General features: G+C 41.9%; 58 protein-coding genes, 1 tRNA gene and 1 pseudogene (2 of these 60 cut by a window edge). 42 read left to right on the top strand and 18 right to left on the bottom strand.

What is annotated here, in order from left to right:
- The 3 genes in view from LS48_RS02385 to LS48_RS02375 are tightly spaced (at most 43 nt apart) and all read left to right on the top strand, a layout consistent with a single transcriptional unit that may run on beyond the window.
- Nucleotides 1-181: the end of an o-succinylbenzoate synthase gene (locus LS48_RS02385; protein WP_062619576.1), read on the top strand. It extends 863 nt beyond the left edge of the window; only the last 181 of its 1044 coding nucleotides appear in the window; the start codon falls outside the window, past its left edge; the stop codon is at nucleotides 179-181.
- A gap of 43 nt (nucleotides 182-224) precedes the next feature.
- Nucleotides 225-1196 (top strand): CPBP family intramembrane glutamic endopeptidase, encoded by a 972-nt coding sequence (locus tag LS48_RS02380; protein ID WP_062619573.1) that lies wholly within the window; start codon nucleotides 225-227, stop codon nucleotides 1194-1196.
- A complete protein-coding gene (locus LS48_RS02375; RefSeq protein WP_235810997.1) occupies nucleotides 1196-2263 on the top strand; it encodes an AMP-binding protein in 1068 nt (355 codons plus the stop codon). Before LS48_RS02380 ends, LS48_RS02375 begins: the two co-directional genes overlap by 1 nt.
- A gap of 3 nt (nucleotides 2264-2266) precedes the next feature.
- Here LS48_RS02375 and LS48_RS02370 read toward each other — a convergent pair whose 3' ends face one another.
- From LS48_RS02370 to LS48_RS02360, 3 genes are all read right to left on the bottom strand, one after another.
- The gene (locus tag LS48_RS02370; protein WP_062619568.1) at nucleotides 2267-2764 is read right to left on the bottom strand and encodes a hypothetical protein; all 498 of its coding nucleotides are present in this window, start codon (nucleotides 2762-2764) and stop codon (nucleotides 2267-2269) included.
- A 74-nt stretch (nucleotides 2765-2838) separates the two neighbouring features.
- The gene (locus LS48_RS02365; RefSeq protein WP_062619566.1) at nucleotides 2839-3336 is read right to left on the bottom strand and encodes a hypothetical protein; all 498 of its coding nucleotides are present in this window, start codon (nucleotides 3334-3336) and stop codon (nucleotides 2839-2841) included.
- A gap of 77 nt (nucleotides 3337-3413) precedes the next feature.
- On the bottom strand, nucleotides 3414-5057 hold the full coding sequence (locus LS48_RS02360) for an acyl-CoA carboxylase subunit beta (RefSeq protein ID WP_062619564.1): 1644 nt from the start codon (nucleotides 5055-5057) through the stop codon (nucleotides 3414-3416).
- A gap of 241 nt (nucleotides 5058-5298) precedes the next feature.
- Between LS48_RS02360 and LS48_RS02355 the strand changes: the two genes are divergently transcribed.
- The 4 genes from LS48_RS02355 to LS48_RS02340 all read left to right on the top strand — a co-directional run bounded on the left by LS48_RS02355 (nucleotide 5299) and on the right by LS48_RS02340 (nucleotide 8234).
- Nucleotides 5299-5481, top strand: a complete 183-nt coding sequence (locus LS48_RS02355) for a CAL67264 family membrane protein (protein WP_045080117.1) — start codon at nucleotides 5299-5301, stop codon at nucleotides 5479-5481.
- 85 nt (nucleotides 5482-5566) lie between these two features.
- Entirely contained in the window at nucleotides 5567-6043 is a 477-nt protein-coding gene (locus tag LS48_RS02350; RefSeq protein WP_062619562.1) for a DinB family protein, read from the top strand.
- Between the two features lie 52 nt (nucleotides 6044-6095).
- A complete protein-coding gene (gene ettA / locus LS48_RS02345; RefSeq protein ID WP_062619559.1) occupies nucleotides 6096-7787 on the top strand; it encodes an energy-dependent translational throttle protein EttA in 1692 nt (563 codons plus the stop codon).
- 3 nt (nucleotides 7788-7790) lie between these two features.
- Nucleotides 7791-8234, top strand: coding sequence for a hypothetical protein (locus LS48_RS02340; RefSeq protein WP_062619557.1), 444 nt, complete (start codon nucleotides 7791-7793; stop codon nucleotides 8232-8234).
- Nucleotides 8235-8296: 62 nt separating this feature from the next.
- Here LS48_RS02340 and LS48_RS02335 read toward each other — a convergent pair whose 3' ends face one another.
- The 4 genes from LS48_RS02335 to LS48_RS02320 all read right to left on the bottom strand — a co-directional run bounded on the left by LS48_RS02335 (nucleotide 8297) and on the right by LS48_RS02320 (nucleotide 13814).
- Complete coding sequence (locus LS48_RS02335; RefSeq protein WP_062619555.1) at nucleotides 8297-10849, bottom strand: T9SS type A sorting domain-containing protein; 2553 nt, start codon at nucleotides 10847-10849, stop codon at nucleotides 8297-8299.
- 123 nt (nucleotides 10850-10972) lie between these two features.
- Nucleotides 10973-11977 carry a formimidoylglutamase gene (locus LS48_RS02330; protein WP_062619552.1) on the bottom strand — a complete coding sequence of 335 codons (1005 nt, stop codon included), beginning with the start codon at nucleotides 11975-11977 and terminating at the stop codon, nucleotides 10973-10975.
- Nucleotides 11977-13212, bottom strand: coding sequence for an imidazolonepropionase (hutI, locus tag LS48_RS02325; protein ID WP_062619551.1), 1236 nt, complete (start codon nucleotides 13210-13212; stop codon nucleotides 11977-11979). Before hutI ends, LS48_RS02330 begins: the two co-directional genes overlap by 1 nt.
- Nucleotides 13209-13814 (bottom strand): hypothetical protein, encoded by a 606-nt coding sequence (locus LS48_RS02320; protein ID WP_062619550.1) that lies wholly within the window; start codon nucleotides 13812-13814, stop codon nucleotides 13209-13211. The genes hutI and LS48_RS02320 overlap by 4 nt, the downstream gene beginning before the upstream one ends.
- A 96-nt stretch (nucleotides 13815-13910) precedes the next feature.
- Between LS48_RS02320 and LS48_RS02315 the strand changes: the two genes are divergently transcribed.
- From LS48_RS02315 to LS48_RS02305, 3 genes are all read left to right on the top strand, one after another.
- Nucleotides 13911-15077 carry a trans-sulfuration enzyme family protein gene (locus LS48_RS02315; RefSeq protein WP_062619549.1) on the top strand — a complete coding sequence of 389 codons (1167 nt, stop codon included), beginning with the start codon at nucleotides 13911-13913 and terminating at the stop codon, nucleotides 15075-15077.
- Nucleotides 15078-15152: 75 nt separating this feature from the next.
- The gene (bshB1, locus tag LS48_RS02310) at nucleotides 15153-15869 is read left to right on the top strand and encodes a bacillithiol biosynthesis deacetylase BshB1 (RefSeq protein WP_062619548.1); all 717 of its coding nucleotides are present in this window, start codon (nucleotides 15153-15155) and stop codon (nucleotides 15867-15869) included.
- Nucleotides 15870-15957: 88 nt separating this feature from the next.
- Nucleotides 15958-16033 (top strand) — tRNA-His (locus LS48_RS02305).
- Between the two features lie 66 nt (nucleotides 16034-16099).
- On the opposite strand, the gene LS48_RS02300 is transcribed toward LS48_RS02305, so the two are convergent.
- Together LS48_RS02300 and LS48_RS02295 are read right to left on the bottom strand one after the other, a co-directional pair.
- Nucleotides 16100-17104: a M28 family metallopeptidase gene (locus LS48_RS02300; protein ID WP_062619546.1), complete on the bottom strand. Its 1005-nt coding sequence runs from the start codon at nucleotides 17102-17104 to the stop codon at nucleotides 16100-16102.
- 17 nt (nucleotides 17105-17121) lie between these two features.
- Nucleotides 17122-17454 carry a hypothetical protein gene (locus tag LS48_RS02295; RefSeq protein WP_062619545.1) on the bottom strand — a complete coding sequence of 111 codons (333 nt, stop codon included), beginning with the start codon at nucleotides 17452-17454 and terminating at the stop codon, nucleotides 17122-17124.
- A 140-nt stretch (nucleotides 17455-17594) separates the two neighbouring features.
- Between LS48_RS02295 and LS48_RS02290 the strand changes: the two genes are divergently transcribed.
- Both LS48_RS02290 and LS48_RS02285 read left to right on the top strand, forming a co-directional pair.
- On the top strand, nucleotides 17595-18977 hold the full coding sequence (locus LS48_RS02290; RefSeq protein WP_062619543.1) for an MBL fold metallo-hydrolase: 1383 nt from the start codon (nucleotides 17595-17597) through the stop codon (nucleotides 18975-18977).
- A 227-nt stretch (nucleotides 18978-19204) separates the two neighbouring features.
- Entirely contained in the window at nucleotides 19205-20209 is a 1005-nt protein-coding gene (locus LS48_RS02285) for a T9SS type A sorting domain-containing protein (RefSeq protein ID WP_062619541.1), read from the top strand.
- A 92-nt stretch (nucleotides 20210-20301) separates the two neighbouring features.
- Here LS48_RS02285 and LS48_RS02280 read toward each other — a convergent pair whose 3' ends face one another.
- Complete coding sequence (locus LS48_RS02280) at nucleotides 20302-20781, bottom strand: ferritin-like domain-containing protein (protein ID WP_062619539.1); 480 nt, start codon at nucleotides 20779-20781, stop codon at nucleotides 20302-20304.
- 193 nt (nucleotides 20782-20974) lie between these two features.
- Between LS48_RS02280 and LS48_RS02275 the strand changes: the two are divergent.
- From LS48_RS02275 to LS48_RS15475, 3 genes and pseudogenes are all read left to right on the top strand, one after another.
- Nucleotides 20975-22039: pseudogene (locus LS48_RS02275) on the top strand (NAD(P)/FAD-dependent oxidoreductase); the annotation flags it as partial.
- Nucleotides 22040-22206: 167 nt separating this feature from the next.
- Nucleotides 22207-22728, top strand: a complete 522-nt coding sequence (locus tag LS48_RS02270) for a DUF421 domain-containing protein (protein ID WP_062619536.1) — start codon at nucleotides 22207-22209, stop codon at nucleotides 22726-22728.
- A gap of 78 nt (nucleotides 22729-22806) precedes the next feature.
- The gene (locus LS48_RS15475; RefSeq protein WP_193392782.1) at nucleotides 22807-22950 is read left to right on the top strand and encodes a hypothetical protein; all 144 of its coding nucleotides are present in this window, start codon (nucleotides 22807-22809) and stop codon (nucleotides 22948-22950) included.
- Between the two features lie 40 nt (nucleotides 22951-22990).
- Here LS48_RS15475 and LS48_RS02265 read toward each other — a convergent pair whose 3' ends face one another.
- From LS48_RS02265 to LS48_RS02250, 4 genes are all read right to left on the bottom strand, one after another.
- The gene (locus LS48_RS02265) at nucleotides 22991-23362 is read right to left on the bottom strand and encodes an iron chaperone (RefSeq protein ID WP_062619535.1); all 372 of its coding nucleotides are present in this window, start codon (nucleotides 23360-23362) and stop codon (nucleotides 22991-22993) included.
- 33 nt (nucleotides 23363-23395) lie between these two features.
- Complete coding sequence (locus tag LS48_RS02260) at nucleotides 23396-23866, bottom strand: hypothetical protein (RefSeq protein WP_062619534.1); 471 nt, start codon at nucleotides 23864-23866, stop codon at nucleotides 23396-23398.
- 90 nt (nucleotides 23867-23956) lie between these two features.
- Complete coding sequence (locus tag LS48_RS02255) at nucleotides 23957-24523, bottom strand: hypothetical protein (RefSeq protein ID WP_062619533.1); 567 nt, start codon at nucleotides 24521-24523, stop codon at nucleotides 23957-23959.
- 5 nt (nucleotides 24524-24528) lie between these two features.
- Nucleotides 24529-25203: an SIR2 family NAD-dependent protein deacylase gene (locus tag LS48_RS02250; protein ID WP_117590206.1), complete on the bottom strand. Its 675-nt coding sequence runs from the start codon at nucleotides 25201-25203 to the stop codon at nucleotides 24529-24531.
- A 121-nt stretch (nucleotides 25204-25324) separates the two neighbouring features.
- Between LS48_RS02250 and LS48_RS02245 the strand changes: the two genes are divergently transcribed.
- The 7 genes from LS48_RS02245 to LS48_RS02215 all read left to right on the top strand — a co-directional run bounded on the left by LS48_RS02245 (nucleotide 25325) and on the right by LS48_RS02215 (nucleotide 32369).
- Nucleotides 25325-26005 carry a TrmH family RNA methyltransferase gene (locus tag LS48_RS02245; RefSeq protein WP_062619781.1) on the top strand — a complete coding sequence of 227 codons (681 nt, stop codon included), beginning with the start codon at nucleotides 25325-25327 and terminating at the stop codon, nucleotides 26003-26005.
- Nucleotides 26006-26077: 72 nt separating this feature from the next.
- Nucleotides 26078-26650, top strand: coding sequence for a non-canonical purine NTP diphosphatase (locus LS48_RS02240; RefSeq protein ID WP_062619529.1), 573 nt, complete (start codon nucleotides 26078-26080; stop codon nucleotides 26648-26650).
- Between the two features lie 276 nt (nucleotides 26651-26926).
- The gene (locus LS48_RS02235; RefSeq protein ID WP_062619526.1) at nucleotides 26927-28744 is read left to right on the top strand and encodes a DEAD/DEAH box helicase; all 1818 of its coding nucleotides are present in this window, start codon (nucleotides 26927-26929) and stop codon (nucleotides 28742-28744) included.
- 87 nt (nucleotides 28745-28831) lie between these two features.
- Nucleotides 28832-29452, top strand: coding sequence for a GNAT family N-acetyltransferase (locus tag LS48_RS02230; protein ID WP_062619524.1), 621 nt, complete (start codon nucleotides 28832-28834; stop codon nucleotides 29450-29452).
- 26 nt (nucleotides 29453-29478) lie between these two features.
- Entirely contained in the window at nucleotides 29479-30243 is a 765-nt protein-coding gene (locus LS48_RS02225) for a carboxypeptidase-like regulatory domain-containing protein (protein WP_062619522.1), read from the top strand.
- A 66-nt stretch (nucleotides 30244-30309) separates the two neighbouring features.
- On the top strand, nucleotides 30310-31671 hold the full coding sequence (locus LS48_RS02220) for an aldehyde dehydrogenase (protein WP_062619520.1): 1362 nt from the start codon (nucleotides 30310-30312) through the stop codon (nucleotides 31669-31671).
- Nucleotides 31672-31679: 8 nt separating this feature from the next.
- On the top strand, nucleotides 31680-32369 hold the full coding sequence (locus LS48_RS02215) for a 2'-5' RNA ligase family protein (protein ID WP_062619517.1): 690 nt from the start codon (nucleotides 31680-31682) through the stop codon (nucleotides 32367-32369).
- 56 nt (nucleotides 32370-32425) lie between these two features.
- On the opposite strand, the gene LS48_RS02210 is transcribed toward LS48_RS02215, so the two are convergent.
- Nucleotides 32426-33052 carry an SDR family oxidoreductase gene (locus tag LS48_RS02210; RefSeq protein ID WP_062619515.1) on the bottom strand — a complete coding sequence of 209 codons (627 nt, stop codon included), beginning with the start codon at nucleotides 33050-33052 and terminating at the stop codon, nucleotides 32426-32428.
- 188 nt (nucleotides 33053-33240) lie between these two features.
- Here LS48_RS02210 and LS48_RS02205 point away from each other — a divergent pair, with 188 nt between their 5' ends.
- The 6 genes from LS48_RS02205 to lepB all read left to right on the top strand — a co-directional run bounded on the left by LS48_RS02205 (nucleotide 33241) and on the right by lepB (nucleotide 39080).
- Entirely contained in the window at nucleotides 33241-34122 is an 882-nt protein-coding gene (locus LS48_RS02205; RefSeq protein WP_062619513.1) for an SDR family oxidoreductase, read from the top strand.
- 187 nt (nucleotides 34123-34309) lie between these two features.
- A complete protein-coding gene (locus LS48_RS02200; RefSeq protein WP_062619510.1) occupies nucleotides 34310-35080 on the top strand; it encodes a ParA family protein in 771 nt (256 codons plus the stop codon).
- Nucleotides 35081-35980: a ParB/RepB/Spo0J family partition protein gene (locus tag LS48_RS02195; RefSeq protein WP_062619509.1), complete on the top strand. Its 900-nt coding sequence runs from the start codon at nucleotides 35081-35083 to the stop codon at nucleotides 35978-35980.
- On the top strand, nucleotides 35970-36551 hold the full coding sequence (locus LS48_RS02190) for a DUF5683 domain-containing protein (RefSeq protein WP_045080081.1): 582 nt from the start codon (nucleotides 35970-35972) through the stop codon (nucleotides 36549-36551). Before LS48_RS02195 ends, LS48_RS02190 begins: the two co-directional genes overlap by 11 nt.
- A 164-nt stretch (nucleotides 36552-36715) precedes the next feature.
- Nucleotides 36716-37426: a 4-hydroxy-tetrahydrodipicolinate reductase gene (gene dapB, locus LS48_RS02185; protein ID WP_062619507.1), complete on the top strand. Its 711-nt coding sequence runs from the start codon at nucleotides 36716-36718 to the stop codon at nucleotides 37424-37426.
- 94 nt (nucleotides 37427-37520) lie between these two features.
- Entirely contained in the window at nucleotides 37521-39080 is a 1560-nt protein-coding gene (gene lepB, locus LS48_RS02180) for a signal peptidase I (RefSeq protein WP_062619505.1), read from the top strand.
- Nucleotides 39081-39144: 64 nt separating this feature from the next.
- Here lepB and LS48_RS02175 read toward each other — a convergent pair whose 3' ends face one another.
- Entirely contained in the window at nucleotides 39145-40263 is a 1119-nt protein-coding gene (locus tag LS48_RS02175; RefSeq protein WP_062619503.1) for a PQQ-dependent sugar dehydrogenase, read from the bottom strand.
- 117 nt (nucleotides 40264-40380) lie between these two features.
- Here LS48_RS02175 and LS48_RS02170 point away from each other — a divergent pair, with 117 nt between their 5' ends.
- From LS48_RS02170 to LS48_RS02135, 7 genes are all read left to right on the top strand, one after another.
- Complete coding sequence (locus LS48_RS02170; RefSeq protein WP_062619500.1) at nucleotides 40381-40875, top strand: acyl-CoA carboxylase biotin carboxyl carrier protein subunit; 495 nt, start codon at nucleotides 40381-40383, stop codon at nucleotides 40873-40875.
- The gene (gene accC / locus LS48_RS02165; protein ID WP_062619778.1) at nucleotides 40871-42310 is read left to right on the top strand and encodes an acetyl-CoA carboxylase biotin carboxylase subunit; all 1440 of its coding nucleotides are present in this window, start codon (nucleotides 40871-40873) and stop codon (nucleotides 42308-42310) included. The genes LS48_RS02170 and accC overlap by 5 nt, the downstream gene beginning before the upstream one ends.
- Before the next feature lie 83 nt (nucleotides 42311-42393).
- Nucleotides 42394-43935, top strand: a complete 1542-nt coding sequence (locus LS48_RS02160) for an acyl-CoA carboxylase subunit beta (RefSeq protein WP_062619498.1) — start codon at nucleotides 42394-42396, stop codon at nucleotides 43933-43935.
- Nucleotides 43936-44100: 165 nt separating this feature from the next.
- The gene (locus LS48_RS02155) at nucleotides 44101-46623 is read left to right on the top strand and encodes a cation-translocating P-type ATPase (protein ID WP_062619496.1); all 2523 of its coding nucleotides are present in this window, start codon (nucleotides 44101-44103) and stop codon (nucleotides 46621-46623) included.
- Between the two features lie 101 nt (nucleotides 46624-46724).
- Nucleotides 46725-47303, top strand: a complete 579-nt coding sequence (locus tag LS48_RS02150; RefSeq protein WP_062619493.1) for an outer membrane beta-barrel protein — start codon at nucleotides 46725-46727, stop codon at nucleotides 47301-47303.
- A gap of 27 nt (nucleotides 47304-47330) precedes the next feature.
- Nucleotides 47331-48419, top strand: coding sequence for a DUF6544 family protein (locus tag LS48_RS02145; protein WP_062619491.1), 1089 nt, complete (start codon nucleotides 47331-47333; stop codon nucleotides 48417-48419).
- A 431-nt stretch (nucleotides 48420-48850) separates the two neighbouring features.
- Nucleotides 48851-49615 carry an exodeoxyribonuclease III gene (locus tag LS48_RS02135; RefSeq protein WP_062619488.1) on the top strand — a complete coding sequence of 255 codons (765 nt, stop codon included), beginning with the start codon at nucleotides 48851-48853 and terminating at the stop codon, nucleotides 49613-49615.
- On the opposite strand, the gene LS48_RS02130 is transcribed toward LS48_RS02135, so the two are convergent.
- A complete protein-coding gene (locus LS48_RS02130; protein WP_062619486.1) occupies nucleotides 49616-50386 on the bottom strand; it encodes a patatin-like phospholipase family protein in 771 nt (256 codons plus the stop codon).
- A 206-nt stretch (nucleotides 50387-50592) separates the two neighbouring features.
- Between LS48_RS02130 and LS48_RS02125 the strand changes: the two genes are divergently transcribed.
- The 7 genes from LS48_RS02125 (at nucleotide 50593) to LS48_RS02095 (ending at nucleotide 57023) form a co-directional block, all read left to right on the top strand.
- Complete coding sequence (locus LS48_RS02125) at nucleotides 50593-51375, top strand: MlaE family ABC transporter permease (protein ID WP_062619485.1); 783 nt, start codon at nucleotides 50593-50595, stop codon at nucleotides 51373-51375.
- Nucleotides 51376-52125 (top strand): ABC transporter ATP-binding protein, encoded by a 750-nt coding sequence (locus LS48_RS02120; RefSeq protein WP_062619484.1) that lies wholly within the window; start codon nucleotides 51376-51378, stop codon nucleotides 52123-52125. It begins immediately after the preceding gene.
- A gap of 5 nt (nucleotides 52126-52130) precedes the next feature.
- Entirely contained in the window at nucleotides 52131-53117 is a 987-nt protein-coding gene (locus LS48_RS02115) for an MlaD family protein (protein ID WP_062619482.1), read from the top strand.
- A 55-nt stretch (nucleotides 53118-53172) separates the two neighbouring features.
- Complete coding sequence (locus LS48_RS02110) at nucleotides 53173-53805, top strand: Crp/Fnr family transcriptional regulator (protein WP_062619480.1); 633 nt, start codon at nucleotides 53173-53175, stop codon at nucleotides 53803-53805.
- A 102-nt stretch (nucleotides 53806-53907) separates the two neighbouring features.
- On the top strand, nucleotides 53908-54933 hold the full coding sequence (locus LS48_RS02105) for a c-type heme family protein (RefSeq protein ID WP_076692397.1): 1026 nt from the start codon (nucleotides 53908-53910) through the stop codon (nucleotides 54931-54933).
- A 3-nt stretch (nucleotides 54934-54936) separates the two neighbouring features.
- Complete coding sequence (locus LS48_RS02100) at nucleotides 54937-55518, top strand: methyltransferase domain-containing protein (protein WP_062619478.1); 582 nt, start codon at nucleotides 54937-54939, stop codon at nucleotides 55516-55518.
- Nucleotides 55519-55682: 164 nt separating this feature from the next.
- Complete coding sequence (locus tag LS48_RS02095; protein WP_062619476.1) at nucleotides 55683-57023, top strand: MBL fold metallo-hydrolase; 1341 nt, start codon at nucleotides 55683-55685, stop codon at nucleotides 57021-57023.
- Here the strand turns inward: LS48_RS02095 and upp are convergent, their stop codons facing one another.
- On the bottom strand, nucleotides 57024-57241 hold the final stretch of the coding sequence (gene upp, locus LS48_RS02090) for a uracil phosphoribosyltransferase (protein WP_062619474.1). The gene runs 436 nt beyond the window's last position; only the last 218 of its 654 coding nucleotides appear in the window; the start codon falls outside the window, past its right edge — the gene reads right to left on this strand; its stop codon occupies nucleotides 57024-57026. It lies immediately after the preceding gene.

Raw genomic sequence — 57241 nt, 5'->3', positions numbered from 1 at the left:
TTTGGAAAGCAATGTGGGTTTAAACGCCATTTCGCAATATACCTTCACAAAAAACAGTAAATTGCCGCAAGGTTTGGGCACGGGTAGCCTTTACACCAATAATGTTGAAAGTCCGCTAAAAGTTTCAAGGGGAGAATTAAAATACAACCCGAATAAAGTCTGGAATTTTAATTTTAAATAATTTTCACAAACCACAAACCACAAACCACAAACAATCAACAAAAATGTACATAAAACAAGCTTTTAAATCCCTGCACGAATGGTGGCGCTATTTGGTTGGTTTTCTTATAATTTTTATCGCTAGTCAAATTGGTTCCATTCCTCTATTAATTGCCGTAATGTTTAAGGTAATGTCCAATGGCGGAAATATAGAATCCATTCAGGATCCAAATGTGATGATGACAGTTCTGGATTCAAACCTCACACTGTTTTTGATGCTGCTCAGTTATGCCATAGGGTTATTGGCAGTTTATCTCGTGGTGAGATTTTTGCACAAACAACCTTTTGTCGAACTTACAACCTCGCGCAAAAAAACCGATTGGGGCCGTGTGTTTTTTGGTTTTGGGCTTATTACGGTCACTACCTTGGTGGTAACCATATTGGACTATTACAGCAATCCGGACGATTATGTTTTGCAGTTTGATTTGGTTCCGTTTTTAATTCTTGCGGTAATTGCAATCATTATGATTCCACTGCAGACCAGTTTTGAGGAATATCTTTTCCGTGGGTATTTGATGCAGGGAATCGGCGTTTTGGCAAAAAACAGATGGTTACCGCTAGTGCTTACCTCTGTGATTTTTGGGGGTTTGCACCTCGCAAATCCTGAAGTTGATAAACTCGGGAATATTATAATGATTTATTACATCGGCACAGGTTTCTTTTTGGGAATTATGACGCTGATGGACGAAGGAATGGAGCTTGCATTGGGCTTTCACGCGGGAAACAATTTGATTACGGCCCTATTGGTCACCGCAGATTGGACCGTCTTTAAAACCAATTCCATTTTCAAGGATATTTCAGAACCCTCGGCTGGGTTTGATGTAGTTGCACCTGTGCTTATTCTGTATCCTATCTTTCTTCTGATAATGGCTTGGCGCTACAAATGGCGCGATTGGGGCGGTAAGCTATTTGGAAAAGTGGAAGAACCTATTATTGTGACTGAAGAGAATAACCCGAATTCAACTTTTATTGAATAGTGAAATCGTTGCTCCATCCCACATTCAGATTAAATGGCGAAGCATTTCCTTCTGCTGAAGCGTTAAAGGAACGTGCGAATTATTTAGTTGAAAACGGAAAGGAGGATGAAGTCGCAATTGGAAAATTTATTTTGGAGTGGCTTGACGAAAATGATTTTATAACCGTAAAAACTTCCGGTTCCACAGGAACGCCGAAAACCATCACCCTTCAAAAAGAAAAGGTTTATAACAGTGCCGAAGCCACCGTGAAGTATTTCGATTTAAAAGAGAATACCAAAGCCTTGCTCTGCCTTTCTTCGGAATATATTGCAGGGAAAATGATGCTGGTGCGGGCAATGATTGCGGGTTGGGATTTATGCACAACTGCTCCCGAAAAAAATCCGCTTGAAAATATTGATGATACCTTCGATTTTTCGGCAATGGTTCCCTATCAGGTTTTTCATTCGTTGAAAGATTTACACAAAGTGAAAAAGTTAATCGTTGGTGGAGGAGCAGTGTCGGCTGAATTGGATAAGCAATTACAAAAAATAAAAACCCGGGTATTCGCAACCTACGGAATGACCGAAACCATCAGCCATGTAGCGGTTCGCCCGATAAATGGAACAAAGAAATCAGCTATTTTTTCTGCGCTTCCGAAGGTAAATTTTTCTTTGAACGGGAACAATTGCCTGCAAATCCACGCCCCGGAAATTTCCGAGGAAAGTATTGTAACCAACGATGTTGTGGAGCTAATTTCACCAACTTCCTTCAAGTTTTTGGGAAGAGCGGACAACGTAATAAATACGGGCGGCGTAAAAGTACACCCCGAAATTGTGGAGGAAAAGCTTTCGCCTCACATAAACCAACCCTTTTTTATTGCTTCGGAAAAGGACGATGCCTTGGGCGAGCGGGTTATTTTAATTATTGAGAGTAAAAAGCAATTAAAACTTGAGGATTATACCGAAACATTTAATAGCCTTTCAGCTTACGAAAAGCCTAAGAAAATTTACACACTGCCCCATTTTATTTATACGGAAACTGGAAAAGTAAAACGGGCTGAGGTTTTGAAATATTTTTTTCTGAAGTAAACTTTATTCTAATGGTTTGTCCTCCTGTTGAAATTCACTTTTTAAGGGACCTTGCAGCATCAAATCTCTTTCTACTCTATCTCGCGTGGGCCTTTGCATAATAAGCCATCCGAGGAGTAATAGGGAAATAATTAAAAAGTACTGATTTCCTTCATTCATAAAAGCCACAATGCCTAATAGTGCTGGACCCTCTAAAAGTGCATATTTTACAACGGAAGCTGATTGAAAGCCATTCAGTTTTTCCATTAAGGTATTTTTGGAAGCTAATCCTTTTATAATGTTTCCGTAAAGATAATTACCTGCTACTATTCCCGCAATTGCCATAAACGGAACTACAAAGAACATTACATCGCCAGAATAGGTGAAAATTAATTCTTGGTTTTTGGTTTGTAAAAACATCATCAATCCAAAAATTAGAACACTGGCTACCAGTACAAGATGGATTAGGGTAAAGGTTCTTAAAAAAGATTTAGGTGTGATTGGAGATGTGTTTTTTTCCATAATCTATGAGAGTTTTATTAAAGATACCCATTCCGGTGTTTAAAAAAATGGAAGGTTTGAAGAATGGTTTAATTTTAGGTATCCACTTTTTCCTGAATCTTTCCAATAATGGTCGCTTCAAATGTTTTGGGGTCGTATGCTACCAAAACGTTCTTTCCCACTTCAAATTCGTGAATGCGTAATCTTGACACTAATTGTTCCGTGGTCGTTGAGAACTTAGGGGCGTGCTTTGGCATTACTTCCAATTCAAAACCCACCATATACGAGTTGTTAACGGTGGTTCCCGTTTCGTAAATATTTAGGATCTTGGCGGGAGCTTCTTTTCCGTTTTTAAGCAATTTTTTTTTACTAGTGGAAGATGTAACGATAGAACCAATAAAAAAGATGAAGGTAAGGGTAAATAATATTACCAATGCCACAAGGGAATATTGGGTAAGTTCGGGAAGCTCGTCAAAATCATAAGAACCTTCTGGCATACCCCACATACCAACGAATAATGTAATAAAGGGAATCCACATTAAGACGAAACAGCGCCAGCCCATTTTGCGGAGTGTGGTAGGGTTTAATGTCATAAACTGATTGGTTTGAAAGTTTATTTATAAACCAAATGTAGTGAAAATCAATTATTTATGATTTTTATTCTAAAATTTTATACCTGAATAATTCCCAAATTAAAAGCCTTCTCAATAGGCGCGTGGTTTGCTGCTTCAATGCCCATTGAAATCCACTTTCGGGTGTCCAACGGGTCAATCACGGCATCGGTCCAGATTCGGGAAGCTGCGTAATATGGCGAAATTTGTCTGTCGTAGCGTGCCTTTATTTTATTGTAAAGTTCTTTTTCCTCTTCTTCCGTAATTTCCTTGCCCTCTTTTTTAAGAGAAGCAGTTTCTATTTGAAGCAATACCTTAGCAGCACTGTTTCCGCTCATTACAGCAAGTTCGGCACTTGGCCAAGCAACAATCAATCGCGGGTCGTAGGCTTTTCCGCACATGGCGTAGTTGCCCGCACCGTAACTATTTCCAATTACTATAGTAAATTTCGGCACAACGCTATTGCTAACCGCATTCACCATTTTTGCACCATCCTTAATAATGCCGCCGTGTTCGCTCTTGCTGCCCACCATAAACCCCGTTACATCCTGTAAAAACACGAGCGGGATTTTCTTTTGGTTACAATTGGCAATAAAACGCGTGGCCTTATCGGCACTGTCACTGTAAATTACGCCGCCAAACTGCATTTCGCTGGGCTTAGTTTTGGCTTTTGTGGTTTTTACCAAAGTACGCTGATTGGCAACAATGCCCACGGCCCAACCGTCAATGCGGGCATAGCCTGTAAGAATGGTTTGCCCGTAGCCTTCTTTGTAATCCTCAAAAGCGCTATTGTCCACGAGGCGTTTTATAATTTCGCGCATATCGTATTGTTCGGCGCGAGATTTTGGTAGAATTCCGTAAATATCTTCTTGTTTTTCCTTTGGTTTTATTGCCTTTTCACGGTTGAATCCCGCTTTCTCAAAATCGCCAATTTTCGAAACTATATTTTTTATTTTGTCAAGTGCATCCTTGTCGTCTTTGGCTTTGTAATCGGTCACGCCGCTAACTTCGCAATGGGTTGTCGCACCGCCAAGCTCCTCGTTGTCGATGCTTTCACCAATGGCAGCTTTTACCAAATAACTTCCCGCAAGAAAGATGCTTCCGGTTTTATCAACTATTAAAGCTTCATCGCTCATAATGGGAAGATAGGCCCCGCCGGCCACGCAGCTACCCATCACGGCGGCAATCTGCGTAATGCCCATACTGCTCATTACGGCGTTGTTTCTAAAAATTCTTCCGAAGTGTTCCTTATCGGGAAAAATTTCATCTTGCATAGGAAGGTAAACGCCCGCGCTATCGACCAAATAAATAATCGGCAAACGATTTTCAATTGAAATTTCCTGCGCGCGAAGATTCTTTTTCGCAGTTATAGGAAACCAAGCTCCAGCTTTTACTGTAGCGTCATTCGCCACAACGATACACTGTTTTCCTTTCACATAACCAATTTTTACAACCACGCCGCCCCCGGGAGCGCCGCCGTGCTCTTCATACATACCATCGCCCGCAAAGGCACCGATTTCAATACTCGGTTTTTTTTCGTCAAGTAGATATGCAATGCGCTCTCTGGCGGTGAGCTTGCCCTGTGCGTGCTGCTTGTCAATCCGTTTTTGGCCGCCACCGAGCTTCACTTTGGCCAATTTATTCTTTAATTCTGAAACCAGAAGTTTATTGTGGTCTTCGTTTTTGTTGAAGTTTAAATCCATTGAAAAAGTATGTTTGCGCTAAAATACAAAATGCCGGAAAGTTTCGGCTTTAAAGTTTGAAGTTTAAATCTCCGTATTATAAGTTTATAGTCCATTTCTTTTATTGAAGGCTTTCATCATCCCGCACCCATCAAAAAACTATGACATTTTGTTAACGAAAATCTGTTTTATATTACCGATATTTGTTTTTGCTCGTAAATTTGCAAACCGAAAAAGAAAAATCAACCAAACAAAATAGATTATGGGAATGAATAAAAATACGGTACTGGCTTGGGCCACTTTTATAATGATTGTTGTAGGTGTTGTGCTAATAGGTATGGGCGCTTTCCGGTATGACGATGTTGCCGGCTGGGGCTTTGCTTCGGTCGGGATTGGTTTCTTTGCCATTGCCTGGGTTTTTAATGCGTTGAAGGGGCGGGTTTAGTTTTCAGTCTCAGTCGCAGTCTTAGTTGCAGTTTAATTAACTCAATAACATAATAACTTTTATCCCATTCCAAATTATCCAATGTATGTCTGATGAAAAACAAATCCGGGAACGGCTCGTAAAACACCTCTACGGTGGCGAGGCCTTTATGCCCGTAACGGAGATGTTGAAGAAAATTTCATTTGAGGACATCAATACGCGGCCGGGCAATTTGCCGTATTCACTCTATGAATTGTTCTATCACGTGGTTTTCACCCAAAAGGATATTGTAAAATTCACGTGTTCCGATGATTACACCGAGCCCAAATGGCCCGACTATTATTGGCCCAAGGAAAAAATCTGTAAGCAGCAAGCGGAATGGGAAACCCTAAAAGCCGAATACACCACAGACCGCGAACGATTGAAAAATTTTCTTTTAGATGAAGAAAATAAATTGACGCAGCCTGTAAAAAACGGCAAAAACGAACAAACCCTTTTGCGCGAAGTAATGTTGGTTATAGAACATACGGCGTATCACACCGGCCAAATGCTTGTGCTTTTGAGGCTTCTTAACCTTCATTAATAAAAATCTAACAAATCCCGAATTAACATTTAACGATTAATAATTAACTAAAATGAGCGACGATAAAAAAGTAATTTTCTCAATGTCTGGGTTGACCAAAACCTATCAAAGCGCCCAGACTCCAGTCCTTAAAAACATATACTTAAGCTTCTTTTACGGTGCCAAGATTGGTATTCTCGGTCTTAACGGAAGTGGTAAATCTACCTTACTTCGAATCATCGCAGGTGAAGAGAAAAACTACCAAGGCGATGTAGTTTTTGCACCCGGCTATACCGTAGGCTATCTGGAACAGGAGCCGAAACTGGACGAATCCAAAACTGTTTTGGAAGTTGTAAAGGAAGGCGTGCAGGAAGTAGTCGATATTCTTGACGAATACAACAAAATAAATGATATGTTCGGTTTGCCGGAAGTTTATGAAAATCCTGCAAAAATGGATGAACTCATGGAAAAACAGGCAAAGCTTCAAGATAAAATAGACGCCACAAACGCTTGGGAGCTTGACACAAAACTGGAAATTGCGATGGATGCGCTACGCACACCGGAGCCCGATAAATTGATCAGCGTACTTTCCGGAGGTGAGCGAAGAAGGGTAGCGCTTTGCAGATTGTTGCTTAAAGAACCGGATGTGCTTTTGCTCGATGAGCCCACAAACCATTTGGATGCCGAAAGCGTGCATTGGTTGGAGCATCATCTTGCCGAATACAAAGGCACTGTGATTGCCGTAACCCACGACCGTTATTTCTTGGATAATGTTGCGGGCTGGATTTTGGAATTGGACAGGGGAGAAGGCATTCCGTGGAAAGGGAATTACTCCTCTTGGCTGGACCAAAAGTCAAAACGATTGGCGCAGGAGCAAAAACAGGCCGGAAAACGTCAAAAGACATTGGAGCGCGAGCTGGAATGGGTTCGTCAAGGCGCAAAAGGTCGCCAAACAAAGCAAAAGGCGCGTTTGCAGAATTACGACAAACTTTTGAGCCAGGACCAAAAGCAATTAGATGAAAAGTTGGAAATATACATCCCGAACGGCCCGCGTTTGGGAACAAATGTTATTGAGGCCAAAGGTGTTTCAAAAGCATTTGGCGATAAATTGCTTTACGAGGATTTGAATTTCAAACTTCCCCAAGCCGGAATCGTTGGAATTATTGGCCCGAACGGTGCCGGTAAAACCACTATTTTTAAAATGATAATGGGCGAGGAAACGCCGGACAAAGGTACTTTTGAAGTAGGCGAAACCGCTAAGATTGCTTATGTTGACCAGGCTCATTCGAACATAAACCCCGATAAAACCATCTGGGAAAACTTCAGCGACAGCCAGGAATTAATTATGATGGGCGGACGGCAAGTGAATTCCCGTGCATATTTGAGCCGTTTCAACTTTAGCGGAAGCGAGCAGAACAAAAAAGTTTCGATGCTTTCTGGTGGGGAACGCAACAGACTTCACCTTGCAATGACTTTAAAAGAAGAAGGCAACGTACTGTTGCTGGATGAACCTACGAACGATTTGGACGTAAACACGCTGCGTGCCTTGGAAGAAGGTTTGGAAAACTTTGCAGGCTGTGCAGTAGTTATCAGTCACGACCGCTGGTTTTTGGACAGAATCTGTACGCACATACTTTCGTTTGAAGGAAATAGCCAAGTATATTATTTTGAAGGTGGTTTCAGCGAATACGAGGAAAACAAAAAGAAACGTTTGGGCGGCGATTTGATGCCAAAACGAATCAAATATAAAAAATTGATACGCTAAATTATGTGGAAAAATATATTGCTACTTGCATTGTTAATAACCATTTCTTCCTGCGGAAGTAAGAAAACTGCTGTGAAATCTTCAAAGGATTCCAAAGAAGTTGTTTTGGGAAAAATTGAGGCTGTTTCCTATAAAAGTTTAGGAAATGGAGTTGCTTCAATTTCGTTGAAGCTTTTTGAAAACAACACTTTTAAATTCGATTTTAAAAGTATTCCGCAGCCCGAAAGCACCGAAAAACCTGTGGTAATTTCTGAAAAGGGAACTTATACTGTTGATGGAAATTGGAAAATTCTAAATTTTAAGAATCCTAAATTTTCACTTGCAGCTATATTTGACAATACTTACGCAGGCGCTGCAGATTTCAGGGTAATAGATGCAGAAAATGTGAAAATTAATACTTCAAAAAATACACTTTCTATTTGGGGGGTGGTTTGCGAAAAGCAATAAAAGCCTAATAAAAACCCCGATTCAATTTTGAATCGGGGTTTTTTATTTTTAAAATTTCTTTATTATTTTTTGACTATCAATTTCTTTGTAACCGATTGATTGCCTGTATTTACTTTCAGCAAATAAATACCCGTCGCAAGTCCATCGGTTTTTACTTTGATGTTTTTATTGGAACTAAAATTTCCGCTGAACAAATCCTTTATCCTTTTCCCTGAAATATCAAAAAGCTGAACGGTTCCTTCCGAAGAAAGGTTTTGCGAAATTGTAAATTCTGAAGTTGCGGGATTTGGGTATATTTTGATTGAATTTAAAGCCAGTTCATTTTCGTCCACACTTAAAATATCGCTGATATCATAACTGTGCATCCCCCGTCCGAAAGTTCCAGCATAAAGCGTTTGGGTGGGTTCGTGGAATTTTAAGTCCATCACCACCGTAAGCGGCAGGTTGTTTCCTAAAATTGTCCAGTTTGCACCATCGTCTTTGGAATACCACACATTTAAGTCGGTTGCGACGAATAAAATATTTTCTGCCGGATAGACGATAATATCATTTACTGGAATATTTGGTAGGTTTGATGAAATATCCGTCCAATTCTGTCCTCCGTCCGTAGTTTTAAAAACACGCGGGGTATAATCCAAATATTTAAACCCCGAAACAGTAACATACGCAATCATATCGTCACTTGGAACCATTGCGATGGAAGTGATGTATTGATCGGGAAGACCAGCGCTTACGTCTGTCCATGTAGTTCCGCCATCAAAAGTTACGTTTACATTTCCGTCGTCGCTTCCAGTATAAATAACGTCCAAATTATTGTAGGATGCCGCGATTGCGGTGAGCGTTCCAAAAGCTAAGGAGCCGCTTGGGTGCAAACCGTCTGTTAAATCTGGGCTTATGGCTGTCCAAGAAACCGCACGGGTAGAGGTGTAGAGCTTGTTAGAGCCGTAAAACATTTTTGAGGAATCAAACGGTGAAAGAATTACAGGTGTATTCCAATTTGTACGGTCGCTACCGCTTATGCCATTTGTTCCATTTTGGAATGAACTTCCACCGTTTGTGGAACGGCGAAGATTTCCGTATTGGGATTCCCCGTAAACATAATTATTATCGTTTGGATCCACATTTACATGAAAACCGTCACCACCAATGATCGAACTCCAATCGCTTGTGCCTCCTGTGAGTGTCCTAATTGTATTGTTGTCCTGTGTGCCTCCGTAAAGCCTCTCTGGCTGTAAATAATCTACTTCAATATTATAAAATTGGGTTAATGAAAGATTCAAAAACTTAGTCCAGCTATTTCCGCCATTGTTAGAAATATAGGCGCCACCGTCGTTTCCGGCGAGCATAAAATTGCTGTTAGTTCTTGAAAAATCCAACGCGTGATGATCCACATGCATTCCGGGCAGTGTGCTCCAAGAGGCACCACTATTTGTGGATTTTGCAAGTTCAAAACCTATAACATACACTTCGGATGAATTGTTTGGATTAACACGAACATTCCCGAAATACCATCCAAAATTGGCGTCAATTCCACTTAATGCCCCAGCTGGCGTTACCAATGCCCAATTATCGCCATTATCGGTTGATTTATAAAGGCCATCAAATTCATTGGTAATTTCATTTGTTGTGAAACGTGCATAAACCGTTGAAGGATCTGATTCTGAAACGGCAATACCAATACGTCCAGTTTGCGCATTTGGAGCGGGAAGACCGTTGGAAACACCAAGTTCAGTCCAAGTTGTTCCCCCATCCATCGATCTATGAATTGCTGAAGTAACACCCCCATAATCACGTTCCCAAGGTTTGCGGGTGCGTTCCCACATTGCTGCATAAATAATATTTGTATTTGCAACATTCATTGCAACATCAATTGCCGCTGTAGAGTCTGTAACAAAAAGTACACGCTCCCAGTTTCCACCACCATTTGTGGTTCTATATATTCCGCGCTCTACATTTTTACCGTATAATTGTCCGGTAGCCGCAGCAAAAACACGATCTGGGTTTGTTGGGTCAACAACAATTCTACCTATATGGTTGCTTTCGGGCAAACCTACATTGGTCCAAGTATCGCCGCCGTTGTCACTTCTGTATATTCCATCACCAAAATAAGCACCGTCAGTAGCACTTCCGTTTGCTTCGCCTGTTCCTGCATATATTCGCTGAGCGTTTGAAGGGGCAATGGCAATATCACCAATTGAAGGTTTTGATACTTCATCAAAAATTGGGGTCCAATTTGCGCCCGCATCATAACTTCTAAAAATTCCACCAGTTGCCGTGGCCACGTATAGATGGTCATCATTATCTGGTGAAATAGCTACATCGGTAACGCGGCCGCCGGTGTTTAGCGGGCCCACAAACGTCCATTCCCCAGCTTGTTCGGGAGAGCGGTTTGTGAGAATCTGTTTGGATTGAAGCACTGCTTCTTTGTATGCTTCTTTGTTGATGTAATTGTTAGGATACGCGCGTTGGTTGTACATCCACTCTGCGGGATATTCCATTTTTCCGGTTTCTTTTTCTTCGGAAATTTCTTCGGAAGCGTTTTTACAACTCGAAAAAAGAAGTAGGGAAAGCAAAGCGAATACAGTTGAGCGGAAGGGCAGTTTGTAGTTTTTCATCAAATAGGAATTTAGGACTTAAAGTTTTAATGGGAAAATAATGTAAAGGACTGATTGTAAATATCGTAATTATTTTTAGGGATACAATTCGAAATGAAAACTTTACGGCTAAAAATTTAAACTCTATTTCGCCAAAGTATCGCTCACCAAATAGGCAATCGCTTTGCCCACTTGATCCGAAAAAATCCCAGCAGATGGCGATCCTTCACAAATATGAAGATATTTAGCATTCTCAATTTTTGAAAAATAAGAAACAAATTGTCGGGCCTCGGTCAAAGTAAATCCGCTGGGAGTAATAGCACTGCTTCCCATAAATTCTATGGCGTCCATATCCAATTCAATTCCAAAATTTTCATTGCAGCAGAAATTTTTGGCATCTTTTAATCCTTCGGAAAAAGTTAGTTTATGTTTCACTGAAATATCTTCAAAAAGATTGAAATTGACTCTGTGCGAATTTTTATCCATTGAATTAAAAACCGCTTCGGAAGTATAATTTCTGTGAAGTCCAAAAATGAAGTATTTCTCCAAAAACCCATCCTCAAAAGCATACGAAAACCCGTTGCCACTGTGGCGATGTTCCAAAGTTCGAAAATCCGTATGCGCATCAAAGTTGATGCAATTGAGAGCTTTTTCTAAACCTTCCGAAGTGCCTTTCAAATTTCCAAAACTGTTGTTGTGGCCGCCACCAATGATTATCGGGAACTTACCAGCCGCAACAATCGCTTTTACAACTTCCGCAACTTTATGGTCTATTTGGGTAACGAGTTCGCCCAGTTCTTCGGCATAATGATTTTCTTCTTTTGAAATACTTTCAGCCTGCTTCATTTGGGTGTCGCAGTCAATTTCACCCAAAAGAATCACGTTTTCGGCATCGGTTAAATGATTGTGCTGAATATTTAAAAGGCTTCCCAAAGCGGCGTTCCAAGCTTTTGATGTGCCGGGATTTCCAAAATTAGCGCGAACGCCAATGTCTTCGGGAATTCCTAAAAGCACGTATTTTGCGGGATGGTTTTTTAGGTCTTCAAGCTTTTCAACAAAGGCTACTTTTTCGCCAAACTTGGTTTCTCCAGCCCGCTTTTTTATAGTTGAAGCTACATTTTTTTCAGAATAAATTTTCAAAAATCCCATTACACTTCTTTACCATTAATAATTACGGAATCAATCAGATTGCTGCCGAAGGCGTACGGCAAATAACCATACGACGGAACTGGTTTTGTGATAATGAGATTTGCCATTTTTCCTTTGGTAATACTGCCGTGGGTGTTACTGAGGCCCATCGCGTAAGCGCCGTTTATGGTTGCGGCATTTATGGCTTCTTCGGGGGTCAATCGCATTTTTATACAGGCAGTTGCTACCACAAAATTCATATTTCCACTGGGTGTGGAACCGGGATTATAATCTGTTGCAAGTGCCAATGGCAAGCCTGCATCAATCATTTTTCGTCCGGGAGCGTAGGGAATACCCAAAAAGTAGGAGCAGGAGGGAAGCGCCACCGGCATAGTGTCGCAATTTTTTAAATCTTCAATATCTTGATCGGTCATAACTTCCAAATGATCTACGCTTAGCGCATTGTGTTTTACTGCCGAAGCAATGCCTCCAATGCTATTAAATTGATTGACGTGAACTTTTGGAATTAGGTTGTATTTCTTTCCTTCCGAAAGAATTCGTTCCATATCATTGACAGAAAAATAACCCTCTTCGCAGAAAATATCCACATATTCGGCGAGCTTTTCTTCAGCAACTTTTGGCAGCATTTCGTTGCAGAGTAAATCCAAATAACCGTCTTTGTTGCCTTTGTATTCCGTGGGAATGGCGTGAGCGCCCAAAAAAGTAGTTTTGATGGTTATGGGGTATTCTTCGGCAAGTTTTTTAGCCACGCGAAGCATTTTCATTTCCGCTTCGGTTGTAAGTCCGTACCCGCTTTTAATTTCGATGGCGCCAGTGCCGAGCCGCATCACTTCTTCAAGTCGCGCCGCAGATTGATGGTACAAATCCTCTTCCGAGGTTTTTTGCAGTTTTTTTGCGCTGTTCACGATTCCACCGCCTTTTTCGGCGATTTCCTGATAGCTCAAACCGTTGATTCTGTCCACAAATTCCTGCTCCCGATTGCCGGCGTAAACAATATGGCTGTGGCTGTCGCACCAAGCGGGCATCACTATTTTTCCGCTGCAATCCAACGTCTTAAAACCTTGATGCGGCCCCATTTTATCCATAGTTCCGTAATCTTCTATCACGCCGTGGTTTATAAAAACCCAAGCGTTTTTGAGGGTTGGGAGTTTCTTCATTTCTTTTCCGCTTAACTTTTCAGGACAGTTTTCGCGCACTTGGAGCAATTCTTTTATATGGGTGAGCAGTAGTTTCATGGACGTATATTTATTTCTGAAATTAAAGTGTTGCCAAAGTATATCTCCCCACTGGTCAATCCATTTGGAACTACAAAAAATACATCGAGTACATTTTTGTCAATGGTGTTTGGACGGAAATAGATGGTGTGGGTTATCGGTTTTCTATTGGTTCCAAAATTAAGATCTATGGGGCAATCCTTAAAACCCGTCATCGAAAAATCATTAAAAGTATTCGGAACGGAGGGATCATACTTTGCAAAAATTGGTTTCTCGGTATTATTTGTAGTCAACATTTGAAAACCTTTTGACCGGAAAAAAGTGGCAAAATAAACCTCTGAAACACTGAAGCGAGCTTTATATTCGTGGCTCACAAGGGAAAGCTTGTTTGGATCAAAAAGTGTTTCCTCTCCATTTTCTGACCTTACTTTAAGGCGAATTTGTACTCTTTTGTTATCCTTTCCCGAGTTTATTAGATAGGTACCGCCAAATTGAACCGAAAGCACGCCGATTTTTCGCGCTTTTACCATTTTTATACTAAGGTCGGTTCCGGGTATGGCAACTTGACCATTTGCGGAGAAACCGAGCGTAAAGACAAGAAGCAAAATAAAAATTTTATTCATTGCATAAATATAGAAAAAAACAATGGCACGGCTTCATTATTACGAACGGTCTAAAATATAATTTATACCTTAGTCATCGAAAAAATAAAAATCATCATGAAATCCGAAAAATTAGGCCTCAACACCATCTGCACCCACATTGGCGAGGTGAAGGACGAGCAATTCAAGGGCGCAGTTTCGCCATTGTTTATGTCCAGCAGCTACGCGTATGAAGATGTGGAGGTTAAGCGGTATCCGCGCTATTTTAACACTCCAAATCAGGAAGCGCTTTGCAGGAAAATAGCAAGGCTCGAAAAGTGTGAGGCGGGGCTAATCTTCGGAAGTGGCATGGCCGCCGTGAGTACTACGATGCTGGCTTTTTTGCACAAAGGCGACCACGTTGTCTTGCCGCAAACTCTGTACGGAGGCACTTATAATTTTGTGGTAGAGGAATTCCATAAATTCGGGATAGAATATTCCTTTGCCGAAGGTTTTTCGGAAGCGGATTTTTCTGAAAAAATTCAAAAGAACACCAAAGTCCTTTTTGTGGAAACCCCTTCCAATCCACTGATGCGAATTACCGATTTGGAAATGATTTCAAAATTGGCAAAACAGCACGGTCTAATTACGATGATTGACAATACGTTTGCTTCGCCGGTAAACCAAACCCCTGCCGATTTCGGCATAGATATTATGATGCACAGCGCCACGAAATATATGGGCGGCCACAGCGATATTTTGGCAGGAGCGGTTGCGGCAAGTGAAGAACACATAAAAATAATCTGGAACCTCGCAAAAAACCTTGGAGGAAGCTTGAGTGATTATACGGTTTGGCTTTTGGAACGCAGTATGAAAACCATGGTACTCCGCGTTAGGGCCCAAAACAAAAACGCCAAAAAAATGGCGAAGTGGCTCGACGGCCACCCCTTGGTTGAAAAAGTGTATTATCCCGGATTGAAAACCCATCCAGACCACGGACTTGCAAAAAAACAGATGAGCGGTTACACGGGAATGCTGTCTTTTGAAATAAGTGAATATTTGAATGTGGATGAATTTTTAAAAGGATTGAAGATGATTAAACCGTCCATGAGCTTGGCGGGAGTGGAATCTACCATTCTTTCGCCTGCACAAACATCTCACGCCCTACTTTCTGCGGAGGAACGGAAGCGCCAGAACATCAGCGATGGCTTGCTGCGTTTTTCTGTGGGAATTGAGGAAACGGAAGATATAATTGCCGATTTGGAAGGCGCTTTCGAAAAGGTTTCAAGGAAAAATATAGTTTAAATTAAATAGATAGCCGCCCTCGCAGACAGCTTTTTGAACTTATAAACCCATAAACATATAAACTTTAAACTTTTTATGAAGATTGATATACTCGCCATTGGCGCACACCCCGATGATGTAGAATTGGGTTGTGCTGCCACTTTGGCAAAAGAAATTAGCAACGGAAAAACGGTAGGAATTTTAGACCTTACCCGCGGCGAACTTGGTACCCGTGGCACCGCTAAAATCCGCGACAAGGAAGCTGCCGACGCGGCAAAAATTTTGGGAGTTAAGTTTCGGCACAACCTTGAATTTTCCGATGGTTTTTTGGTAAACAATGCTGCCTCGCAGCTTGAAATCATTAAAATAATCAGAAAATATCAACCCGAGGTAGTGCTTTGCAATGCCATTGACGATAGGCACATTGACCACGGCAAGGCGAGTAAACTTGCCAGCGATGCCTGCTTTTTAAGTGGTTTGCAAAAAATTGAAACTATTTATGAAAGCAACCATCAAAAAGCTTGGCGGCCAAAGCACGTTTACCATTACATTCAATGGAAAAACATTGAGCCGGATTTTGTTGTAGATGTAACGGGTTTTTTGGAGAAAAAATTGGAAACGGTTTTTGCCTATAAAAGTCAATTTCACCAAAAGGAAGCCGATGAACCAGAAACGCCAATCTCCTCAACCAATTTTAGGGATAGTATAACATACCGAGCACAGGATTTGGGAAGACTTATTGGTACAGAATACGGCGAAGGTTTTACAACGGAAAGATATCCTGCGGTAAATTCAATTTTCGATTTAATTTAATTTTCTTCAAAAAGAGTATTGCGCAACCGTTATAATTGATTTATATTTGCGTCCGCTTAGCGAAGTTGTGTTTTAATGCACAATAAATGGTGGTTGTAGCTCAGCTGGTTAGAGCGCCTGATTGTGGTTCAGGAGGTCGCCGGTTCGAACCCGGTCTTCCACCCGAAAATAAAAATCCTCCCTTTTTTGGGGAGGATTTTTTTGTTTATCGATTGTTGTAATTTCCTTCTTTAATCAATTATAATTCTGTTTTCGCGGTTGGCGACTTCCCAAGCGGTCAAAAATATGAGCTTCGCGCGCTCGGCCATCAAATCATACTCTATCTTATCGGGCGTGTCCGTTATTTTGTGGTAATCTTCGTGTACGCCATTGAAGTAAAAAATAATGGGAACGTTGTTTTTCGCAAAGTTATAATGGTCACTTCGGTAATAGAAGCGGTTCGGGTCGTCGGGGTCGTCATATTTGTAATCCAACTCCAATTGGGTGTATTTCTCATTCACTTCCGCGGAAATGTCCTGCAGTTCCTGACTTATTTTATTGCTTCCTATTAAATAGATGTAATTTGGATTCTCCTTTTTTTCGGGGTCAATCCTGCCAATCATATCTATATTGAGGTTGCACACGGTGTTTTCCAACGGGAACAGCGGATTTTCGGTATAATAACGCGAGCCATAAAGGCCGATTTCTTCTCCCGTAACGTGAAGAAACAAAATGGAGCGCTTGGGGCCCTTGCCATCTTTTACGGCTTTTTGAAAGGCTTGGGCTATTTCCATAATAGCAACGGTGCCGCTGCCATCGTCGTCGGCTCCATTAAATACATTTCCTTCATTGTCCATGCCCACATGGTCCAAATGTGCAGAAATCACTATTATTTCTTCAGGTTTTTCTGAGCCTTTTATAAAAGCGATTACATTTTCAGAAGACCGTGGCTCTCTTTTTCCTGCGAAATAGCTTTCAGGAACTTCCTGAAAATAATCAGTGGTTCCCGGAGCAGCGGCGATTCCTTCCTTTTTGTAAAAATCGCGAATGTATTCAGCCGCCTTTTTTTGGCCTTTGGTACCGGTCATCCGGCCTTCCATTTCATCACTGGCATAGATATACAGGTGTTTTTTTAAATCCTGTGCGGTAATGGAATTGGCATATTCAACATTTTTTTCTTTGGGATTGATTGTTTTCTGGGCGGAATTGCAAGAAAAGGACAATGCCGAAAAAATAGCAATAAATAGAATTTTCATAAGGTAATAATGGAAGATTATTCAAAGGAGGTTAGTTCGTAATCAGAAGCGTTTGAACCACTTTCTCCTGTTTTTTTATAGTTGAAGGTATGGGTTTTTATTACTTCATTGCCTTCCCGGTCTTGCGACTTTATGGTTACTTTCACCAGATAGGTTACGCCCAGCGTACCCGATTCGGCTTTTGTTTCTGTTACTTCAATATTTTCATCGCTGAACTTTGTGCCCTCGGGCAATTGTAATTTTTCAATGGCATCTTTTTTTGCCAATTCGCGAACTACATCTTCTTGTTTGTTTTCCGTAGCGCAGGAAAGGACAAACAGCGAAACCATAACCAAGATTATTTTTTTCATATTATACACTATTAAGTTGACGGGTAAAGATAAAATAAGTTCTAAGCCATAATGCAAAATTTATGTGAAAAATGATACTTTGGATATTTTCATCTATAATTTGGAAAATACTATCCTTATATTTGTGAAAAAAGGAAAAAATGAAGGTTGAACAAATTTATACAGGTTGCCTATCGCAAGGCGCTTACTACATTGAAAGTGCCGGTGAGGCCGCTATTATAGACCCTTTGCGAGAAACCAAGCCTTACTTGGAACGTGCCGCAAGAGATAATGCAAAAATCAAATACATATTTGAGACCCACTTTCATGCAGATTTTGTGAGTGGACACTTATCGCTTTCGCAGCAAACCGGTGCGCCTATTGTTTATGGCCCACATGCCAATCCGTCGTTCGATGCAGTTTTGGCCAAGGATGAGGAGGTTTACAAATTGGGAAAGGTAACCATTACCGCCCTCCACACGCCTGGGCACACTATGGAAAGCACCACGTATTTGCTGAAGGATGAAAACGGAAAGGATTACGCTATTTTTAGTGGCGACACACTTTTTCTGGGAGATGTGGGCCGTCCGGACCTTGCCCAAAAGGGTAATGAAATAACACAGGAAGACCTTGCGGGTATTCTGTTTGATAGTCTTCGCAATAAAATCATGCCTCTGGCGGATGACGTAATTGTATATCCGGCACACGGCGCCGGTTCTGCCTGTGGAAAGAATATGATGAAGGAAACCGTGGACACTTTGGGCAATCAAAAGAAAATGAACTATGCTCTACGCGCCGATATGACACGAGAGGAATTTATAAAGGAAGTTACCGATGGCTTGGCCCCGCCACCATTGTATTTTCCCATGAACGTAAAAATGAACCGAGAAGGCTATACCGCTTTTGATGACGTAATTGCACAGGGAACAACGCCTTTGGACCCTGAGGCTTTTGAAAGAATGGCCAATGACACCAGCGCTGTGGTTTTGGATGTCCGCAATCAGATTGACTTTATTGATGGCCACATTCCACGCTCCATTTTTATTGGCCTGGATGGAGGTTTTGCACCTTGGGTGGGAGCGTTGCTCGCAGATGTGGAACAAAAAATATTGTTGGTAGTTCCTCCGGGAAGGGAAGAGGAGGCTGTTACCAGATTATCCAGAGTAGGTTTTGACAGGACGCTGGGTTATTTGCAGGGAGGCATAGACGCCTGGAAAGAAGCTGGCAAAGAAGTAGATACCTTAGACTCTGTTGATGCGGAAACATTCAAGGAAAAGTTGGAAAACAATATTCCGGTATTTGACGTCCGCAATGACGGGGAGTACGCCAATGGTCGCATTTCTTGCGCGGCCCACGCGCCATTGGGGTTTTTAAATGAATATGTAAGTGCGTTTCCCGATAACGGTAAGTGCTATCTGTATTGTGCGGGCGGCTATCGCTCCGTAATTGCCGCTTCCATCTTAAAAAGTAGGGGCATTCACAATGTAGTGAACGTAGCCGGCGGCTTTGCGGCTATTAAAAACGCTGGTATTCCCGTTTCATAGATTTTTTAAAATATTGTTTATTAGGAAGCTCTCAACCATAAGTTGGGAGCTTTTTTCATTATGCTTGGTTGAAGTTTCGAGTTGATTTTTTAAAATTTCAATTTTTTAACCTATGATATAAATTGTTGTAAATCAATATCTAAAATCATTTTGTTAAACTTTTTAGAAAAAAGATTAAACAAAATATATTATTTATTAGTTTAGAACCGAACTAAAAACTATATATTTTGAAAAAAGTATTACTAATTTTTGCAATTGTCCTTTTTACCGGCAATTCGTTTGCCCAAACAGCCCGTGTACAAGTGATACACAACTCAGCCGATGCGGCTGCAGCAGAAGTAGATGTTTATATAAACTCTGATTTGGCATTAGACGATTTCGCCTTTAGAACCGCAACGCCATTTTTGGACCTTCCTGCGGGGGTTGAAATAAACATCGGGATTGCCCCTGGCAATAGTACCGGCGTTGGAGATGTCCTACTGACCATTCCCGTTACCCTTACAGCCAATGAAAAGTATATCGTCGTAGCCGACGGAATAGTTAGCTCAACAGGTTATAGCCCTGCTCCGCCACTCAGTTTGCAAGTTTTTCCAATGGCGCGGGAAATGGCTTCAGACCCTGCCAATGTAGATGTACTGGTACACCATGGTTCTACCGATGCCCCAACAGTAGATGTGGTTGAAACCGGTCTTGGCGCAGGGACTGTTGTTGATAATATTTCATATACAGAATTTCAAGGCTATTTAGAACTTCCAACAGCAGACTATGTGCTTGACATTACAGATGAAACTGGTACAGTAACTGTTGCACGATATCAAGCTCCATTGGCAACTTTGGGCCTTGACGGAGCTGCACTTACGGTGTTGGCATCAGGTTTTTTAGACCCTTCACAAAATTCAAATGGTCCAGCTTTTGGGCTATATGTTGCTAGTCCAGCTGGTGGTGCATTGTTGGCACTCCCATCAGTACCATTAAGTGTGAATGAATTTGATTCTACCCAATTCGCCATTTTTCCAAATCCTGCTACCGAAAGGATTAACATTAATGCTGCCAGAATAGATTTAAGTCAATATTCTGTAACGATTACAGACATGCTTGGGCGTGTTGTTTCAAGCGGTGCAATTAATATTGATAATACAATTGACGTAAATTACCTTAGTGAAGGTGTTTATAACCTCACAATATTAGATGGAAATAGCGTAGTGGTTAGTAAAAAGTTTGTCAAGAACTAATAAAACAAACTTTTGTCAAATTGAAAAGCCCTGGGAATAAATTCCAGGGCTTTTTGCTTACCATTTTTCTTTTTCAAAAAGTTGATTAATAATTAATCATCGGCAAGATCTTCCAATGTTTTTACACTATTCAAGGTGTTGTGTATTTCAGACGCCTGTTTTTGAAGAACAGTTGAAATATGTGGAGGAAAATTTTGTTCTTTTAATTTTTCTTCATATTCGTTCCAACTTGCCTTTTCGCCGCGAATGCACTCCTCGAGTACCGCTTCGTCTGTATTTCCGGCAATTGCACTTTTAATGTCTATCCAAGTTCTGTGCAGGTCGCCGGTAAAGCTTCCGCTTTCTTTAGGTGTTTCATTTAGGTTTCTAATTTGTTGATCAAGCTCAGTTGCAAATCTATTGCGCTGTAAAGCTTGTTGTTGTAAAAACTTTTTTAAATTATTGTTTTTTGCGTCTTTCATTGCCTTGGTAAAACCTTTCTCGGCGTCATAATTTTTTTCCAAAAGCTCCTGTAAATTATCAACCAGCTTATCGTGGTTGTGCTCCTTTGCTTTTTCGTGTGTAGTTTTCATAGTTTTTCGTTTTAAATTTTTACTAAAGATACTTTTCTTCGCGGGGCCTGTCTCTTATCATTTTCACAATTGAGAAGTGTTTAACGAAAGTTGTTAATCTTTTTTAAGAATGTTTGCGTCATTTCCGAATTATAAATAAATACTAAAGCAAAGGGTAGGAATGCGCATAATGCCTAACTTTCAATAAAAAATTATGGACGTACGTTCTAACGAGCCATTTTGGCTTATCCGCAATGCCTTGCCGCAGAGCTATCCTTCGCTTAAGCAATCTATTTCTTCAGAAATTTTAATTATTGGTGCCGGAATTACGGGAGCGCTAATGGCCTATAAACTTATTGAGGAAGGAAAAAAAGTGATAATGGTAGACCGCAGGGACGTCTGTAACGGTAGCACCGCTGCGAGTACCAGTATGTTGCAATATGAAATTGACGTGCCCTTGCATAAACTGATAGAGCAGGTGGGCCTAACTTGTGCGGTTTCAAGTTATCAAAATTGTGAAAAGGCTATAACCGATTTGAAAAAAATCATAAGCGCAATAAAGGTAGATTGCGGTTTTGAGGAAAGATACAGCGTCTATTTTGCATCCTCTAAAAAAGATATCCCTTTTCTAAAAGATGAATTTGAAGCAAGAAAAAATCACGGTTTTAAAGTGAAATGGCTTACAAAGGATGAATTGGAAACATTGGGGCTGAAAGCGTATGCCGCTATTGAATCAAAATCCGGAGCCGTAATGGACGTGTACAAACTGGCGAATGCACTCTTGGAATATTGCACAGATAAAAGTTTGAAAATTTACGACCGAACTGAAATTGAGGAAATAAAATTAAAAGACGACAAATTAATTGCCAAAACGAAGACTGGCTTTTCTATTGAAGTAGCTGATGTGTTGCATTGCACTGGATACGAAAGTACCGAAACGCTCAAGGAAGATATTGTGGATTTGAAAAGCACCTTTGCCCTGGCATCGGAAGCCTTTGAAAAAATTCCGAAAGCTTTTGAAAAGAGAATTTATTGGAATACAGATTCCCCTTATTTATATTTCAGAAGTACCGACGACGGGCGGATTGTAATGGGCGGTGGCGATCGCGAGTTCAAAAATGCTGCACGGCGCGATGCCCTGCTCCCCAAAAAGGAAAAGGAACTTGTAAAAAGTTTTAATAAATGTTTCCCGGACATCCCTTTTGTGATGGATTACTCTTGGGCGGGCACATTTGGAGAGACAAAGGATGGTCTGCCATATTTCGGAAAACCGGAGCCTAAAAAGAATGAACATTATATATTAGGTTTTGGCGGAAATGGCATTACCTTCAGCGTTATGGGAATGGACGCAATTGTGCATTCCATCAATAAAACGCCCCATCCTTATTTGGAATATTATAAATTCAACAGATAAATAAATACTTTTAATTAAAAAAAATTACCAAAATGATAAAATGGTTTGAAGCATCCACCACCTCCCTAATTGCTATTGTTTTAACGGCAATCGGAATTTACATCGCCACAATTCTATTTACCCGACTGGCTGGCAAACGAAGTTTTTCAAAAATGAGCAGTTTTGACTTTGCGATGACGGTTGCAATAGGGTCCGTAATCGCCACGACCATCTTGTCCAAGTCCGTTAGCTTATTGCAGGGCGCTGTGGGTCTGGCTGCGGTATATTTGCTACAGATTTCGGCGGCCATGCTGAGACGTTTTAGCATTGTTCAGAAATTAATAGACAACCAACCGATGCTTTTGATGGACGGGGAAGAGATACTTCACGAAAATTTGAAAAAGGCCCGCGTCACCAAAGCCGATCTTCGCTCCAAATTGCGGGAGGCAAACGTACTCGAACTTTCGCAAGTTAGAGCGGTCATCTTTGAATGTACCGGTGATATTGCGGTGCTCCACACAAAGGACGATGATGTGGAAATAGAGGATTGGCTGCTTAAGGACGTGGGACGCTAAGTGTTAATTCCGTTCTAAAAATTTGATTGCCTGCCAATTGTTGTGTAATTTATCACTTCAACAAAAAATATAGAAATTATGGAAAAGAACGAAAAAAATTTGGAACAGGAAAAACAAAGTAAAAAAGAGCAGGCTATAAACAAGAGTGCCACGCAAGGAAAGGATATTAACTATCAGGAAAAGGAAAGAAAGGAAAAACATCAGCCAAGGGATACGGCTTAAAAAAAGTCAAGTATTAAAAATCGCCATAGCGCTTACGGTTCTATGCCGATTTTTTATTGGATTCCACTTCGGTTTTTCTATATTTTACAATCTTTTCAATCAATTGCCACGGTAATTCCTCCGTAAGGGGAAACTGTATAGAACCCTTGCCGGTTTTATAGTTTGAAAGTTCTTTTTGAAAAGCTTCATTCCCCGAAGGAAGCGCGTAAAATCCGATATGGTTTTTATAGCCCGCAAAATATACCAAAGACTTTCCGTGGAGTTTGAATGCGGGCATCCCATAACTGATGGTTTCTTCGGCCGAAGGAACTATTTTTTTAATAAAGGAGTTTAGTTCAAAAAGCTTCGTTTGGGTACTTTCGGGAAAGAGGCCAATGTATTCCTCAATATTCGTAAAATCTTTTGGTTCCATTTCACTTTAAGCTTTTCCTGAAAAATTATGAAACTATGAACCACATCCTTCATAAACGTTGAAATCTTTCTCAGATTTAGGTTTAATTGAAACCTTTACCTTGTGTGAGCTATTTTTTGAATTTTTGGTATCTATACATTCCTCCTCGGTTATTAAAACCTCCATAAGGACCCTATGCGATTGTGCTACATATTTTTTGGAATTCCCCGAAATTTCCGGCTCCGGAATTGGGGCAACAAAAGATTTTAAGGACGCTCCGGGCGCTTTAAAATGAATTTTTCCTTTAGAAAATTGAACGCTCCAAAAAGGATCGGTGCCCCCACCTCTAAAGGTATCACTTTCATCGGTTTGTTTGGAAACAGTATCCAAACGGTTTTCATTGTATTCTATGGTTGCCTTTGTTTCGGTAGGTACTGTGGGTTCAATAACTTCCTTGTTTGCGTCTTTACAGGAAACCGCCATAATTAAAGAGAAAAAAGGAATAAGTAGAAATTTATAATTCATTTGGTTTTGATTTTAAAGTTGCATAAAACTAAAAAAATATTCACTCTTTTTGGTCTGTCCCAAAACATTTTAACAATCTTTAAAAAAAAATTAAGAAATACGTTTCAAAATCTTTCTGGCCCGTGCCTGATAGCCCGCGCTTTTGTGCGGCGCATTTTCTATGAGAATATTTTTTAACTCAGGATAAACCCATTTTTTGTCATTATCCCATCCCAAATAATAGAGGCATTGCATAGCGGGAGCCTGGCAGGCTACTTTCTGATCTGTAATGAGCCAATCAAAGCAGCACTCTGTTATAATTTTTCTTTCATTTTTGTTTAAAACCTCATAAAATATCCCGAAGCCTTTCATAAAATGATAATGGCAAAGCATTTCGCAAATTTTTGCGCAGGAGCGCAGTGCCGAATCATTCTTAATTGTGGGCAGTTTTTCAAAAAACAGGTGCATGTATTTAAAGAAGTTTTTTGCTTTGTGTTCACAAATAATCTCCAACACCCAAGCAGATTGGACCAAAAGTTCACTTTCCTCAGTAAAGCACCATTGCAGTGTTTCCCGAACATAATGGGGTTTTTTGGTAATCCAAAAGGCAATCTCCTGCCTTTTATTTCGACTGCTGTCAACCTCCATCAATTTTTGTTTTAAATCTTCAGGCAACATAATTTTTATTTTAGAAGTTCAACAACTTTTGGAACGCCAATAGAAGCTTTTTCAGCAAAAACTGTAATTCTTTTGCTCTCTGAAATGGAAGGTTTGGGATCGACAAAATAAATATGCGCATCCGGTTTGGCATACTGCACCAACCCTGCGGCGGGATACACTTGCATCGAAGTTCCCACAATAATAACCGCATCGGCTCGCGCTACAACATCGGCCGCAACCTCAATCATCGGCACCATTTCGCCAAACCAGACAATGTGGGGGCGCAGTTGGTGATTGTTTTCACAGAAATCTCCCAAGTTCAAGTCCTCTTTCCAATCTAAAATTAAATCTTCATCAAAAGTGGAACGCACTTTTAAAAGTTCGCCGTGAAGATGTATTACATTAGTGCTGCCCGCCCGTTCGTGCAGATCGTCCACATTTTGGGTGATGATAGTTACCTCGTGCATTTTCTCAAGTGCTGCCAAGGCTCTGTGCGCTGCGTTCGGTTGCACGGTTAAAAGCTGTCTTCGGCGCTGGTTGTAAAAATCGAGTACCACTTCCGGGTTTCTCTCAAAACCTTCGGGTGAGGCTACTTCCATAACATCGTGACCTTCCCAGAGCCCATCACTGTCCCTAAAGGTTTTTATGCCACTTTCTGCGCTCACACCGGCGCCTGTCAATACTGCTATTTTCATAATTGATTATTGAATTACTAAGTTATTTAAAATTGCGGTTTTTAGAAAGAAACTATTAAACCAATAACTTTTATCTTAGCGAAATCGAAAATTGATATTTATTCAACCAAAAATCTTTTCCACTTTGGACTTAGCATTGTTTCAATATTTACAAACCTATCTTACCGAACGTAGAACAGCCTTGTTCAAAAAAGTGCTGTCGGGACGAACCCGTCATTTCACCGTGGCAACCGAAGACGTGTACCAACTCCACAACACCAGCGCGGTTATGCGTACCTGCGATGTTTTTGGCATTCAGGATTTGCACGTCGTGGAAGAACGCCTCGGAAAACGCGTGGATAAGGAAATTGCCATGGGCGCGCAGAAATGGGTAAGTCTGAAGCGGTACCATTCCATAACCGATTGCATCAAAAATTTAAAAAAATCGGGCTATCAAATTATTGCCACCACACCGCACGATGATTCGACTTTGTTGCACGAATTTGACGTTTCAAAAAAGAGCGCTTTTTTCTTCGGAAAGGAGAGCGACGGCCTCAGCGATACGGTAATGAACGCCGCCGATGGGTTTTTAAAAATCCCGATGTACGGGTTTACTGAGAGTTTGAACATCTCGGTTTCCGCAGCGATTATTTTGCAAAGCGTGGTTTCAAAAATGAAGCAGAGCAAAGTAAACTGGCAACTTTCCGAAGCAGAAAAACTGGAGATTGAAATGGAGTGGATGAAAAAGACCATCAAGGCTTCGGAAGAAATAATTGAAAGATATTACCTTGAAAATCCCAAATCACAAGCCCCAAATAACAAATAAAAATTTAAAATGAAATATTCAAAATTCAAGATATTTCATCTCACGTCTCACGTCTAAAATCTCACATCTAAAATGAAACTCGTCTTCGCCACCCATAACCAAAACAAATTCACCGAAGTAAAAGCCATGCTTCCGCACCATATTGAATTGCTCAGTTTAAACGATATTGGTTGCGATGAAGACATTGCCGAAACGGCAGACACCATTGAGGGCAACGCAATTTTAAAGGCGAATTACGTTCGCAATAAATACAATTTAAACTGCTTTGCGGATGATACAGGGCTGGAAGTAAAAGCCCTAAATAACGAACCCGGAGTTTACAGCGCCCGTTATGCGGGAGTTTCGCACGATTCAACTGCGAATATTAAAAAATTGCTGAAAAATTTGGAAGGAAAGGAAGATCGTTCGGCAAGATTCAAAACCGCAATTGCCTTGAATATGGAACACGAAGAAATTATGTTTCTCGGTATCTGTGAGGGCGTAATAATCAAAGAGCCCCGTGGCGATTCAGGCTTTGGTTACGACCCAATCTTTCAGCCCAAAGGATACGATAAAACCTTTGCAGAGATGACCCTCACCCAAAAAAGTGAAATAGGCCATCGCGGAAAGGCGATGCGGCAGTTGATTGATTATCTTTCGGAATGATTATCGATTTACGATTAACAATTAACGCCTAACGCTTAACGCTTGTTTCCTTCATCCGTCTTCGGTCTTCCAACATCCGTCAAAAAAAATCTACAATCGTACATCGTATATCATAAATAAAACACTACTTTTGCGCCCTTGAAAAAAATCAATCGCCAGAAGCTTTTGGTTTTCAGGAAAAATCCTCAGGGTGAGGAGTGTTATAGTGAAGCTGTCCGTTTTTTATATGTCCAGTAGCTTCCCATTAGCACACATATAAAAATTTTAATACATAAAATGACAGCATTTAAAGCACTCGGCTTGGAAGAAAATCTTCTAAAAGCCATCGCCGACATGGGTTTTGAAACCCCTTCGGAAGTACAAGAAAAAGCAATCCCAATCCTTTTGGACCGCGAAACCGACATGGTTTCCCTGGCCCAGACAGGAACCGGTAAAACCGCAGCCTTTGGTTTCCCCATGTTGCAAAAAATTGACGTAAACAGTCGCACTACCCAAGGCCTTATCCTTTCGCCCACCCGCGAACTGTGCCTTCAGATTACAAATGAAATGATTGCCTACGGCAAGTATATGCCGGGCCTTAACGTTACCGCCGTTTATGGTGGGGCAAGCATTACCGATCAGGCGCGCCAAATTAAAAAGGGTTCTCAGATTATCGTGGCAACCCCGGGCCGAATGAAAGATATGATAGGTCGTGGCCTGATTGATATTTCAAAAATAGAATACTGCGTGCTCGATGAAGCCGACGAAATGCTCAATATGGGCTTTTACGAGGACATTACCGAAATACTTTCGCACTCGCCAAAGGAAAAAAGCACTTGGCTTTTCAGCGCGACCATGCCGAAGGAGGTTTCCACGATCGCAAAGAAATTTATGCACACGCCCGTGGAAATTACCGTGGGTACCAAAAACGTTGGTTCAGACCAAGTTTCGCACGAATATTATCTGGTAAACGCCCGCGACCGCTACAATGCCTTGAAGCGTTTGGCAGATGCAAATCCGGAAATCTTTTCCGTGATTTTCTGTAGAACAAAACGCGACACCCAAAAAGTTGCCGAACAGCTTATTGAAGACGGTTACAACGCCGCGGCCATTCACGGCGATTTGAGCCAGAGCCAACGCGATACGGTAATGAAGTCGTTCCGAAATCGCCAAATACAAATGCTGGTAGCAACCGATGTTGCCGCCCGGGGCATTGACGTGGACGATATTACCCACGTAATAAATTATCAACTGCCAGACGAAATAGAAACCTATACCCACCGTAGTGGCCGTACCGGACGCGCTGGAAAGACGGGTATTTCCATGGTGATCGTTTCAAAAAGTGAAGTGCGAAAAATTCACACGATTGAAAAAATGATCCAAAAGAAATTCATTGCCAAAGAAATACCTTCGGGAATGGAAATCTGTGAAGTACAAATGTTCCACTTGGCAAACAGTATAAAGGACGCGAAAATAAACCCTGAAATCAACGCCTATCTTCCAAATATAAACGAGGTATTGGCAGATTTTTCAAAGGAAGAACTCATCAAAAAGGTGTTTTCCGTAGAGTTTACACGTTTCTTGAATTATTACAAAAACAGCAAAGACCTCAATATTTCTGGGGAACGCAATTTTTCTGATGAAGATGCAAAGGACAGTACCCGCTATTTCATCAACATAGGTTCAAAAGACGATTTCGATTGGATGAGCCTAAAGGATTTCCTCCGCGATTTGCTTCAATTGGGCAAAGACGATGTTTATAAAGTTGACGTAAAGGACAGTTTCTCTTTTTTCAACACCGATACCACGCACCAGGAATTAGTAATGGGCATTTTCAATGATTTCAAACTTGATGGCCGCCAGATAAATATTGAAATTTCCAAAGATACCGGTCGCAGCAAAGGCAGAAGCGGTGGCGGTGGTCGTGATCGCGGCAAAAGAAGAGGCGACAGAAACGACCGTGGCGATGGCGGCGGAAGAAAAGGAGGATTCAAAAAGCGCAGTGGCGGTTTTGAAGGTGGCGGCGACAAGCCAAAATTCAAAGGTAAAAGCCGAAGGGGTGCGCCTCGTCCAGACGCAAAAGGCACAGGCGGAAGACGCCGAAGAAAAGGATAATTCTGAATAATTAAACTTTAGCACCACTTTAACGTCTATATAAGTATATTTACGGGCCTTTAATCGAGGCCCGTTTTTTTAAAGTTTATGCAAACCTTCAACTTTCTGCAGGAATACATACTGGAAAACGACCGTGTACGGCTCAGGCCGCTGCACCATAAAGACTTGGATTTACTGCTTCCCTTTTCCGAGCAGGAACCCGAAATTTGGAACTACTCCCTACAACCAGCCAATGGTCTGGAAAATTTAAAAACTTATATTGATGCCGCCATTTTTGGCAGAAAGCAAGAAACCGCCTATCCCTTTCTTGTTTTCGACAAGCGCACCCAGCAAATTGCAGGCAGCACCCGCTTTTATGATTTCCAAAAAAACCACAATACCGTTCAATTGGGTTATACTTGGTACGGCAAGGAATTTCAGGGCACGGGAATCAACAAGCAATGTAAAATGCTCATGCTGTTGTTCGCTTTTGAAACCTTGGAATTGGACCGTGTGGAATTTCGTGCAGATGCTAAAAACGAGCGCAGCATTGCGGCAATGAAAAGCATCGGCTGTACCGTGGAAGGAATCTTGCGAAACAATTGCGCTGCCCCAAATGGCAGAAGGGATAGTATTGTTTTGAGTATTTTAAAAGACGAATGGTTTGGCGGCGTTAAGGGAAATTTGAAATCTAAAATTGAAAAAGAGCGGAACGTTTCCTCCCAGTGAAATTTTTCCGTATATTAATTCACAATATGAAAAAACACATCCTACTTTTTGCACTTCTTTTTGGTGCCGCAATTTCCTTTGCCCAGGAAAATACGATAATCAAAGGTACCGTGATGAACGATGCCAACGATAATCTTTTGGAAAACGTAAACATCGTGAACCTTAACCAGGTTATAGGTGCCACTACTAACGAAAAAGGAGAGTTTGCCATAAGGGCTGCCGTTAATGACACGCTATATTTTTCCTATCTGGGGTTTAAATCCTTGCGGGTTCGGGTAACCAATGACTGGCTTAGGTTTGGCGATATAAAAGTAAAAATGACCGAGCTGGGCATCGCCCTGGAGGAAGTGGTGGTTAAGCCCGTACAGCTTACGGGTTATGTTGAGATTGACGCAAAACTAATCCCCATTTACGATAATTACCGCTACCGAATTTCAGGTCTAAATACAGGTTACGAAGGTGGAAGCAACCAGCCGGGTGCGGTAAGTAAGGTGTTAAGTTCTATTTTCAATCCTGCCGATTTTCTATATAACGTCTTCGGAAAACGACCGAAACAGATGCGCAAACTTCGCCAAATGAAGGAAGATGACGAAATCCGGAACCTTTTGCAAAGTAAATTCGACCGTGAAACGCTTATGGCTGTTCTACAATTGGAACGTGTGGATATAGATGAAATTCTCAACAAATGCAGCTATTCCAAAGATTTTATCCGCACGGCAAACGATCTGCAGATTCTCGATGCCATCAGCGGCTGTTATGAGGAATACAAGATTTTGAATAGGGAGAAGTAATAATTTTTCTACTTTTTTTAACTTCAATCAATTTCATTAAAAGTATTTTTAGTGAAAATTGATTCTATGAAAGAAATTATCACGGCACAGCGCAACTTCTTCAACACCCACGCCACCAAAAATCTTCACTTTAGAAGAAAACAATTAAAAATTCTTCAGCAGGCTTTGGAGAAAAACGAATCCCTACTTCACGAAGCCATTTATAGAGACTTTAAAAAATCTGAGTTTGACAATTACACTACTGAACTTTCACTGCTTTATAAAGACATTAAAGAAGCCCGCAGTAATATTTTCAAGTGGGCACGCACAAAACCCGTTTCCATAAGCATCCTCAATTTTCCTGCTTCCAGTTATATAATTCCGGAGCCTTTGGGCGTCTGTTTGGTTATTGGCGCGTGGAACTATCCCTACCAACTTTCCTTCGCTCCGGTTATTGCAGCAATCGCCGCTGGAAACACCGTAATATTAAAACCCAGCGAACTCCCCTCAAACACTGCCGCCGCTATGGCAAAAATTGTAAAGGAAAATTTCGACCCAGCATATTTTACCGTAGTTGAGGGCGGGGTAGAAGAGATCCAAGAGTTGTTAAAACAAAAATTTGATAAAATATTTTTTACCGGCAGCACCAAAGTTGGCAAGATCGTTTACAAGGCCGCCGCAGAAAACCTTACGCCCGTAACTTTAGAGTTAGGTGGTAAAAGTCCCGCAATAGTTACTGAAAACTGCAACCTAAAAGTTTCGGTAAGACGACTGGTTTGGGGGAAATTTTTAAATGCAGGCCAGACCTGTATTGCTCCGGACTATGTCCTCGTCCACAAAAGCATCGAACAAAAATTTCTCGAACGGGCTAAAGAGGAAATAATAAGCCAGCACTTTGCTTTTGAAAACGATAATTATCTTCAAATAATTAATGATGATAATTTTGAGCGCCTCACAAAGATGTTGGTTCCTGAAAAAATATATTATGGCGGCCAAACCCACAAAGAAACCCGTTACATTCAGCCCACCATAATGCAAAATGTAACTATGGATGATGCGGTAATGAAAGAGGAAATTTTTGGCCCCATCCTGCCTGTACTCACTTATGAAACTATTGAAGAGGCTATTGCTAAAGTGAATAGTCTTCCCAAACCGTTGTCTTGTTATCTCTTCACAAAGAGTAGTTCCATAAAGAAGAAAATTTTAAAAGAGATTTCCTTTGGCGGTGGTGCAATCAATGAAACCGTGATGCACATTAGCAATTCAAACCTGCCTTTTGGCGGCGTGGGCCAAAGCGGTATCGGCAACTATCATGGAGAAGCCGGTTTCAAAGCCTTTACCCATTATAAAAGCGTGATGGACAAACCCACTTGGCTGGATCCTTCAATTCGTTACTATCCACACACACCGTTTCGATTGAAGTTGATGCGGTGGTTTTTAAAATTTTAATTTACTTTATGAAAAATAATATGCTTCTTTCTTTCCTGTTTTTTGTTTTCACATTTTTCTCGTGTGCGCCAAAAAAGCAAAACATAATCGCAATCGATGTGCTTTTAATCCCTTCGGAAGAAATGTACGCACAATCGCTTCAGCTAAATTCATTAATAAACCAAAACAATCCCGAAACCATAAAACTTGATAAAAACCATGTGCCGCACATCACGCTGCTGCAATGTTTTATAAACGAAGAAGATTTGCCAAAAGTGAACGGGGTTTTGGAAGGTCTTTTCAACACTATAAAAAATGATTCCTTAAAAGCGGAAAGCCTTTTTTATTACAGCGAAAAAGAGGAAAGTTTTTCAATGATCGCTATTAAAAAAAATGAACAGCTATTGCAGCTTCACCAAAAAGTAATCGAGTTGGTAAAACCATTTATAGTGAAAAACGGTTCCGAAAAATCATTTGTCCAAAACCCAGACGGCAGCCCAATAAGTGAATCTACCTTAAGCTACGTTCCAGAATTTGTAGATAAACATAGTTTTGAAAATTTTGATCCACACATTAGTCTTGGAGTAGCCCAAACCACACTTTTAGACAGCTTGGCACTACAAGTTTTCAAACCAATTCAGTTTAAGGCTGAATCCTTAAGTGTATACCAACTGGGCGATCACGGTACCGCACAAAAACTACTTTGGGAATCGAAATAGTTCATTAAAAAAGCACCTTTTAAAAAGTGCTTTTTTAAAATATTTAATAGCGGCTATTAAATCTTTTCCAGCGCAGCTTTAATATAAACCTCGCCTCCTAAAATCTCAAAGGTTTTGTTTTTTCCGATGGTATCATCCAGCGCTCCAACAAGGGTTTCGGCTACATCCATTCGCGGAATTTCCCCGCGCTTATTCAATTTGTTGTCAAGTTCAATTTTGCCTTTCCCATCCTCGTTGTTCAGTGATCCGGGACGCACAATACTGTACTTAATTCCAATTTGTTTTAAATATTCATCGGCGTTGTGTTTTGCCTTAAGGTATTCCTGTATTTCATCAGCTTCCTCGGGATTGTCAGCTCCCATCGAACTTAGCATAACAAACTTTTTCACGCCTTTTTCCTTTGCAGCGTCCATCAATTTTTTAGCGCCTTCTTGGTCAACTTCCTTCACTTTTTTTCCTCCGGAACCCGCTGCAAAAATTACCTTATCAATACCATTGGTGGTTTGGCTCACATCCTTTTCAAGATCTGCCAAAATGGTTTCCACGCCCTCATTCTGAAATTGTGAAACCTGCTCTTCTTTCCGAACCATCGCAACCGGCTTATATTTTTTTGATTGCTTTAAAATTGAAATTACCTTTTTTCCCGTGGTGCCGTTTGCACCTGCTACTAATATTTTTTCCATAGTTTAAATATATCTTTTCTAAACTGTAACTATCTAAATTTTCACAACCTTTAACCCTTCAAAAGTCATCTTTTATGCCTTTGTTAACTTTAGGAAAATGAAGAGGTGCTCAATGTGGTTAATTCTTTCCAACTAATTATTCATTCCTAACTTTACTGCTTATCTTTACAAACAAATAAAATTATTCCATGGATTATACTTCAAAAATGCTTCGCGACGACGCACTAAAGGGAAAAACAATTGTAGTAACCGGCGGAGGGAGCGGTCTCGGAAAAGCAATGACAACCTACTTTTTGGAACTTGGTGCCAATGTAGTCATCACTTCCCGAAACCTTGAAAAATTGCAAACTGTAAAAGAGGAGCTCGAAAAACAGACAGGCGGAAAAGTTTTACCGCTACAATGCGATGTGCGCAATTATGAAGAAGTTGAGGCAATGGTGGAAGCTTCCGTAAAGGAATTTGGCACCGTGGATGTGTTGTTAAACAATGCCGCTGGCAATTTCATCTCGCCCACGGAACGGCTTTCCGCAAACGCTTTCGACACAATAATAGATATCGTTTTAAAAGGAACAAAAAACTGTACCCTCGCCTTTGGAAAACATTGGATTGAAAAAAAGGAAACAAATAAAACCGTTTTAAATATTGTTACAACGTATGCTTTTACCGGTTCTGCGTATGTGGTGCCGAGTGCTACAGCAAAAGCGGGTGTATTGGCAATGACACGGTCTTTGGCCGTGGAATGGGCAAAGTACGGTATTCGTTTTAACGCAATTGCCCCGGGACCTTTCCCCACAAAAGGCGCTTGGGACAGACTGCTGCCGGGCGATTTAAAGGAAAAATTCGATCCCGCAAAAAAAGTTCCCGTAAAACGTGTTGGCGAACACCAAGAACTCGCTAATCTTGCAGCATATCTCGTTTCCGATTTTTCAGCATATATAAATGGCGAAGTAGTGGTAATTGACGGCGGCGAATGGCTAAAAGGTGCCGGACAGATGAATCTTTTGGAAGAGGTTCCACAGCAAATGTGGGATATGCTGGAGGCGATGATACGAGAGAAAAAATCTAAATAACAAAACCCAAGCACCAAATTCCAAGGCAGTTGAATTTTGATTTTTAAATATTGATATTTATTTGGAATTTGGGGTTTCAAAATTTGGAATTTTCCCGCAGGGTCATTGTTTACTTCCTGTTGACAAAAATGATTTTCTATCCACATAATTAATTGTACTTTTAACTGCTAAAATTTCAAGCAAATTAATGGGTAAAATAATTGCAATTGCAAACCAAAAAGGAGGCGTGGGCAAGACCACGACCTCAGTAAATTTAGCGGCCTCATTGGGCGTTTTGGAGAAAAAGGTTTTACTCATAGATGCAGATCCGCAGGCCAACGCCACTTCAGGCTTAGGTATTGATGTGGAAAGTGTTGAAGTTGGAACATACCAATTACTTGAGCACAGTGCCACGGCAAAGCAAGCCATTGTTTCCACAAATTCCCCTAATTTAGATTTGATACCCTCCCACATAGATTTGGTGGCTATCGAGATTGAATTGGTAGATGTGGAAAACCGCGAGTATATGCTGAGAAGGGCCATAGAAGGCTTAAAGGCAGATTATGACTATATTCTCATAGATTGCGCGCCATCGTTAGGATTGCTTACTTTGAATGCCCTAACAGCAGCTGATTCGGTTATCATTCCTATTCAGTGTGAATATTTCGCCTTGGAAGGGCTTGGGAAACTTTTGAATACCATAAAAAGCGTTCAAAAAATACATAACGAAAACCTTGATATTGAAGGATTGTTGTTGACTATGTACGATCAGCGTTTGCGTCTTTCAAACCAAGTAGTAGATGAGGTGAAAAAGCATTTTGACGAAATGGTTTTTGAAACAATCATTCAGCGAAATGTGCGTTTAAGTGAAGCACCCAGTTATGGTGAAAGCATCATCAGTTACGATGCAGCGAGTAAAGGAGCCGACAATTATTTAAGCCTGGCGCACGAATTAATTCAGAAAAACGAAAAAGAATAAATGGCGAAAGCGACCAAAAAACAAGCCTTGGGCCGCGGACTTTCAGCACTTTTGAAAGACCCGTCCAACGATATAAAATCAGTTGCAGACAAGAATGCCGACAAGGTTGTGGGCAGCATTGTAGAGCTGGAATTGGGCAGTATTGAAGTAAACCCATTTCAACCGCGAACCAGTTTTAACGAAGAATCGCTTCGTGAATTGGCTTCTTCTATCAAAGAATTGGGCGTTATCCAACCAATTACGGTTCGAAAACTGGATTTCAACAAATATCAATTGGTAAGTGGCGAGCGCCGTTTTCGCGCTTCAAAATTGGTCGGTTTGGAAACCATTCCAGCCTATATTCGTATTGCGAATGACCAAGAATCCTTGGAAATGGCTTTGGTGGAAAACATCCAACGGCAGGATTTGGACCCCATTGAAATCGCACTTTCCTACCAACGATTGATCGAGGAAATAAACGTTACCCAGGAAGAGCTGAGCGACAGGGTAGGGAAGAACCGTTCCACGATCGCCAATTATCTTCGCTTGCTGAAATTGGACCCAATCATCCAAACCGGGATGCGCGACGGGTTCATCACGATGGGCCACGGAAGAGCGTTGATAAACGTTGACGATTTAAACGACCAACTAGATATATACGAAAAAATTTTAAGCCAAAGCCTATCGGTTCGCGATACCGAGGCCTTGGTACGGGGTTATAAAAATCCTGAAGAAAAAACCAAGCCACAAAAAGCGACTGCGCCGCCTTTCGCCAAAAAGGCAAAGAAGGAATTGACCGATCTTTTTGAGACTTCGGTGGAGGTAAAGGTTTCTAAATCGGGAAAAGGACAGCTTGTAGTTCCTTTTAAGAACAAAGAAGACTTCGAACGTATTTTGAAGCTAATCAAAAGTGAAAAATAATTTCCTAAATATTTTTTTTTTAATCTTCGCCACAGCACTGTTTGCGCAGACTTCTGATACTTTAACTGTAAAAAAGGAAGAAAGGGTTATTGTGGTGAATGATTCAATTCTGCCAAAAGAGGAATACAATCCCTTGGCTCCTGCAAAAGCTGCATTTTACTCCGCGGTGGTTCCGGGCCTGGGGCAAGTTTACAATAAAAAATACTGGAAAATCCCCATTATCTATGCAGGAATGGCGGCTGGCGTTTACTTCTATAAGCAGCAGGATGATGAATATGATCGTTTTCGAGATGCTTACAAACGAAGACTTGCGGGCTATGACGATGATGAATTTCAAGGAATTTCTGACGACCGATTGATAAATGCCCAAAAATCTGCCCAAAAAAACAAAAGCATCAGTATTATCGTTACGGTGGCTTTTTATTTGCTGAATGTAGTTGATGCCAATGTGGATGCGCATTTACGACAGTATGAAGTAAGCGAGGACCTTTCACTGCAACCCAATTTCGATTATAACCAATTCAATGCGAAACCACAGTATGGAATGTCGTTGACATATAGGTTTAAGTAAAAGAAAGAATAAAGAATAGAGAAAAGAGAAAAGAGAGTAAAGATGAAAGAACACAGAAATATGAATCAATTATGTATGCAAGTTTTTGTAGGCGTTTCTCGTACTTCCGTCACCCGCCATCCGTCACCCAGCACCCAACACCCATCACCCAACACCCGTCAATTATGAAAATAGCACTACTCGGTTACGGAAAAATGGGCAAGACCATTGAAAAATTGGCTTTGGAAAAGGGCCATTCCATCGTTTTTAAAAGTACGAGCGAATCTTCCGAAGGAAATTTTGAGGACGCTGAGGTTGCCATCGAATTTTCTTCGCCCGAAGCCGCCGTTGAAAATATTTCCAAGGCATTGAAGGCCGGAACACCTATTATTTCGGGCACAACGGGCTGGCTTAATAAATATGATGAAATGGTAAACTTATGTAAAAACCGTAACGGAAGCTTTATCTATGCGTCCAACTTCAGCGTGGGGGTAAACCTTTTTTTCAGCATAAACGATTATGCCGCAAAGTTGATGGCGAAGTGGAAAGATTATAATGTTTCCGTAGAAGAAATCCATCACCTTCAAAAGAAGGACGCACCCAGCGGCACGGCCATTACCATTGCCGAGGGAATTTTGAAACACAGTGATAAAAAGGATTGGAAGCTAAACACTTCCGAAAAGAATACCTTAAATATTACTGCAAAACGGGAGGAAGATGTAAAGGGAACACATATTGTTTCTTACGACTCTTCCATAGATGCCATTTCCCTAAAACACGAAGCCCACAGCCGCGAAGGGTTTGCTTTGGGAGCCATTTTGGCCGCAGAATTTTTAAAGGATAAAAAAGGTATTTTTACGATGAAGGATGTGCTGGGATTGAAGATTAACGATTGACGATTGTGGATTGCCAAATCCCAAATTAACGAATCCCGAATCCCGAATTAACAGCTTTTAATAAAAAATAACAATAAACAATAAACAATAAACGATGAGTTGGACAGGTTGGTTTATATTTTTTTTGATAGTTCAGGTAATCCATTTTGCCGGAACCTGGAAGTTATACCAAATAGCAGGTAGAAAAGCTTGGGAAGCAGCCGTGCCGGTTTACAATGCCGTGGTTTTGATGAAGATTATCAACCGTCCGTGGTGGTGGACCATTTTGCTTTTTGTACCCATCGTAAATTTGATTATGTTCCCAGTGGTGTGGGTAGAAACCATACGTAGTTTCGGCCGTAATTCCACAACCGATACGGTTCTGGTCTTGCTTACATTGGGTCTTTATATTTATTACATCAATTACACCCAAAACGTAACGCACCTAAAAGATAGAAGCCTGAAACCGCGAACTTCTACGGGTGAGTGGGTGAGTTCCATACTTTTTGCGGTAGTTGCTGCTACCATCGTGCATACCTATTTTATGCAACCGTTCACTATCCCTACTTCTTCATTGGAAAAAACCCTTTTGGTAGGCGATTTCCTGTTTGTGAGCAAATTCCATTATGGAGCGCGCACGCCAATGACGCCCATAGCCTTTCCGATGGTCCACGATACCATTCCCGTAATTAAAACGAAGTCATACCTATCAGAACCACAGATTCCATACTTTAGATTTCCAGGATTCCAAGATATAAAACGTAACGATATTGTAGTTTTTAACTGGCCTGTAGACACTGTTAACGCGTTTCAAACTGCTGGAGATGGTAAATATTATTACAAACCAATCGATAAAAAGTCCAATTACGTAAAGCGTTGCGTAGGTCTTCCGGGAGATTCTTTGGAAGTGCGTGATGGCTATGTGTTTATCAACGGAAAACAAAATGAATTGCCCGATAGGGCGAAGCTACAATTCAGTTACGATGTGCAGGTAAATAGTCAGCTAAATCCTGAAATGCTTTACAATCGTTACGATATAACTGACCGCTATGGATTTGGAAATAACACCTATCGCTTTGGAGGAATTTCGGAAGAGTCATTAAACATGCTGAAAAACAATCCAAATGTGGTGAATATTTCCCGCTTCCGAAGTGAAAAAGGGGTATGGAATGAAGGTACATTTCCAGATAGTCAAAATTATCCTTGGAACAATGATTTCTTTGGCCCATTATACATTCCGAAAAAAGGAGTCACCGTTTCCATTACGCCCGAAACGTTACCCCTGTACAAACGGATTATAGAGGTTTATGAAGGAAGCGAGATAGGGATTGACAATAAAATTACCCAATCCGGAACCGAGGTTCTGTTGAATGGCCAGCCACTTACGGATTACACTTTTAAAATGGATTATTATTGGATGATGGGCGACAATCGAAACAACAGTGAGGACGCCCGTACGTGGGGCTTTGTACCATTCAATCACGTGGTGGGCAAGCCCGTATTCGTGTGGATGAGTTGGGATGGCGTGAATAAAAAGGTGCGTTGGGACAGACTTTTCACTACCGTGGGCGGTAGCGGAAAACCTGTTTCTTATCTAATGTACTTCGTGATTGCCGTAATCGGTTGGTTCGCCTTTGATTTTTGGAGAAAAAGAAAAAAAGGAGCTAAAAAGTAAATTATAAAAGGCCACGAATACACGAATATTTTTTAAATTTTATTCGTGTATTCGTGGTCATTTTTTATTCAGGCACCAATCTAAAAATTCCCTGTCCTTCCACGGCAATATAAATCAACCCATCCGGTCCCATTTTTACATTCCGTACCCGCCCAATATCCTGTGCAATTTTCTCTCGGTTTGTAACTTTTTCATCTTCCAAAGTGAGCAATTCCACGTAGGCAAACTTTAGAGAACCAACTAATAATTTACCTTTCCACTGCGGGTATTTATCGCTCGTAACAAACGCCATTCCGCAGGGCGCAATAGACGGAACCCAATAATAAATGGGCGGTTCAATTCCAGGTTTTGTTTTTTCATCCGTAATTTTGGTACCGCTATAATTTACCCCGTAGGTCACTTCCATCCAGCCGTAATTGGCGCCTTTTTTTACGATATTTATTTCATCGCCTCCTTTTGGACCGTGCTCGTGCATCCAGATTTTTCCGGTTTCGGGATGCTTTGCCATTCCCTGGGGATTGCGGTTTCCATAGGTATAAATCGCTTTTTTGGCATTTGGTTCGTTGTAAAATGGATTGTCTGTGGGTATGTTGCCGTCATCGTTCAAACGGTAAATTTTCCCGCCATCACGGGTTATGTCCTGCGGATTTACTTCCCTTTCCCCACGTTCGCCAATAGAAAAATATACAAACCCATCATTGTCAAATTCAATGCGCGAACCGAAGTGCTGTCCGGCCGTAGTATTGGGTTCGGCTTTGTATAGGGTTTCAATATTCGTAAGTGAATTGCCTTCCAGCTTGCACCGCATCAGCGCCGTATTGCCTCCTTTTCCGGGTCCTTCCTCAGAAGCATAAGTCATATAAATCCATCCGTTTTCGGCGTAATTTGGGTGCAATTCAATATCCATCAATCCGCCCTGCCCGCTATTGTAAACGGCCGGCACATTGGCTATCTCGGTTTTTTCACCATTCTTAAAATGAATCAATCGCCCATCCTTTTCGGTAATGAGCATACTGCCGTCGGGAAGCCACGTCATTCCCCACGGAATGGTCAGCCCATCCACTGCTTCTTCTATTTTATAGGTTTGTGGTTCGGTTTTAAGTGCTACATCGTCTTTCTTTTTCTGCTGGGCGCAGGAAGCGAAAACAACAAAGGCGGTTACTAAAAAGATGTATTTTTTCATAGTGCTTGATTTTAGCTAAAGATACCAAAAGTTGGACGGAATTTTCTAAAATCATTCCCAATTCCTTTTTGCCGAAACCTCCAACATACCTTATCTTTAACCAAAATTTTCAAATTTATGGATGAGAGCTATCGCATTAGCGTTGATGACAGTTATGAATTTCAATTGAATGCCAACGACCTTGAACAAATTGACCTGGCAGAACTTTCGGGACAGAAAGTTCACCTACTCCACAACAATAAATCTTTTACAATCGAACTTTTGAAGAGCGATTTTGTCAATAGGAACTATCGAATAAAAGTAAACGGAAACACTTACCAGCTAACCATTGCCACACCTTTGGACCAGCTCATTAAAGAGATGGGACTTTCTTTGGGGAATGATTCTTTTGAAGACGAAATCCACGCCCCAATGCCGGGCATTATTTTGGAAGTGAACGTGGCCGAAGGCGATGAAGTTAAACAAGGCGATTTCCTTTGCGTTCTCGAAGCGATGAAGATGGAAAATACGCTCACGGCGCCGCGCGATGGCGTTGTAAAATCGGTAACCATTGCCAAAGGCGAAACGGTCGATAAAGGAAAATTGCTAATTGAATTGGAAAAAAATGATTAAGAAAATATTGGTCGCCAATCGAGGCGAAATTGCATTGCGAATAATGAAAACCGCCCGAAACATGGGCATTAAAACGGTTGCCGTGTTTTCCGAAGCAGATAGAAATGCGCCCCACGTAAAGTTTGCGGATGAAGCCGTTTGCATAGGCCCGCCGCCTTCCAACGAATCGTATCTTTTAGGCGATAAAATTATAAAGGTTGCACAGGAATTGAACGTGGATGCCATTCATCCTGGCTACGGATTTTTAAGTGAAAATGCCGAATTCGGTGAAAGTGTCGAAAAAAGCGGAATGATTTTCATCGGCCCAAAATCGCATGCCATCCGCATCATGGGAAGCAAGCTCGCCGCGAAGGATGCCGTAAAAAAATACGATATCCCAATGGTTCCCGGCACCGATGAGGCCATTACCGATGTTGCCGCAGCAAAGGAAATCGCAAAAGAAATTGGCTTCCCAATTCTTATAAAAGCGTCCGCTGGCGGTGGCGGAAAAGGCATGCGCATTGTTGAAAATTCCAAAGAATTTGAGGACCAAATGAAGCGCGCCATCAGCGAGGCCGAAAACGCTTTCGGCGATGGGGCTGTTTTTATTGAAAAATTTGTCACCTCGCCACGCCACATCGAAATCCAGGTTTTGGCAGATAATTTTGGCAACACCGTCCATCTTTTTGAGCGGGAATGCAGCATTCAGCGTCGTCACCAAAAAGTGGTAGAGGAAGCGCCTTCCTCGGTTTTAACGCCGGAATTGCGCAAACAAATGGGCGAAGCGGCTGTAAAAGTTGCAAAAGCCTGTGATTATGTGGGCGCGGGCACGGTAGAGTTTCTTTTGGACGACAAACACAATTTCTACTTCCTCGAAATGAACACTCGTCTGCAAGTGGAGCATCCTGTTACCGAACTCATTACCGGCCTCGATTTGGTGGAACAGCAGATAAACGTTGCCAACAATGAGAAGCTTTCCTTTTCGCAGGAAGATGTAAAAATCACCGGCCATGCTTTTGAACTTCGAGTATATGCCGAGGATCCACTGAACAATTTTATGCCAAGCGTTGGAAAATTGGAAGTGTATCGTCCGCCGAGCGGAAAAAACATCCGCGTGGACGACGGTTTTACCGAAGGCATGCAGGTGCCGATCCAATACGACCCCATGCTTTCAAAATTGATAATCTACGGAAAAACCCGAAACGAGGCGATGCAGCGAATGCTGGAAGCCATTTCGGAATACGATATTGAAGGTGTAAGCACCACGCTTCCCTTTGGAAAATTTGTTTTTGAACACGAAGCTTTCCGAAGCGGAAATTTCGACACCAATTTTGTAAAAAAATACTATTCCGAAGAAAAACTAAAAGCTATCAATGAGGAAGAAGCGCAAATTGCAGCCCTTTTCGCATTAAAGCAATATTTAAAAGATTCAGAAATACTTCGTATGCCGAAGTAAATTCTTTGCGCCCTCTGCGTCTCTGCGGTGCAATTTATTACCGCAAAGGCGCAGAGTTCGCAGAGGCTTCAATTATCACAAATATGACCGACAACAATAAAAAATTGCAAGCAATCCTTTCCGAAGCCAAAAAAGGCGGGGGCGAAAAACGCATTGCAAAACAGCACGAAAAGAAAAAACTCACCGCCCGCGAGCGCGTGGAATACCTTCTCGACCAAGGCTCCTTTGAGGAAATGGGAATTCTCGTTACGCATAGAACCACCGATTTTGATATGCAAAACGAAGTGTATTACGGCGATGGGGTGGTTACGGGCTACGGCACCATCAACGGTCGTTTGGTGTATGTTTTCGCACAGGATTTCACGGTTTTTGGCGGCGCCCTTTCCGAAACCCACGCGGAGAAAATCTGTAAAATAATGGACCACGCCGTGAGCGTTGGCGCGCCCGTGATTGGCTTGAACGATTCCGGTGGCGCCCGGATTCAAGAGGGCGTTCGATCTTTGGGTGGCTACGCCGATATCTTTTACAGAAACGTACAGGCTTCTGGTGTAATCCCGCAGATTTCGGCAATTATGGGGCCTTGTGCCGGCGGCGCGGTGTATTCCCCTGCGATGACCGATTTCACTTTGATGGTGCAGGACAGTAGTTATATGTTCGTTACGGGACCCAACGTGGTGAAAACCGTTACCAATGAAAACGTTACTTCCGAAGAACTGGGCGGCGCGCGTACCCACGCCACCAAAAGCGGCGTAACGCATTTTACCGCTGCGAATGATATAGTGTGTTTGGAACAGATAAAAACCCTGCTCAGCTATCTTCCGCAGAACAATAAATCCGTAACTGAAAAACTGCCTTTTGAAGCTGCCGATGAGTTTCGGGAGGAACTGGAAAGCATCGTGCCAGATTCCGCAAACAAACCTTACGATATGCACGAGGTAATCAAAGGAATTATTGATGCTGATTCGTTTTTCGAAGTGCATAAGGATTATGCAGATAATATTATAGTTGGTTTTGCGCGCTTGGGTGGCCGGAGTATCGGTATTGTTGCCAACCAACCGATGAGTTTGGCGGGTGTTTTGGACGTGGACAGTTCCAAAAAAGGGGCGCGGTTTACGCGTTTCTGCGATTGTTTCAACATTCCCCTTTTGGTTTTGGTTGATGTGCCGGGCTTTCTTCCGGGAACCGACCAGGAATGGAACGGTATTATTCTGAACGGAGCAAAATTGCTTTATGCCTTAAGCGAAGCAACCGTGCCGCGGGTTACGGTAATTACCAGAAAAGCTTACGGTGGCGCCTACGATGTGATGAACAGCAAACACATTGGCGCTGATATGAACTATGCCTGGCCAACTGCTGAAATCGCGGTAATGGGAGCTAAGGGAGCGAGCGAGATTATTTTCAGAAAAGAAATTGCTGCTGCTGAAAACCCTGAGTTGAAACTCTCGGAAAAAGAAGCGGAATACGCTGAAAAATTTGCCAATCCTTTTAAAGCTGCACAGCGCGGATTTATTGATGAGGTAATCCAACCCCGCGAAACGCGCAGAAAGCTGCTGAAGGCCTTTGCAATGCTGGAAACGAAAGACGTTCCGCGACCAAACAGGAAGCACGGGAATATTCCTTTGTAAATTTTTAGTGATATCGATGTCCGGTCGAGCCTGCCTTCCTACGGAGAGCAGGCAGGCGCAGTCGAGACCTCGTTTTGGGAAATTTTCTTTTTTTAAATGATAGTTATCATAAATGAATGGGCTGGAAATTCATAATTTTAAAGCTTAACTAAGCCATTCCAAAAAATGCCCATAACCAACTTCAATATAAAAGGTCTGACCGATGCCGAGGTCTTGGCTTCGCGGAAAAAATTCGGCAGCAATGTTCTCGAATCAAAAAAGAAAAACCACTTTCTTGAGGCTATAAAGGGCTTGGTAAAGGAACCGATGGTAATTTTACTGCTGGTCGCCGCAACGCTCTATTTTTTCACCGGAAATACGGGTGACGGTATTTTCCTCGCCGCCGCCATTCTTTTGGTCGCTGCCATTTCACTTTATCAGGATGCTAAAACCCATAACGCCCTCGAAAAACTAAAAGAGCTCTCCCAACCGCATTGTAAGGTAATCCGCAATGGGGAAGTGGTTGAAATAATGAGCCAAGACGTGGTAGTGGGCGATTTTTTAATGGTCGAGGAAGGTTCAACCATTGTGGCTGATGGCATTATCGTCCACTCCAACGACTTTTCAGTAAACGAATCCATTTTAACGGGGGAATCCTTTTCGGTTGAAAAAGACGCAAATTCCGCAGACAACAAAATTTATATGGGCACCCAAGTAGGGGGCGGCCTTGCCATTGCCGAAATAACCGCGATAGGCAACCAGACCAAGGTGGGGAAAATAGGGAAGAGCATAGAGGATATTTCTTCCGAAAAATCGACGCTCGAACTCCAGATAAACAATTTCGTAAAAAAGATGGTAATCGCCGGAGCGGTGGTTTTTCTCTTGGTTTGGGGCATCAATTATTACAATTCCGAAGACGTTTTGGACAGTCTGTTAAAGGCACTTACACTTGCCATGAGCATCTTGCCGGAGGAAATCCCGGTTGCCTTTACCACCTTTATGGCCATTGGCGCGTGGCGGCTGATGAATATGGGCGTGATCGTAAAACAGATGAAAACCGTGGAATCCCTGGGTAGTGCCACGATAATCTGTGTGGACAAGACGGGTACGATTACGGAGAATAAAATGCGGCTCGATAAAATTTTCACGCTGGAGACCGATAAGATCACTTCGGTAAAAGAGGTACTTTCCGCCAGTGAAAAGGAACTCATTATTACTGCCATGTGGGCCAGCGAGCCCATTCCTTTTGATACCATGGAGCAATCGCTGCACCGTTTTTATGAAAGGATTGCTGAAAACGATGAAAGACCCAATTTCAAAATGGTCCACGAATATCCACTGGGAGGCAAACCCCCGATGATGACCCATATTTTTGAAAATGACAAGGGCGATAGAATCATCGCTGCCAAAGGTGCGCCCGAAGCTTTGATGGCAGTTTCAGGTTTAAGTGATAGTGAAAAGGAAATTTTAAAAAAGAAAATAACGGATCTGGCAGCCCAAGGCTATCGGGTTTTGGGCGTGGGAATTTCAAAATTTGAAGGAACTGACTGGCCAAAAAAACAACAGCATTTCAAGTTTGAATTTAAGGGCCTCGTCGCTTTTTACGATCCGCCAAAAGGGAACATTTCAAAAGTATTCCAGGATTTTTACAATGCGGGCATTGCGGTTAAAATCATTACCGGCGATATTGCCGAAACCACTGCAGCCATTGCCAAAAAGGTAAATTTCAGGGGCTCTGGGGAAGTTATTTCAGGTGATGACCTTGTGCATCTGAACGATTCGGAACTGGCAAAGATCACTTCGAAAAAAAATATTTTTGCGCGAATGTTTCCAGAAGCGAAACTTAAAATAATCAACGCCCTAAAAGCACAGGGCCACATTGTGGCGATGACGGGCGATGGCGTAAACGACGGCCCGGCGCTAAAGGCCGCAAATATAGGGGTGGCTATGGGGAAGAAGGGCACCGAAATAGCCAAACAATCCGCTTCGTTGATTCTTGTAAATGACGACCTTTCCAAAATGGTTGAGGCCGTGGCGATGGGCAGAAAAATATATTCCAACCTTAAAAAGGCGATTCAGTACATTATTTCGATACACATCCCCATCATTCTTACCGTTTTTATCCCCTTGGTCTTGGGGTGGGTTTATCCCAATATCTTCACGCCCGTACACGTTATTTTGTTGGAATTGATAATGGGCCCCACCTGCTCGATAGTTTATGAAAACGAACCGCTGGAAAAGGATTCCATGCTCCAAAAACCACGGCCTTTTTCCAGCACCTTTTTTAATTGGAGCGAGCTTTTCACCAGTATTATCCAAGGATTGGCGATTACGGCCGGTGTACTTGCGGTATATCAAATTGCCGTAAATAACGGCGCCAATGAAGCGATAACCCGAACTATGGTATATACCGCGCTCATAACCGCAAATATTGTACTGACCTTTGTAAACCGCTCTTTTCTCTACTCCATTTTTACCACTTTCAAATATAAAAACAACTTGGTGCCAATCATAGTGGGCATTACCGTGGGCATTACCCTTTTGCTCCTTTTTGTGCCGCCCTTCACTAAGTTTTTTCAATTTGAAAGACTTGATATAAACCAGCTCGGCATCAGTGTTGGGATCGGGATGTTGAGTGTGTTGTGGTTTGAAATCGTGAAATGGTGGAAACGCCACCAAATTTCAAAAACAGCTATTTCTTCTTCTTAAATAGCTTCAAGTTATTGATAAACAATAATTAACTGATTTTCGTCATAGTAAAAAACTGTTATCCAAAGTAAATTTGAGTGTTTCACGAAAACGTAAACATTATGAAAAAGTTCAGTTTTTTGTTTGTTGCCACCATGCTGCTGTTTTCAATTGGAGCGGAAGCACAGGAAAAATGGTCGTTGGAGTTTAGGCCTGGACTTAATTTTCCCACTGGTGACGTGGGCAATACCGACACTAAAATTGGCTTTGGTTTCGAACTTACCGGCGCATATAAAATTATGCCCCATTTTGCAGTTTATGCGGGTTGGGGCTTAAACGAGTTTAAGGGTGATGATAATTTTTTGACTGAGGAACTTACACTCAAGGAAACAGGATACACATTCGGTTTTCAAATCATAAAACCTATCGGCACTTCCGCATTTTCTTACTTGGCAAGGGCTGGAGCGGTTTACAATCATATAGAAATTGAAAATAACAGCGGTAGTTTTGCCGCCGACACTGGCCACGGATTTGGTTGGCAAATTGCTGCAGGAGTAGATTATGAGTTTGCTCCCAACCTCGCGCTGCGCCCCATGCTTCGCTACCGTTCGCTTTCTAGGGATATAACGATTGAAAATACTTCAACTGAATTAAAACTGAATTATATCTCATTTGGAATTGGTTTGGCTTTGGACTTTTAAGACTGAAATCACGAAAAGTATTTTAAAATGAAAATCGCATTCTTCATTCTTCTTTCCCTTCACGGCCTAATTCATTTAATGGGCTTTTTTAAGGCTTTTGGCTTCGCCGAAATTTCACAATTGTCACAAAATTTCTCAAAACCGCAAGGTCTTTTATGGCTCGCGGTCGCTTTGACTTTTATAACGATAGGAATTCTATTTCTGTTAAAAAACAATCTTTGGTTTTGGATCGCCGTAGCAACGGTTGTAGTATCTCAGGTCTTGATTATTGTGAATTGGCAGGACGCAAAATTTGGCACCATCATCAACTTGATCGTGCTGATTGTAGCCCTATTGGCAATGGCGGGCTGGAATTTTGAAAGGGAATTTAAAAAGGATGTTTCCCAGTCCTTTAAAAATGTTAGCATTTCCGAAGAAATAATCTCCGAAGCCGATGTTGCCCAGCTTCCTATTCCGGTTCAGAACTATCTCAAATATGTCGGGGCAATCGGCAAACCCAAAATAAAAACTGCAAGAGCTATTTTTAAAGGGGAAATGCGGGAAAAGGGAAAGGATTGGTTCGGGTTTACTTCGGAACAGTATAATTTTTTTGCAGATCCCACGCGCTTGTTTTTTATGAAGGCCAATTTCAAAGGCTTGCCCACCCAGGGTTATCATCGGTATAAAGAAGGAAAGGCATCGATGCTGATAAAACTGCTTTCCGTTTTTCCCGTGGTAGATATTTCGGAACCCGAAATGTTCAAGACCGAGACCGTCACTTTTTTTAACGATATGTGTCTTTTTGCGCCAGCAGCCTTGATTGACAAACGGATCAATTGGCAGACCTTGGAGGATAATTCGGTAAAGGCTGTTTTTCACAATGGAGAAGTTTCAGTATCGGCGATTTTGAAATTCGACGAAAGTGGGCGAATGATCAATTTTATTTCGGAAGACAGGGTGGATGTGAATTCCAACCAAAACGTTCCGTTTTCAACCCCGGTTACCGAATACGGTACGGTCAATGGCTATAAACTGCCCCTTGCTGCCGATGCCGTTTGGCACTTTCCCGAAGGCGACTTTGTTTACGGAAAGTTTTATTTACAGGATGTTCAGTATAATTTGAAAATTTCAGATTAGGAAAATGGCCTATTCAAAAAAATAATAAACTGCTGTTTATAAAAAGCCTCCACACGGTTATTTGGCTGTTTTTCAATGTGGTGATTTTCTATCTTTTATACGCCGCCATCGCTAATAAAATTGACATATGGGTCTGGATCTGCATAGCCCTTGTTTTGATGGAAGGCTTGGTTTTGCTGGCTTTTAGAATGTTTTGTCCGCTTACGGTTATTGCCCGAAAGTACTCCGACTCCCCAAAGCGAACTTCGATATTTTCCTTCCCAATTGGTTGGCGAAATACAATAAACTGATTTATACTACCATTTTTGGTACAGCGGTGATTATTGTAATTTATAGATGTGTCGCTTAAGTTGTGCAGTTGCGAACATTTCACAGATATATAATTGCAATTTCTCTCCACCTTTCAGATATTTACAAAAAGAACAGATGCTATGAAAATAATCTCGTGGAACATCAACGGCGTAAGGGCGATAACCAAAAAGGATTTCTTTGGGGATTTTACAAAAATGGATCCAGATATTATCTGCTTTCAGGAAACCAAGGCCCAAGATGACGAGGTAAAAACGGCCTTGTCCAAAATTACCCAGTATCACCAATATTACAATTCTGCAGCGCGGAAAGGCTATTCTGGCGTTGCGGTCTTGAGCAAAATGGAACCTGTGGCGGTAACGTACGATATGGGCGTTGCGGAACACGACAACGAAGGCCGGGTAATCTGTTTGGAATTTGAGACCTTCTTTTTGGTCAATGTATATGTTCCCAATTCCGGGCAACAGCTGGAAAGGCTGGATTATAGAAAGACTTGGGATGACGACTTCCAAAGCTATCTCATTAACTTGAAAAAATCAAAGCCTGTAATTCTTTGCGGCGATTTAAATGTTGCCCACCGCCCCATTGACCTTAAAAATGATAAGGCCAATTACAACAAAACCGCAGGTTATACCCAAATTGAAATTGACGGAATGGACAATTTGCTCAACGCAGGTTTTGTGGATACCTATCGGCATTTTCATCCGGATATTGTGGCCTATACCTATTGGAGCTACCGTTTTAAGGCCCGTGAGCGCAATGTTGGCTGGCGGATAGATTATTTTTTGGTAAGTGAATCCTTGCTCGAAAAAATAAAAAATGTAGCAATATTATCGGAATATTATGGCTCCGACCACTGCCCAATCCAACTTGAAATTGAATTGTAGTCAATTCTTAAATAGGTTTTCGTTTTCCTTTAAAGCGGCCATCGCTTCAGAATACCCCATTTCAAAAATAGCATCCGTATTGCTCATACCGAATATGGCAAAGCCTCCCACATCTTTGGGCGCAATAACCAAATCGCATTCGGGAAATTTTCTTATAGAATCTGATACCGCCCTGATTTTAAGTGCCCTATCGGCAACATTATAGGAATGGTTCAAATCCTTGATGCTGATTTTCTGTAGGGAGTTGATATACACCCCAATAATTGTATCGCAGTGTTGCTTTAGCGGCTCCACGGGAAAATTATTCAGTATTCCCCCATCAATATAGTACGAACCATTGATCTCGGTTGGGGTAAAAACGCCCGGAAAGGAAGCGGAAGCTATAACCGGTTTTATAAGCTGGCCTTTGCTGAAAATCTTTAAATTTCCCGAAATCACATTGGTCGCGGTTATATAGAGCGATTTTTCAAGGGCGTCAAAATTATCCCTCGGAAAAAACACTTTTAGGTCGTCATAAAACTTTTCGGTATCCAAAAACCCCGGTTTGTTGAAAGCAAATCTTTTGGTGGTAAAAATTGAAACGGTTTTAAAGAATTTTAATATTTCAGACCAATGGACCCCCGCCGAATACAGCGCTCCCACAATGGCGCCCACACTGGTGCCCGAAACGTGGGTGGGTGAAATGCCGTGCTCCTCCAATGCCTTTAATACCCCGATATGCGCGGCGCCCCGTGCTCCACCACCGGAAAGGACTAAACCAAGATTCGTCATTGTTCTAAATTTTGATAACAAATTTGTAAAAATTAAAGCAAATAAACCCTGACCAAAATCATAATCGAGCTCAAAATTGATAGTTAAATTTGGATGGTATCTGTTTGCTAAGAATAAGATTTTGAATCTGTTAATTAAATTTATTGCTGATGTTTGTCATAGTTATTCCCTATTCGTAGGATTATCTTTGATTTTCCCTGTTGTATATGAAAAAAGAAAATTCCCTTATAACCCGTACAAAATTGTTTTTCGCCGAAATTGGCGATATGACCTTATTTGCCGGTCGTTTTTTTCGGGAATTGTTCAGTCCGCCATTTGAATTTAGGGAATTGATACGTCAATGCTACAATATGGGCATTCGCTCCCTGTTTTTGGTAATGGTGACGGGTTTTATTTTGGGCTTGGTCTTTACGCTTCAATCGCGGCCCACTTTGACCGATCTTGGCGCGGCCTCGTGGATGCCATCCATGATCAGTATTTCCATAGTGCGGGAAATCGGCCCGGTAATAATCGCCTTGATCTGCGCGGGAAGGATTGGCTCCGGAATAGGTGCTGAACTCGGCTCCATGCGTGTAACCGAGCAGATAGACGCTATGGAGGTCTCGGGCACCAATCCGTTCAAATATTTGGTGGTTACCAGAATATTGGCGGTTACCTTAATGTTGCCCTTGCTCGTAATTGCGGGAGATACCGTCGCATTATTCGGATCTGCGATAATTGAGAATTTAAAGGGAGATGTTTCCTATACGCTCTATTTTAATAAGGTTTTTGACGCCTTAAGCTTTAGCGATGTGCTTCCCGCAACCGTCAAGACCGTATTCTTTGGCTTTGCCATCGGCCTGGTGGGTACCTACAAAGGCTACAATTGTTCCAAAGGTACCGTGGGGGTAGGGGAAGCCTCAAATTCAGCGGTAGTTTATTCCTCAATGTTATTATTTATAATAGATTTTATTGCCGTATTTGTTTCGGATATATTTTTTGAAGTTTAAATGAAAAAAGAAAACCAAACACCAGTCCTTGAATTAAAAGATATCCATAAGAGCTTTGGCGAAAACCATGTGCTCAAAGGTTTCAATCTTCAACTTTTTAAAGGGGAAAACCTGGTGATTATGGGCAAGTCTGGGTCGGGGAAATCGGTTATGGTCAAGTGTATTGTGGGCTTGATCCAGCCCGATAGCGGAAGCATTACCATTAACGGTCACGACATCATCACCATGGGCCAAAGGGAATTGGATTTTCTGCGGACGCAAATCGGCTTCCTCTTTCAGGGCAGTGCTTTGTACGACTCAATGACCGTTCGGGAAAACTTGGAGTTTCCGTTACGAAGACACAAAGATAAAATTGAGGATTTTAAAAGTACGGAACAATCCGTACAAGATGCGCTAAAAAGCGTGGGACTGCTGCACACCATCGATTTGATGCCTTCCGAACTGTCCGGCGGAATGCAACGTAGGGTAGCATTGGCACGGGCGCTAATTTTAAAGCCGAAAATAATAATGTACGATGAGCCCACAACGGGTTTGGACCCCATTACGGCAAACGAGATTATCCAGCTTATGCGAAGCATCCAAAAAGAGTACAACACCTCCTCCCTCATTATCACGCACGATGTGGATTGCGTAAGGGTAATTTCGAATAGAATAATATTACTGGTAGATGGAATCAACTATGCCGAGGGCACTTATGATGAACTGTCAAATTCCAGCGATCCCCAAACCCGGGCATTCTTTAAAAACTAAAAATTATGGCTAAATCAACTTCCCAAAAAATAAAAGTCGGTCTTTTCGTAGTGGTGGGCACCGCCATTCTTATTGCGGCGCTTTATTCCATCGGCAACCGACAGCATATTTTCAGCAAAAACATTGAGCTCTACGGTACCTTTGGAAACGTAAACGGCTTGATTATAGGCAACAACGTGCGCTACTCCGGTATAAACGTAGGCACGGTAAGCAAGATTGAAATGATCGAGGAGGGAAGCATCACCATCCAAATGATGATTGAGGAAAAAACAGCAAGATTTATTAAAACCGATGCCATTGCTTCCATCGGTTCCGATGGCTTGGTGGGAAGCATGGTCGTGAATATTATTCCGGGGAAAGTTGCCAGTGCCAAACCCGTAATTTCCGGCGATACCATCCAGTCTTACAGCAAGATTGGCGCCGACGATATGCTCTCCACCCTGAACACCACCAATGAAAACGCCGCCTTGCTCACCGCCGATCTGCTTAAGATTACCAATAAAATCCTTGAGGGCAAAGGCACTTTGGGCGCTTTGGTAACTGATACCTTGCTGGCCCAGGATTTAAGGCAGACGGTAATTGAACTCAAACAAACGGCTGCGGGTACTTCCACGGCGGTTTCCCGCATCAACGCCCTTATTTCAAAAGTCAATTATGATGAAAGTGCGGCGGCCGTGCTTTTGAGCGATACGGTTTCTGCCAACCAAATAAGGGGCGTATTCAGCAATCTTGAAAAATCGAGCGAGGACATTAATGAAATAACCCAAAATCTCGATGCCTATCTCACCGAAATAAAATCGGGAAAAGGTGCTTTGAATTACATTACGCAAGATGAGGTTTTGGTCAAGAATATCGATTCCACGATGCTCGATATAAAGGAAGCCGCAGAGAAATTGAACGAAAATATGGAGGCGCTGCGGCACAATTTCCTTTTCCGCGGTTATTTCAGAAAACTGGAGCGACAGGAAAGGCGGGAAGCCAGGAAAAATTAATTTTAAATTCGGTATTTTCGTAAGTCAAAAAAAAAACCAACCAAACAAAGTGATAATGCTCGATAATTTAAAGGAAAACTTCTCACATATTTTTGAGGACGCCCTAATTGATGAAATTGGCCAGGTAGGGGTTTTAAAGGAAGTCAAGGAAGGCGAAAAGGTAATTGAGATTGGCGATTACGTCCGTTCCATGCCCTTGCTCCTCAAGGGGGCCATAAAAATTTTAAGGGAAGACGACGACGGCGACGAGCTGCTTCTCTATTTTTTGGAACGCGGCGATACCTGCGCCATGACCCTAACCTGCTGTTTGGGACAGACCAAAAGTGAGATCCGAGCCATCGCAGAGCTCGACACCACGTTGATAATGATACCCATCCAAAAAATGGAGGAGTGGACTGGCAAGTATAAAAGTTGGCGCAACTTCGTCTTTCAAAGTTACCACGCCCGCCTTACCGAAATGCTCGAAACCATTGACAGTATCGCATTTTACAATATGGACGAGCGTTTGGTGAAATACCTTCAAAACAAAAAGAAGATAACAAATGATTCCCTGATCAATTCCACGCATCAGGAAATTGCGTATGAGCTTCACACCTCGCGCGTGGTGGTGTCGCGTTTGTTGAAGAAGCTGGAATCCATGGGGAAAATTGAGCTTAACCGAAATAGTATTAAAATAATCGCACTTTAGTTTTAAGATGGCCCATTTAAACCGTTGAAGTGTAACTTTTGTTACTGTCAAGCGTGAAGTTTCCCTTTATTTTTGAAGTGTCCACAACTTTATACTCAAAATATGAAACTTTTAGTCACATTATTTTTGATCAGTTTATTCACTTCCTGCAATACCAATACTCGTAAGGAATATTTGGCGATTGCCGAAAATGCAGAAAACTTAATACTTACAAGCCCTCAGGAGCATCCCGGCAAGAAATTGATGGAAAACAACTGTTACGTTTGCCACAATCCTAAAACTTCAGAAGAAGCGATGATTGCCCCGCCTATGATAGCGGTAAAGATGCATTATATTTCGGAAGACACTTCAAAGGAAGCGTTTGTGGAAAGTTTCGTCAATTTCTTAAAAAACCCTTCCGAGGAACAATCAAAAATGCCCGGCGCCATCAAGAAATTTGGGTTGATGCCCTATCAATTCTATCCCGAGGAAACCATCAGGCAGATAGCAGATTATGTATTTGAAAATGAAATAGAGGAACCCGAATGGTTTGAGGCGCACTACAAGCAAATGCACGGCGACAGACCGCAGATGAAAGGCCGAATGGGTCGGGGAATGGGGAATGGCAAAGGAATGGGTAAAAACCGAGATACAAATGCCCAACCTTCCGTGAAGGAACGCGGCATGCAAATGGCTCAGTCCACCAAGGCTGAATTGGGGAAGAACCTGATGGGCCAGATCCAGAAAAACGGGGTTATTGCCGCCCTCGATTTCTGCAATGTACAGGCCTTACCCATTACCGACAGTATGGCCACCGTCCATAAGGCCCATATAAAACGCGTTACCGATAAACCGAGAAACCCACAAAACAAGGCCAATGCCGCAGAACTGCAATATCTGGAAAGCTTCAAAAAGCAAGTGGCTGCCGGAGACGAGGTAAACCCGATAGTTGTGGATATGGGCAGGGAAACCGAGTTTTATTACCCCATCGTTACCAATTCCATGTGCTTAAAATGCCACGGCACGCCCGGAAAGGAACTGGAAACGCTCACCTTGTCCAAAATAAAGGAGTTGTACCCAGCGGATAAGGCAACCGGTTACGGCGAAAATGAAGTGCGCGGCATTTGGAGTATACGTTTTGAAAATTAGCATATGAATTATTACGAAGCTTTCTGGAACCACAAATACCTCAGTGGCGAAACAGGCTGGGATATAGGCCAGGTTTCCACGCCCATAAAGGAATACATCGACCAACTTTCAGATAAAAATTTAAAGATTTTGATTCCCGGCGGCGGTAATTCCTATGAGGCGGAATACCTTTTTGAAAACGGTTTTAACAATGTTTTTGTGGTGGATATTTCATCTATTCCCTTAAAAAATCTTACGGAACGCCTCCCGTCATTTCCCAAGGAAAATCTGCTGCACGCCGACTTTTTTGAATTGGAGGATACCTTCGACCTGATTTTGGAACAGACCTTCTTTTGTGCGCTGGATCCATCCCTTCGCGAGGCATATACCGATAAAATGCACCAACTGCTTAAGCCCGATGGCAAACTTGTGGGCTTGCTTTTCAATATTCCTTTAAACGATGACAAACCTCCTTTTGGAGGCAATAAAGATGAATATGAAAAGCTTTTTTCGGAAAAATTCAAAATCGAAAAAATGGAAACAGCCTACAATTCCATTCCTCCCCGTGCAGGAAATGAGCTGTTTTTCAAACTCAGGAAGAAATAAGTTTTAAATTTTTGTTAGAATTCGGTTTCTAATTTTAGTGTTTGGGAAGTCTTTTTTAAATTGAAAAGAAAAAGACTTTTGAAATGCCTATGATCGATAATGTGGCATTCCATCATTCATACCGGGCGAAGTCGAAGTATTTTCTCTATAAAAATTCTAAACACATGAAAATCAAACAATTTGAATACGAACCCCTTTCACATTTCTCATACGCCATTATCAGCGATGGCAAAATGGCGCTGGTAGATCCCGAAAGAAACCCAATCCAGTATTACAAATACGCCGAAGAAAACAATGCCAAGATAGTTGCGGTATTTGAAACCCACCCTCACGCCGATTTTGTGAGTTCGCATCTACAGATACACAATGAAACGGGCGCGGAACTGTATTGCAGCAAAAAAACGGGTGCCGATTATCCGCACACTACCTTTGACGATGGCGATGAGGTGAAAATCGGCAATACGATATTCAGGGCCATTAACACACCTGGTCATTCGCCGGACAGCGTTACCATTGTTGCCACCGAAGGAAACAAGACCGCCCTTTTTACGGGCGATACCCTTTTTGTGGGCGATGTGGGCCGCCCAGACCTGCGCGAAAAGGCCGGCCATATGAAGGCCAAACGCGAGGAACTTGCAAAGATGATGTATGATACCATTCAAAACAAATTCACCGACCTGCCGGACATCGCCTACGTTTATCCAGCCCACGGCGCAGGCTCGCTCTGCGGAAAAGGGATGAGCGAGGACGCCTCCTCAAGTACGCTGGGCAACGAACGCATTGGCAACTGGGCCTTTAAGAAACAGACCGAGCAGGAATTTATAGATCATCTACTGGATTCCCAACCTTTTATCCCGCACTATTTTGGCTATAATGTGGATGTAAATAAGAACGGCGCAGCCAACCTGCGGGCCGCATTGGGCGGTATTCCATTTAAGTTGGATGTTGAAAAGGCCGAAAACGATGCCCTCATTATTGATATTCGCGATGAGAAAGATTTTAAGAAAAACCATTTGCCGGGCAGTATAAATATTATGGCTATTTCCGACACGTCAAAGTTTGAAACCTGGTTGGGGTCTATTGTACGGCCCGATGAGAAATTCCACTTGGTTGTTGACTCTATTGAAAATGCTGAAAAAATTCTTCACCGTACGGCTAAGATTGGTTATGAAGCCAATGTGAAAACAGTATTTGCCCTCGGGAGTGCCAGTTTTGAAAAATCGGCTGCTTTCAATTTGGAGGATTTCAAAAAGAATACAGAAAAGTACACCATTGTTGATATCCGTAATGAAAGTGAGGTATCCGAAGAGAAATTCTTTGACAAAGCCATTGCTATTCCACTACATCAATTGCGCGAGAAAGCGGAGGAGATTCCTACCGACAAACCCATAGTGGTACACTGTGCAGGAGGATACCGCAGCGCTGCCGGCAGCAGTATTCTGCAGAAAGAGTTAAAGATTGAAAAAGTTTATGATCTAAGTGACGATGTTGAGGATTTTAAATAATCACAATTTCACACCAAAGGCCAAATCGCCAGCATCGCCCAAGCCAGGCAGAATATAGCCTCGGCTATTGAGTTTTTCATCTACGGCTGCTATCCAAAGATGTGTATTTTCGGGAAATTTATCCTGGATATAAGCTATTCCCGGTTTGGCGCCGATGATGGATAGAATATGAATTTGCTTTGGCGTTCCGTGACTTTTAAAGGCTTTAAGTACGTTTT

The sequence above is a fragment of the Aequorivita aquimaris genome (assembly GCF_001573155.1).
In the GTDB taxonomy this organism is placed as follows: domain Bacteria; phylum Bacteroidota; class Bacteroidia; order Flavobacteriales; family Flavobacteriaceae; genus Aequorivita; species Aequorivita aquimaris.
This window is presented reverse-complemented; position numbering and strand designations above follow the sequence as displayed.

Excerpts from the sequence above, each read along its gene's own strand:
- LS48_RS02260 (WP_062619534.1), bottom strand. The coding sequence starts at position 23,866 with ATGAATTATAAATTTCTACTTATTCCTTTTTTCTCTTTAATTATGGCG.
- LS48_RS02300 (WP_062619546.1), bottom strand. The coding sequence starts at position 17,104 with ATGAAAATTCTATTTATTGCTATTTTTTCGGCATTGTCCTTTTCTTGC.
- hutI (WP_062619551.1), bottom strand. The coding sequence starts at position 13,212 with ATGAAACTACTGCTCACCCATATAAAAGAATTGCTCCAAGTGCGCGAA.
- LS48_RS02240 (WP_062619529.1), top strand. The coding sequence starts at position 26,078 with ATGAAACTCGTCTTCGCCACCCATAACCAAAACAAATTCACCGAAGTA.
- LS48_RS02315 (WP_062619549.1), top strand. The coding sequence starts at position 13,911 with ATGAAATCCGAAAAATTAGGCCTCAACACCATCTGCACCCACATTGGC.
- LS48_RS02200 (WP_062619510.1), top strand. The coding sequence starts at position 34,310 with ATGGGTAAAATAATTGCAATTGCAAACCAAAAAGGAGGCGTGGGCAAG.
- LS48_RS02230 (WP_062619524.1), top strand. The coding sequence starts at position 28,832 with ATGCAAACCTTCAACTTTCTGCAGGAATACATACTGGAAAACGACCGT.
- LS48_RS02210 (WP_062619515.1), bottom strand. The coding sequence starts at position 33,052 with ATGGAAAAAATATTAGTAGCAGGTGCAAACGGCACCACGGGAAAAAAG.
- bshB1 (WP_062619548.1), top strand. The coding sequence starts at position 15,153 with ATGAAGATTGATATACTCGCCATTGGCGCACACCCCGATGATGTAGAA.
- dapB (WP_062619507.1), top strand. The coding sequence starts at position 36,716 with ATGAAAATAGCACTACTCGGTTACGGAAAAATGGGCAAGACCATTGAA.
- LS48_RS02365 (WP_062619566.1), bottom strand. The coding sequence starts at position 3,336 with ATGACATTAAACCCTACCACACTCCGCAAAATGGGCTGGCGCTGTTTC.
- LS48_RS02110 (WP_062619480.1), top strand. The coding sequence starts at position 53,173 with ATGCTCGATAATTTAAAGGAAAACTTCTCACATATTTTTGAGGACGCC.
- LS48_RS02255 (WP_062619533.1), bottom strand. The coding sequence starts at position 24,523 with ATGTTGCCTGAAGATTTAAAACAAAAATTGATGGAGGTTGACAGCAGT.
- LS48_RS02225 (WP_062619522.1), top strand. The coding sequence starts at position 29,479 with ATGAAAAAACACATCCTACTTTTTGCACTTCTTTTTGGTGCCGCAATT.
- LS48_RS02335 (WP_062619555.1), bottom strand. The coding sequence starts at position 10,849 with ATGAAAAACTACAAACTGCCCTTCCGCTCAACTGTATTCGCTTTGCTT.
- LS48_RS02125 (WP_062619485.1), top strand. The coding sequence starts at position 50,593 with ATGAAAAAAGAAAATTCCCTTATAACCCGTACAAAATTGTTTTTCGCC.
- LS48_RS02280 (WP_062619539.1), bottom strand. The coding sequence starts at position 20,781 with ATGAAAACTACACACGAAAAAGCAAAGGAGCACAACCACGATAAGCTG.
- LS48_RS02145 (WP_062619491.1), top strand. The coding sequence starts at position 47,331 with ATGAAAATCGCATTCTTCATTCTTCTTTCCCTTCACGGCCTAATTCAT.
- LS48_RS02330 (WP_062619552.1), bottom strand. The coding sequence starts at position 11,977 with ATGGGATTTTTGAAAATTTATTCTGAAAAAAATGTAGCTTCAACTATA.
- LS48_RS02115 (WP_062619482.1), top strand. The coding sequence starts at position 52,131 with ATGGCTAAATCAACTTCCCAAAAAATAAAAGTCGGTCTTTTCGTAGTG.
- LS48_RS02290 (WP_062619543.1), top strand. The coding sequence starts at position 17,595 with ATGAAGGTTGAACAAATTTATACAGGTTGCCTATCGCAAGGCGCTTAC.
- LS48_RS02130 (WP_062619486.1), bottom strand. The coding sequence starts at position 50,386 with ATGACGAATCTTGGTTTAGTCCTTTCCGGTGGTGGAGCACGGGGCGCC.
- LS48_RS02205 (WP_062619513.1), top strand. The coding sequence starts at position 33,241 with ATGGATTATACTTCAAAAATGCTTCGCGACGACGCACTAAAGGGAAAA.
- LS48_RS02220 (WP_062619520.1), top strand. The coding sequence starts at position 30,310 with ATGAAAGAAATTATCACGGCACAGCGCAACTTCTTCAACACCCACGCC.
- LS48_RS02320 (WP_062619550.1), bottom strand. The coding sequence starts at position 13,814 with ATGAATAAAATTTTTATTTTGCTTCTTGTCTTTACGCTCGGTTTCTCC.
- LS48_RS02235 (WP_062619526.1), top strand. The coding sequence starts at position 26,927 with ATGACAGCATTTAAAGCACTCGGCTTGGAAGAAAATCTTCTAAAAGCC.
- LS48_RS02195 (WP_062619509.1), top strand. The coding sequence starts at position 35,081 with ATGGCGAAAGCGACCAAAAAACAAGCCTTGGGCCGCGGACTTTCAGCA.
- lepB (WP_062619505.1), top strand. The coding sequence starts at position 37,521 with ATGAGTTGGACAGGTTGGTTTATATTTTTTTTGATAGTTCAGGTAATC.
- LS48_RS02215 (WP_062619517.1), top strand. The coding sequence starts at position 31,680 with ATGAAAAATAATATGCTTCTTTCTTTCCTGTTTTTTGTTTTCACATTT.
- LS48_RS02160 (WP_062619498.1), top strand. The coding sequence starts at position 42,394 with ATGACCGACAACAATAAAAAATTGCAAGCAATCCTTTCCGAAGCCAAA.
- LS48_RS02100 (WP_062619478.1), top strand. The coding sequence starts at position 54,937 with ATGAATTATTACGAAGCTTTCTGGAACCACAAATACCTCAGTGGCGAA.
- LS48_RS02120 (WP_062619484.1), top strand. The coding sequence starts at position 51,376 with ATGAAAAAAGAAAACCAAACACCAGTCCTTGAATTAAAAGATATCCAT.
- LS48_RS15475 (WP_193392782.1), top strand. The coding sequence starts at position 22,807 with ATGGAAAAGAACGAAAAAAATTTGGAACAGGAAAAACAAAGTAAAAAA.
- LS48_RS02095 (WP_062619476.1), top strand. The coding sequence starts at position 55,683 with ATGAAAATCAAACAATTTGAATACGAACCCCTTTCACATTTCTCATAC.
- LS48_RS02265 (WP_062619535.1), bottom strand. The coding sequence starts at position 23,362 with ATGGAACCAAAAGATTTTACGAATATTGAGGAATACATTGGCCTCTTT.
- LS48_RS02150 (WP_062619493.1), top strand. The coding sequence starts at position 46,725 with ATGAAAAAGTTCAGTTTTTTGTTTGTTGCCACCATGCTGCTGTTTTCA.
- LS48_RS02340 (WP_062619557.1), top strand. The coding sequence starts at position 7,791 with ATGTGGAAAAATATATTGCTACTTGCATTGTTAATAACCATTTCTTCC.
- LS48_RS02155 (WP_062619496.1), top strand. The coding sequence starts at position 44,101 with ATGCCCATAACCAACTTCAATATAAAAGGTCTGACCGATGCCGAGGTC.
- LS48_RS02105 (WP_076692397.1), top strand. The coding sequence starts at position 53,908 with ATGAAACTTTTAGTCACATTATTTTTGATCAGTTTATTCACTTCCTGC.
- LS48_RS02350 (WP_062619562.1), top strand. The coding sequence starts at position 5,567 with ATGTCTGATGAAAAACAAATCCGGGAACGGCTCGTAAAACACCTCTAC.
- LS48_RS02355 (WP_045080117.1), top strand. The coding sequence starts at position 5,299 with ATGGGAATGAATAAAAATACGGTACTGGCTTGGGCCACTTTTATAATG.
- LS48_RS02270 (WP_062619536.1), top strand. The coding sequence starts at position 22,207 with ATGATAAAATGGTTTGAAGCATCCACCACCTCCCTAATTGCTATTGTT.
- LS48_RS02295 (WP_062619545.1), bottom strand. The coding sequence starts at position 17,454 with ATGAAAAAAATAATCTTGGTTATGGTTTCGCTGTTTGTCCTTTCCTGC.
- LS48_RS02175 (WP_062619503.1), bottom strand. The coding sequence starts at position 40,263 with ATGAAAAAATACATCTTTTTAGTAACCGCCTTTGTTGTTTTCGCTTCC.
- LS48_RS02135 (WP_062619488.1), top strand. The coding sequence starts at position 48,851 with ATGAAAATAATCTCGTGGAACATCAACGGCGTAAGGGCGATAACCAAA.
- LS48_RS02360 (WP_062619564.1), bottom strand. The coding sequence starts at position 5,057 with ATGGATTTAAACTTCAACAAAAACGAAGACCACAATAAACTTCTGGTT.
- LS48_RS02370 (WP_062619568.1), bottom strand. The coding sequence starts at position 2,764 with ATGGAAAAAAACACATCTCCAATCACACCTAAATCTTTTTTAAGAACC.
- LS48_RS02380 (WP_062619573.1), top strand. The coding sequence starts at position 225 with ATGTACATAAAACAAGCTTTTAAATCCCTGCACGAATGGTGGCGCTAT.
- LS48_RS02170 (WP_062619500.1), top strand. The coding sequence starts at position 40,381 with ATGGATGAGAGCTATCGCATTAGCGTTGATGACAGTTATGAATTTCAA.
- ettA (WP_062619559.1), top strand. The coding sequence starts at position 6,096 with ATGAGCGACGATAAAAAAGTAATTTTCTCAATGTCTGGGTTGACCAAA.